The organism is SAR324 cluster bacterium (assembly GCA_029245725.1).
Classification (GTDB): domain Bacteria; phylum SAR324; class SAR324; order SAR324; family NAC60-12; genus JCVI-SCAAA005.
Genome location: JAQWOT010000150.1, coordinates 1 through 44,118 on the forward strand (window position 1 = coordinate 1; position 44,118 = coordinate 44,118).

Below are 44,118 nucleotides of genomic sequence, written 5' to 3' on the forward strand. Positions count from 1 at the left end.
CCAAAGGACCCGAGGAAGAAGCTGGACCACACGAGTGTAGCTGGGGGCATCGGAAAACTCACGATGCCAGCGCCCAAGGACCTGTTCGGTGTAGTAGCCCTTGAAGTTGCGGTAGCCTTGAGATTGATGGAACAGGACGAGAAGGGTCATGAGTTCACTCGGGCTCAGGCTTGTGGAACGTTGGCGAACACGACGAGGCCCAAGTAACAGATCTTGTGGCCCCTCAAAACTGAAATTGCAGTAGAAATCGTCAAGATTGCAATAGATGGTCGTCAAATCCATGGGAGCCTCCTTGGTCGGGGATGATGCCTGGAAATATCAATCCCTCAGACTATCAGGTGGCTCCCGCTTATCCAAAACTCACGTTAAATAAGAACACTACTAGTAGTTTTTATATGATCTAACTCGGTATCCAAGTAATTTTAAAAAAATTCAGAATCCTCTAAAAGCAAACTGTCTATTGAAGCTTATGCAGAGTGTCATATAATTTATCAAAAAATTTATTTCAACTAACAAATAGAAATCTTTGTTTTAGATCAAATTTACGTATTACCTTTCCAATCTAAAATGTTCAAAGAGTATTTCCCATGGATGAAAATTACCAAGGGTTATCCAAATACGAAGTACAGCAATATCATGAAAACGGATGGATCGGGCCATTAACACTTATTTCAGAATTAGAAATGGGTCAGTTCAGAAACAGGCTTGATATTGAAATTTTTGAACCAGCCCTTGCATCTAAAATAGATGAAAAATATTTCTGTCATAATCGGCATTTAGACAATTCAACGGTGTATCAGTTACTAACTCATCCAAATTTGGCAAAAAAGGCAGAAAGTATATTAGGACCTGATATTGTTCTCTGGAGAAGCAATTTTCAGCTCAAATTGCCCTTAAGCCAACAAGATGAGTGGGATACTGGTGTTCCCTGGCATCAAGATTGTGCATATTTTCAACCTTCACCCAATGTTATATTATCTGCTTGGATAGCTATTGATCGTGTAGAAAAATCAAATGGATGTATGCAAATCTTGTCTGGTAGCCATAAAAAGCTATATCCACATATTCAGACTGACGGTTTAAAGATGTTTGAGAAAACTGCGGATATTGATGCTTTTGAGCCCAATGATGCTACATTCATAGAATTGAATCCCGGAGAATTTATATTTTTTAATGAAAGTACACTTCATTCATCGCTACCTAATAAATCCGAAACCAGAAGACTTGGGATCTCCCCAAGGCTGACCGTGCCTTTCGTAAATTTGAGCGAAAGCTTGAGCAATAGTGCTCTTATGCTTACTGGAAAAGACTACATGGGAAATTTTGATATCATGCTTCCTCCTTCTAAATGAGTTGATTTTCGTTTCATTATTTATCAACTCTCATATCCAATTTAACTAACTCGTACAAGGTGGCCCCCATCAATTCGGCAAACTGACAGAATTTCTTGGATTTTTTCACTCATACTTACCCAATAAAGTAGACTTATCGATTTTATAATGTATATAAAATGAATGCGAACATATTTTGAGTTCGTGGGCTCTGCTTCATTGTTACGGGTGAAGTTGGGGTTAACATTTCTCCTATTTAGTAACCACGCGGCATTGCCCGCTATTGTCCAGGAGTTAGAATGAAGAAAATTATCTCTATCTTGAGCTTAGTCTTACTAGCAACTGTAGCGACTGTGCAGGCTGCTGATGAGGTTAGATTGCGACTGAACTGGATGTATTATGGTTCCCATGCAGGTTTTGCATATGGCAAGGATAAGGGCTTGTACAAAGCAGCCGGGATTGATCTCGATATTCGCTCTGGCAACGGTTCATCCTCAGCACACCGACTTGTAGCGAATAAAGATAGCCATTTTGCTTACGGATCTTGTGCAGCAATGGTAAATTTAGCTGCCAAGGGAGCTCCAATTGTTTCTGTCGCAGTAATTGATGCAACCGGTACAGAAGCGATTCTCGTTAGACCGGATAGTGGAGTGAAAACTGTTCAAGATCTAAAAGGAAAGAAAATTTTGACGACAGCCAATGCAGGAGTGAATACCTTCTTCCCGCTCGTTCTTCAGAACAACGGCATGTCAGTCAGTGATGTCAACTTGACCAATGTGCCTGATGGTGCCTTGGTTTCAAGCTACCTCCAAGGTTCAGGGGGATCTGTAGCTATCCTCGGGGGATTGGATGACAAGCCAGCTGAAATCAAAGCCAATGGTGGTGATGATCCTGTTGCCTTTGCCTATTCCGATTATGGTGTGAATCAGGTTGGATATTGTATTTCCACACATCAGGACACTCTCGAAAACAATCCTGGATTAGTCGAGCGCTTTGTCCGTGCCTCTGTGATTGCCTACAAGGAAACCGAGAAAAATCCAGATATGGCAGTTCAGTCAATGGCTGACATTGTAGGTGGTACCATGGCAGAAGAGGCAGGCGTTGCCCAAGCTCGATCGGTCTTGGATGTGACCTTAGGCATCCTTTATTCAAAGGAGAACACCAGCCGAAAGCTTGGTTATCATGTTGCTTCTGACTGGGAAGACATGATTTCATTGATGAAAGAATTTAATGATTTAAAGACTAGCGATCCATCCTCCGCCTTCTACACAAATCAGTTCATTCCATAATAACTTTCAATAATATTGGGAGGCATTCAAACCTCCCATCATCCTCCTAAGTTCCTTTTGAACACGGCGATTCAAATTCAGGGAGTTTCAAAAGTCTTTACGACTGATGATGGCCCCCTTGTCGCTTTTGGCCCCGCTGACCTAGACATCCAAGAAGGTGAGTTTGTTTCACTGCTTGGTCCCTCCGGTTGCGGAAAATCCACATTGCTAATGATGCTAGCTGGTTTGGAAAAACCATCATCAGGGAAAATCTCTTTGAACCAGACCCCAGTCCGTTCTCCGAGAAATGACATCGGGGTCATGTTCCAAGAAAGCACGCTTGTGCCCTGGCGGACCGTATTGGGGAATATCGAATTACAGTTAGAATTGAGAGGGGAGAGACCAGAAAATTTTCGTGAGAAAATCGATTCTTTGCTGAATTCCGTCTCTCTGAAGGGTATGGAGCAGAGGATGCCCCATGAACTTTCTGGCGGGATGCAGCAAAGAGCTGCACTATGCCAAGCTTTGATTCATCAACCTCAGACACTTTTACTGGATGAACCCCTTGGCAAGTTGGATGCGATGACTCGTGAAAATATTCGAGGAGATTTGCAGAAGCTATGGCTCGACAAAAAACCAACTGTCGTGATGGTAACGCATAGCATTGAAGAAGCTGTGCAGATGTCAACTCGGGTCTATCTGATCAGCCCGCGTCCTGGAAAAATCGATAAAGTTGTTGATATTGAAATGGACTACCCAAGGAACCTGGCAGTCAAACAGGATCCAAGATTTATTCAGTATATTGGGGACATACACTCTGTCTTTCACGGATACGGGGTGCTATGAGTGAAAAAGCATTGAATCGCCTGGTTCGATGGATCTCTGAATCCTGGATGATGTTTGCCTTCTTCGCATGCTTCTTCCTATTGTGGGAGTGGTCGATAGATTGGTTTGAGGTCCCCAAATATATTCTCAACAAGCCCTCTGAAATCATCACAAATTCCGCTGCAGACCTGCCGCGCTTGATGCAGTACACCTACATCACTGGATTAGAAACTGTTCTGGGGTTTGTGGTTGCAATCTGCCTAGCAATTCCCATTGGAGTGGCGATTACCTTTTCGAACATCCTGCGGAAAACTTTATATCCATTCCTAGTCAGCGTGGAAATGGTCCCCAAGATTGCTTTTGCCCCTCTATTCATTTCCTGGCTGGGTTTTGGCCTGCTTCCCAAAGTGATTATTGTCTTTTTGGTCTGTTTCTTCCCAATTGTTTTGAATGCGATTCTTGCCTTTGGCTCATTGAGTCAGGAACTGGATCGGTTTTCCCAAATCACTGGTTCCTCTAAAATCAAAATTTTCCTTAAGATTCGCATCCCCTTTGCTCTACCCCAATGTTTTGTGGGCATCAAGTATGCTGCCATCAATGCGACTGTTGGGGCCGCCATTGCAGAATTCATAGGTAGTGACCAAGGCCTCGGCTTCTACATTCAAATTGTCACTGGGAACATGAGACCTGATTTAGCTTTCGCTGGAATATTTCTTTTGACTCTTTTGGGACTTGGCCTTTTTGGGATTGTTACTCTTGTGGAGCGGCTGATGATTCCTTGGCATATTTCACAAAGAAGAGGCTAACACATGAGCTTTCCGGAAGACTTCTTACACATCTGCCAAGATGACTTCTCAGGAATTTTAAGGGGGAAAACCCTTTGTCATCCCACGGAAAAACCGATTCAAGACTGCAAAACAGGTTGGATTCCAAGCAACGCACTGATTACTTTTTTTGGCGCCCTTACCCCTTTACCAGACGTGGAGGTCGGTGATCTACAATTTGTTCCAGCTCTAGAAAAACCAATTAGCATTAAAAGTGAGGATGGGCTGATAAATAGCCGATTGCTCTTTGGTAAATTTCTTAACCTTGATGGTTCACCGTGGGGTTCTTGTACACGAAGCATTTTGGAGGATGCCCTTCATCAACTTCGAACAAAATATGAACTGGAACTCGAAATCGGTATCGAGTTGGAATTTTATCTATTGGACAACTCGCGCAGCTATTTAAATGCTTACTCTCTTGAATCCTTTATTGAGGAAGAAAAATTTCTTGCTGAGTACGCAGAATTACTGATTAGTTCTGGTGTGGGATTGAAGTCCATTCACTCTGAGAATGGTACTTCTCAATACGAATTGGCGATCAATCGCAATTCTCCAATGGAAGCAGCAGATCAAATGGTGCTGACTAAAGCAATTGGTCAGATTCTCGCCACCAAGCGGAAGCGGCATCTATCATTTTCACCTATTGTTGATCAGGCCAAGGTAGGCAGCGGACTGCACATTCATTTTTCGTTACGCAAGTTGAATGGACAACCCTGTAATCTCGGAGCTAACGGGAAGGTTTCTGAACTGGCAGGAGCTTTCCTAAATGGATTGCTTGGTCATCTTGGAGGCCTGCTCGCTTTCACATCACCCAGTGTGATCTCACCGATGCGCTATAAACCACCCCGTTGGACAGCCTACTACAACAATTTTGCAGTAGCTGACCGAAAGGCCGCGATTAGAATGACACAGATCGGGGAGGGTGATCAGGCAACTCATTTCGAAATGAGAACAGCAGATGCCAGTGCAAATGCCTATCTCATGCTTGCCGGGATGATTCACGCTGGCATGCTGGGATTGGCAAAAAACATCACAGAAGTCCCGATTGTACCCACATCCAGTGCTCAAAAGAGCCAGCATCCTAATATTCAACGTTTGCCTGAAACGCTAGAGGATTGTCTTCACCAACTTGAGCACGATGTAGACTTCATCAAGAAATTCGACCAAGAATTCTTGCGTAGCTATCTGGCTGTCAAGCACTATGAAATTCGTCTTCTTCATGAAAGAAGTGAGGCAGAGTTGATTCAACTTCACACCAAACACTATTGAACTATGGATTACACCCAATTAAAAAAAGACCTTGAGGGTCTGTACATCACAATTCCGACATTGTTCAACGATCCCGACATGACCATCAATCAAGACGGAATCAGGCAACATATTACTTTCTTGAGAAATAACGGGATCAATCGAAAAAATGCGGTGCTGCTGGCCGGAGGTGCAGCAGGGGATTTTTCTACAATGAGTTTTGAGGAGCGAGTTCAAGTTGCCAGAATTGTCAAAGATGCTGCTGGAGACATCCCTGTCGCAGTGGGAGCTCAGACAACCAGCACATTTGAACTTGTACGACTAGCCCAGGTGGCTGAGGAAATTGGAGCTTCATTTATCCAGGTTTCCTGCCCGTTCTACTTTAACCATACTCAGGATGATTTTTATGAGCACATCTTGGCTGTCAGCCGCTCAGCGAAGATTGGTCTGATCATCTACAACACCTTCTGGACAAGTGCTGAAGTGTCTTTTGGGATGGTGGAGAGGCTGATTGAAATTCCCCAACTCGTTGGTCTCAAATGGGCTACAAAAAGGTCCGTTGCGATGGAATTTGAAGATGTTGTCCAGACCTTCTCATCCAAGTTGACAGTCATTGACAATGACCTCCTGTTCCCCATCAGTCATATGCTGGGCGCAAAGGCTTTCGAAGTTCACCTTTGCAATCACTGGCCAGAGTGGGGTGTCAAGTTGTTGGCTACCTTGGAAGCCGGTGACTATAAGCAAGTGGAACTGGACATGATTAAAGAGGCTTTGCCATACTATCGACTATGGAAAAAAATTGAACAGACATACACAGTCGGAGATGGCTTTGTCGATAAACTTTGTATGGAGCTGATCGGGCTCCCATCGAGCCGTTGCCGTCCACCCACAAGGGACATTCGGGAACAATACCGTGAAGAAGCACGCCAAATGTTGATTCAATGTGGGACCCCAAGAGTGGTTACTGCATGAAAGTTTACTCTTATCAAAAGCTTGATGAACAACAGCAAGAGCGATTGCAAAGAATTCAGGGGGTGCAGCAAGCCTGTTTTTACCAAGGAAATGGAAACGAGACTGATCCTCCTGTAGATTTTATCGAATCTTCTATTTGCTTTGGGAATCCCCCAGCAGATTGGTTGCCGCATGCCAATCAAATGAAGTGGATTCAATTGATCTCAGTAGGTTTTGGAGAGTACTTGCCGTATGCCCAACTTATTCAGCAAAAGGATCTGACGATCACAAATCTCAAGGGTTTCTTTAGAGTCCCTGTAGCTGAATCCATCCTGGGTGGGATTTTTTCGCTTTATCGCCAGTTGAATCAACTTAGACAGCTACAAACGGAAAGGAAATGGGCTGGGGATGACTTGCGTGAATCACTGAGAACATTGATGGGAAGAAAGGTCGTTCTAATCGGTAGAGGGGCGATCCATCAGCAATTAATTGCCTACCTGGCACCTTTCAAGTGCGAGATTTCCGTGTTTGGCAGTGACTACAACTCAGTTCAATTAGACCAAGCACTAAACCAAGCTGACATCCTGGTCTGTGCGGTACCTGCTACTCCAAAGACCAACCATATTTTACACTCTGAACGCCTAGCTCTACTTCCCAAAAATGCGATTTTTTTGAATTTTGGTCGTAGCAATATTGTTGATACACCTGCGTTGATCCAGATGCTGGAGACAGAACAGTTGGCTGGGGCTGTGCTAGATGTCACTGATGATGAGCCTTTAGGTCCGAAGGATCCACTTTGGACTACCCCTAATCTCCTCTTGACTCAACATACCTCTGGAGGGATGCCCCAAGAAACTGACAGAAAATTGGATTTCTTCGATAATAATCTTCAGCGACACCGAAAAGGGGAAGAGTTGATTAACGAAATTGACCTTAGTAAGGGGTACTGAGATGCCACTGATCAGTCAAATAAAAACCTTATTACTGAGTTCTCCATACGCCCACGCAGATCATCCAGAAATTCTTGAGTGCTTCCCGAATGGTCCTAAACGTACGGTAGGGATGGTGGAAATTACTCTAGACAATGGAGTGAAAGGGGTTGGAGAAGGTTACCTCGCCGTGTTTGCTCCTGAAGTTTTCAGAGCCATTGTGGACTTGTGCAGACCCTATCTGGAAGGTACGGAGGCATTCGATCGCAAGGAGCGAGTTCGTGACTTGTGTAGAATCTGCGATTATTGGTCCCTGCAAGGGGCTGCCAGACATGTAATCAGTGCCTTCGAAATTGCCTTGGTAGATGCTCATTCAAAAAGTATGGGAAAGCCAGCTTGGCAGCTCTTTACAGATTCTCCAGACAAGAGCATCCGAGCATATGGGAGTGGTGGCATCTGTGATACCAAAGAGCATTTTACTCAAGAGATGGACATGCTCTCAAAATTAGGCATTGATCTCTTTAAAATACGTTCGGTCAAATCTGATATTTATCGCACCGCTTGGGTCTTAAATGATGCAAACAACAGAGGAATGAAGGTAGGCGTAGACATGTGCCAAAATTTGGCAAATCCTCCTCAAGCAGTCAATGATGTTGTTCAGTTCATTGAAAAAACTCAGAATCTTTCAGGACAGGAAATGGCCTTTGTTGAGGAAGCAATTGGGCCACATGATACCGGAGGATTCAAAGAACTTAGAAAAAAGACTCTTGTTCCAGTCTGTGGGGGAGAAATCATTACTACTCCATGGGACATGATCAGCCGAATGAGAGATCAGGTGTACGAATTCGTTCAGCCTGATGCCTCAGTGATTGGGGGTTTTTCAGCGTTGGAAGAGATTTTTGAAGCATCTGCGGAGACCAAAACAGCTGCAGTGGTTCATGCTTGGGGGGGACCTGTCGCAATGATGGCCAATTACCACGCTGCATTCGGGCTCGGAGGGAAATTGGTTGAGTATCCTATGTTAGCTTTCCCTCTTGGGGATGTGTTGCTCGCAGATAGTTTACGAATTGAGAATGGGCACATAACCTGTCCAACTACCCCTGGAATTGGGATTGAGATCACTCCTGAAGTTGAAGCAGAATTCCCTTTTGATCCAGAAGCAGTTTACTCCTGCAAACTGCTAAATCGTGGAGCCCCTAGTGATGAATCTTGGAAAGACTGAAAGGTCAGAAAGTAATTCTCTGTTGAGCAACATACGACTTCTAGAAAAAATTGATCGTTCCAGCCTCCGGGATCAAGTGCTTACTTCGATCAGAAATGCAATTATCACCGGAAAATTGAGAGCCTCCGATAAAATCTCAGAAGTTGAATTGAGCAAACAGTTTGGGGTCAGCCGGACTCCCGTGCGTGAAGCGATTCGTACTTTGGAATTACATGGCTTCATTGAAGTCCATCCGAAAAATGGGACCTATATCGCCAGTTTTGACTCAGAGGAGTTACAGGATGGCCTTCATGTCCGTGTTGCTTTGGAGGAATTAGCACTCAAACAGGCACTGGAGAGAATGAATTCCAGAGATTGGCAAAGGCACTGTGATCATCTTGAATGCTTGATTCAATCCATGTTTTCAGCTGCTGATGAACTGGACCCTGTCTCAGACATTGAACTCGATATGGAATTTCATACGTTGATGATGGATGCTGCGCAAAATCGGATTCTCAGCCGAAGTTGGAAGCTGTCAGGAGCTTCTAACATCATTTGGTCTTTGGAGCATGTACTTTACCCACATACCAAAAATGAACTAAACGAACATGCCAAGCGCCATGTCTCATTGTTGGAAGTCTTAAGGGGCAGAAATTTGGAAGCCTGCTTGGATGCAATCCGGCATCACATTCTTCGCAAAATCAATGACATCCAAACTGTTGGGACTGAACACGCTCTTCAAAAAGCTTAGCAGGGTGAGGATTCGTTATTAGTTCTTTGTTACCTTGTTTTCACTGAGCATTCCTGGGCCAAAAACTCCGAGGATCAAACAAAATACAACGATCAACCCCAAAGCACCTTGAAGCCCAATTAATTCAGCCAAAAATCCTATTATCGGTGGTCCTAACAAAAACCCACAGTAACCCAAAGTCGCAACTCCGGCGATTCCAGTACCAGCAGAGACACCAGGAAGGCGGCTCGCCTCTCCAAACATGATCGGGACAATGTTTGCCAAACCGAATCCCAAGCAAGCAAAACCGAGCCATGCTGAAAAAGTTGTTCCCCAGAAAAGCCCAAGACCTAGTCCAAGTGCACCAAGTGCCGCTGTATACCTGACGAGTTGAACTCTACCCAGCTTAAGGATCACCCAATCACCGGTTAGTCTTCCGATCATCATTGTCATCGTAAAGATCGTGAAGGTAAGCGCAGCTTGGCTGGGGGAAGCACCAAGGACTGAGCTTGAATAGATTGCCGACCAGTCCACAGCAGTACCCTCCGAAACCATTCCTAGCAAACACAAAAGACCAAGCGAAAGCACTTTGCCAGAGGGTCTCACCAGTAATGGAGTTTTTTCACCCTTTTCCTCCTGTGGGGAGGGAATCATCGAGAAGGATGAAGCTCCAAGGATTATCGTCAAAATCAAAGATGAAAATGCTACGTGTTGGAGAGGTGTAAAATTCATAGTCAGGGCAACCGTTGCAGTCGCTCCTCCGGTCATTGCTCCCAGGCTCCAGAGTCCATGGAAGGATGACATGATGGGTTTCTCCAAGCCATTTTCAACCATCACAGCTTGAGCGTTCATTGCTACGTCCATGGTTCCAATCCCTGCTCCAGCAATGATCAGAACAAGGATGATTATCGTAATCTGATCCAACCAAAAAACTAAAGGAAGCAATAAAATAAGCAGGCACCCTCCCATAATCACCGGAAGACGGCTGCCGAATGAGTGGATCACCCTCCCAGCAACAAGCATCATCGTGACTGCACCGATGGCATGACACAACAACATCAACCCCATTTCTGATTCAGTAAGCTGGAACTTATTTTGAAGCCAAGGCAGGTGTGGTGCAATGGAGGCAAACCCCATCCCGTTTGTGAAGAAAATAAACGAAATAGCGAGGCGTGCCTTGCGGAAAGACACCGCAGAATTATTCAAAGTTTCTTATGCTCTTGAGGGAGGAATGTAGAGAAGGATAAGCGCAACAAATTTTTTACGTAGTTCTGAATTCAAGAACAAATTTTTTTGTTGCACTTACTACGGGGAGGGTGAAAATTATTTTGGATCTTGCAGTCCGTAGGTTGAGAAACCTTTCATAGTTTCATCAATCTGAGCATCTGTCAGAATGTTTGGTCCTCCAATCAACAGGCTGTGGTAGTACTGCTTCGAGATGGTTTCCAGTTCAACTGCCAGCCACATTGCTTTGTCCAACGAAGTTCCTGTTGCAATCATCCCATGATTCGCAAGTAAGCAGCAATTTCTGTCCTCCAAAGCCTCCAAAGCATATTGGGACAGCGCTTCTGTACCGTACCGGGCATACGGAGCACAACGAATCGTTGGTCCTCCTGCAGCTGCAATCATGTAGTGGCAGGCTGGTATTCCCCGACCTGTGATTGCAATTGTGGTCGCATAGGTTGAGTGAGTGTGAACAACGCCATTCACTTGGGGGCGTGACTTGATGATGTCCAAGTGAAAACGCCATTCTGTAGAAGGCTTGAGTAGCCCTTCCCAACTTCCATATTCTCCCTCTAAGGGCATGGAAGTAATCATTTCTGGTTTCAATTGCTCGTAGGGAATCCCGCTTGGAGTGATCAACATCTGGTTCTTGTATCTAGCAGAGATATTCCCAGAAGTACCTTGGTTGAGTCCTGATGCGTTCATCCAAAGACACTTATCAATGATTGCTTGTCGTAATTCTTTCTCAGCCTTGGTCATGGAAATGGTGCTCCAAATTGGGGTTTATTGATTCTTAACTCAGTGTTTGAGTCAAAGAGAATTACAATTTTTGAAAAAGTATTTTTTCAAAAATGTCTAAATTCTATTTTTCAACAGATGGTCAACTAGCTCAACAAATCCCGCTCCACTTTCTTGGCAGGTCACCCACGTTGGAGGGTGTCGAAGTTGATCTTTGAAATTTTGCACATTGGCAACGCCAACAGCATTTGGGAAGTACTGAAACATGGGTTCGTCATTCGGGCTATCACCAACATAAATAAACTTCTCTCGTTGTTCACTCAATTCGAAACCCAATTTTGAACTAACAAACAACTGGCATGTCGAGAGCTTGTCATAATCCCCAAACCAACCGTTGACGTGAATTGATGAGATTTTGGCAACAGCACCTGCGACTTCAAATATTTTTTTAATCTTCAGTACTGATTCGTTTGGAAGAGGGACTACATCTTCACAAAAGTCAACAGCCAAATCTGCTTCCCGGTAGGCCTGATCTGCACTGATTGCTGAACCAGAAACCTTTTGGAGAATTTCCTTTTCGAGTGTGGAAAGTTTTGTCTGGTCTTCGAGTCGTTGTGCCTCACTCCTTACATAACATCTGCGCATCTTCGCAGCATTTCGATCGTAAGCAAAATAGAACGCGCCGTTTTCTCCCACAACTCCATCAACTGGCCAGAAGCGCGCAATCATATCACACCAGCCAGCTGGTCTACCTGTGATGGGTATGGTGACTAAGCCAGCTTGTTGAAGCTTTTCAATGGCAAGGTATGCTGCTCCTTCTAAGCGGCCATCGGTGGTCACTGTGTCATCAATGTCGAAGAAAACTCCCCGAAGATTTTGACAAACTTCTGTTGGAATATGATTGATCAGGCGCAATTCATTTCCTCTGAGGCGAAATCTTCCAATAAGCCAGCATCAGCAGCGATGTCTAGGAAAGAGAAGCGGTTCCGCATCTCTCGGCAATGGACAATCGCATCGCGATATAGTTCAGCATCTACTCCAAGCTCCTTATAGTTGACAGCCCCACCAGAGGACTTCAGCATCTCTTCCATTTCATCGACTGAAATCAAAAACGGCTGTACTTCTTCTTTCAGTTCTGTCCATATCTCCTGCAATCTCTCATTAGCCTGCTCCAAGAACGCACCTTCAAAAGACTTCTTGGAAAACTCATCTCTACATTGTTTGGCTATTTCTTTACCCATTCGCCTTTCCATATCCGGCAAATCAATGATGGTTTCCTTCAGCGTTGGTGGTTTATCGGAACTGAGTAACTGACTTTGAAGTCTGGCCATCGTTAAAGAAGCAACTCCAACCTGTTGACCATGCAAGGTCCCTGGGTGTCGATCTCCAGCGAAGCAATCTATGTAATGAGAAATTTGGTGTTCGCCCATTGAGCCTGCATTGGAAACCCCAGAGAATGAAACACCCAAGCCCCCAAGTGTGAGCACTCGGTGTAGATACCCCGTAGCTTCAATATCACCTGTCGGTAATTGCCCGGCACGGGAATTCAGTTCAGGTTCATCTTTCTCTTGAATAATGTAGGGAGATTGGAGGTAGAGCGTTCCCAACAAACGGTGAGAAAGCCACCAGTCAACTTGGGCGACAGACCGACATAAACAATCTCCAAAACCAGAGGCTGCCAGGTAGGATGGTGCAGAAGCTGACACACTTAGATCGACAAAAAAACCAGCTGGTGCATGTGATGGTAATGAGATTTTCAGTCCCGAATCTAAACGCATTGAGGCTGTAGCAGAAGTGTAGCCATTCATTGAACCGGAGGTCGCAAAAACCGCATACCGCTGGCCATTCAGCATTGTTGAATGTTTACAAATGTCATTCACTGTTCCTGAACCACAAGCAACAACACCGTCAAATGAGCTCAATTTTGGCCTCAACTCCTCAACAAAACTAAGGTCAGCATGAGGATGATCAAGAATTATCACCTGCATTTCACCTGATGAACTGAAAGCGTTCTTTATTCTTTTTCCAAGAACTTTGTAGGTAGTCCCATCACAGACGAGCAATAAATTTTTGCTCAAGCCAACTTGCTTGAGGAGTTCAACCTCTTGTCCTTCCAGGTTCTCTTTGATTACGATCGATTCAAAAGGTACCGAAGCTAACTCCTGTGTCTCGGGATTCATCCATCTACCGTCAACCAGGTCGTCAATTAATTCTGTCCAGTTATCCATACTTTACAATTTTCAATCTGTTAGTTTTTTTAAATATTTCTCATTCAAGAGATGGATCATTTTAGAACTATCTGATTTTTGTTGGAGACTAAAGCCTGAGTTGTTCATGTCACACTATCAGTAGAGCAAACACCTTTAGCGAACAAATGCTTCATGGAGGCCTCCATCCACGTTCAGCAATTGTCCTGTTGTTCTGGAAAGTCGCTCTGAGGCCATTAAAAACAGAGCTTCTGCCTGATGATCAGCGGAAATTTCTGTTTTCAGCAGAGTCCGCTGCGCATAAAAAGTTGCCAGACGATTTCTCAAAGCTTCTGTATCTTCTTCTTCGTTGAACGGTAATTGATACTTCGCAAGAGAAGATAAAACTCGGTCCCTGGGGAACATACTGCTACCGGCGACTACAGTTGCTGGAGCCAAGGCATTCACACGTACAAATGGAGCTAGTTGAATGGCTAATTCCCGCACAAGATGATTCAGGGCAGCTTTGGAACTGTCATAAGCCAAGCTTCCGACTTTACTAACAGTCGCATTTACTGAAGAAGTTAGGATCAGATTTGCGGGAAGCTCCTGTCTTATCCAAACTTGGTGTGCCTCCTCTGCAACCATTGCAGGACCAATCACATTGACATCATAGGTCTGACGCCATTGGCTATCGGAAATTCGACCAGAGTCATCCGGAGGAAAGAAAATTCCAGCAGTGACGATGAGTGTATCCATTCCGCCATAGGCCATGAGGACATCATCAAACAAGTTACGAACACTTTCTCTATCAGTCATATTTGCTGTTCGGGCGAGGGTGGGGCCACATGAACTCAAGCCAGTCCCAGAGACTCCAATTCCCAAACCAACTTTCTGTACCAATTCATCTGCGGTTCTTGCCGAACTGGAGGAGTCGAAGTCAGCACAAACTACATGTGCACCTTCTTTGAGGAGTCGATGGCAGGTAGCTTTTCCAATTCCAGAGCCTGCCCCTATAACAACAGCCACCTGTCTGGACATTTCCTGTTCTGGGGGCATTCGTCTAAGTTTAGCTTCTTCCAAAAGCCAATACTCGATATCAAAAGCCTCTTGCTGATCAATTGCTACATACTCATCCACAGCCTCTGCACCGCGCATAACCTCAAGTGCACAATTGTAGAATTCCGCGGTGACGCGGCTCTCACTTTTGTTTTTACCCCAGGCGATCATGCCAAGGCCGGGAATTAGTACAATACTTGGGTTGGTATTTCTTATGGCAGGCGAATCGTTACGCTTACATCGATCATAATAAGAAGTGTAATCCTCACGATATTTCTCCAGACCTATTTTAATCAAACTCTTCAGTTGATCTAAATTCTGGTTGTGAGGATCCCATGGAACATACATTGGCTTAATTTTGGTTCTCAGAAAATGATCTGGGCAACTAGTTCCAAGCTCTGCCAAGCGAACTACGTCCTTGGAATTGACGAAGTAGCGCATCATGTCATCATCCTGAACTGTGGCAATCAATCGTTTATCTGAAGCTACCTGTCCACGCAACCAAGGGAGAATTTCCACAATTGCTGTTCTTCGCTGCTCTTGCGAGAGATCGGGATATTGATTTCCCCCAAATGTGAGTTCCCCTTTGTCGTGCTTTGAGAGATAGGCATCAGCTTTTTGAATAATCTCTACTGTCCATTCATAACATTCCTGATCACTATCTGCCCAATTGATTACTCCATGGCCCCCAAGAAGAACTCCCCTCGCCTTTGGATGATCCTCGCAAATTTTCTGAAGTTGTAATCCAAGATCAAAACCTGGCCTTTGCCAAGGGAACCATATCAAATCTTCACCCCAAATTTCTTTTGTCAGATCTTGGGACCTTTTGGACGCTGCAATTGAGATTACTGAATTGGGATGCATGTGATCCACATGCTTGTGTGGTATGAAAGCATGCAGGGGTGTATCAATGGAGGCCGCACGGGAGTTAAGATTGAAAGTACAGTGGGGGTACATCCCCACCATCTCATCTTCAATATTAGTCTTATAACCTTTCACAGGTGCGGATTTATATTTTGGGATGAGATTAAGTAGTTTCTGTTGATATAGAGAAGAGAAATTTTCACGCTTCGATGTGCGTAGATCGCCTCCGGAACCCTTTACCCACAACACTTCTGTTTGCTGACCAGTAAGAGGATCGATTTCGAGAATCTTCGCAGAGGTATTCCCTCCCCCAGTATTTGTAATACGTTGATCTGATCCAAGTAGATTAGAGCGATAGATAAGTTTACTAACCAGATCGAGTGAATCAGCGTAAGATTCGTCCCAGTTAGGGTATGAGCGGTCCAGTGCCTTAGGATATTTCATGGTGTTATCCAATAAATTTTGTAAAAAAATATTGATTCTGATCTGGTATATTTACAGCAATCTTTTTTTAATTAGTATTCAGAAATTTTGAAGCAAAGGAGGCAGATTGAAATGACAACAAAAACTGGATTAAATTTATTAAAGTAGATTTAAGTTCACAGCCAAATCAAAATTAGAATGAAATTATTTAACCTCTGATTATAATGTAAATTCCAAGTATAAAACCCAAAGTCATCGAAACTTCAATAGCAGCAAGTTCCTCTACAAATCGCATCCAAAGAAATTGAATTCCAATAAAAGTGATGACAGCGATAAACAGCCTATCAAACCAGTTATTTTTTATAGGGAGAAACCCTTTTTTCATAAGTTATCCTTTCACTGCCCCGAAGGTTAAACCAGATACGATATGACGCTGCACAAGACTAATAAAGACCAAAGCAGGGAGCATTGAAACAAAACCTACTGCAGCCATGGCACCCCAATTCGTACCAGTAGTGGTGACAAACTCAGCCAGCCCTGTAGGTATTGTGCGGGCATATACACTAGTCAAGGTTGCAGCCAATAAGTATTCATTCCAGGCAAAAATCCAGCTCAATAATGCTGTAATTGCAATTCCTGGTGCTGCTTGGGGAATAATGATTCTAAATATGATTGTAAAATAATTACCACCATCGATTAAAACAGCCTCATCTAATTCTCTTGGTATTCCGTCAAATATACCTTTCAGTAACCAGATAGCAAAAGGGAGATTGAAAACACAATAAAGTAGAATCAATCCTAATTTTGTATCAAATAAACTCACATCATCATAACGAAAAACAATAGAGAACAGCAGAAAAAGAGGTAGCAGGAAAGCGGCAGGAGGTGCCATCCTATTTGTCATCGTCCAGAAGAAAATATTCTCTGAGGCTGCCAACTTCCATCTCGATAGTGCATATGTCGCCATAATGGCTAGAATGGTAACCAGTATAGCATTACAAGATGCAACTATGATTGAGTTCCACAAGTATTCTGCATAGACTCCATCAACAAAAGGCTTTGTGAAATTTTTCCAATAAATTTTTTCAAAAAAAGTTGGTGAAAAATCTGGTTTTCCAAATAGTTCAACAGGACTTCTAGTTGAAACAACGAACATCCAATAAATTGGAATTATCGTAATCATCGAAAGAATGCTCCAAATGATAAATTTTACTAACTTTTTCAAATTTTTAATCATTATTCTGTTTTGAAGTCATAACTACGTAAAGTAACCAACAAATCACAATTGTTATATAAAGTAGAAATATCGACATTGCAGAACCATAGCCATAGAATCGACTTTCAAACACTGACCTCCAGATATGAATTCCAGCTAGTCGAGTTTCTACACCAGGACCTCCACTCGTTAACATCCAGATCTCATCAACTGCCTTCAGAGAATCCATTAACCTGATGAAGACTACAACGAGTAGCACGGGTACCATCATAGGAAGAGTGAGATGAAAGAAAATTTGAATTCCATTAGCCCCATCCATTTTAGCTGATTCATATGGGTCTTTTGGCAAAGCACTCAATCCTGCTAATAGCGTCAAAGTAACAAACGGTGTCCAATGCCATATGTCCATAAACACAATCATCCAGAATGCCTGATCCGCGTCTCTCCCATAATTAAAAGAGTACCCGAACCATTCTTTCAAGAAATGAGGGAATGGGCCGAAGCCTGAAACTGTAAACAGCTTGAAGATCGATCCAACAACGATGGGAGCTACTACTAAGGGGAGGGTATGAACGATTCTAAATAAAGGTCTGAACGGGAAACTTTCTCTCAAAGATAAGGCTAATAAAAATCCAATTATGAATTCAAAAAAAAGTGTGGTGAAGGCGTATTTAATTGATCGCCAGACACTCAACAAAAAATCTTCATCGAAAACTAATTTTCTAAAATTATCCCCTGCAATAAAAGTCATTTCATCTGACTTTCCTAAGGGATTCCAATTATAGAAACTTACGATTAAAACATAAATAAATGGTAGTAACCCAACAATCAGTAGAATGACGATTGTGGGTGAAAGGAGATACCAAGGAATTCTTTTAGAACCAACCACGATTTAGTGAGTTTACATTGTTTGTTTTAAATGGGGCTGATTGGTAATCAGCCCCAGAAAAGTTACTCCGCGTATTCCAATTCTTTCATAAGCTCGTCCACTGCTGCTGCTGCTTGATCCAGAGCCTCTTCTGGAGTCAACTCACCGGCAAGTGCTTTGAAAATGAATGGATCAATTGCGGCTCGACCTGCTCCATGAAATGGATAGGGAGGAGCACCTGCGAAAAGATAACCAGTATCTCTCATCAAAGTGAAATAAGCATCTGCCTTTGCATCAACTGCTACAACTTTTGGATCAGAATATGTTGCTTTATGGGTAATTCTACCTCCAGCAATTGCCCAATCAGCTTGCACTTCATTTTGCCCAAGATATTGCAGCCAAAGCATAGTTGCTTCTTTGTTCTTAGAAGAATGCGGAATTCCAAAAGCTCCACCATCGAAATAACCGATGTAGCCATTCCCGGAAGCAGCTTGCATCATTACACCCTCAGCAGTTGGTGGAAGGGCAACCCCAACATTACCTACGACACGAGATCTCTCTTCATCTGTCGCAATCCAGGCAGCATTTTCGCCATATACCCATCCTTGTGCAGCTCGTCCTGCAGCGAAAGATGCGCCCACTTCACTCCATGTACTTTGAAGCGCTTCTGGTGGAGCAAAATCAAGCAATCCAGTCCAGAATCTTAGAGCAGCTTTTGCTCGTCCACCGTTCAATTGGCCACCATTTTCAACAGACGCCTGGTAGTTGTCCATGTTGATTCCCCAATTGTAAACTCCAAAGCTTGGGAAGATGGTTTCCAACAGTTCATAGGTTGAGGCAGGGTGTCCAGTATGACCCTGAACAGTGGTTCCCCAGCAGTCCATACCTTGATCAGCGCAGAACTTTGTAAAAAATTCAGCATTGTCTCGGTATTGACCAAAAGTTTTAGCTGGTTCTAAGCCATATCCATAGCGAGCTCGGAAGGCTGCCCTGGCTTCTGCATTCTCGAAAAGGTCTTTTCTGTAAAGATAAACCTTGATGAAGGCTTCCATCGGTACCCCAAAAACATCTCCCTTTCCGTTTTTGAAGTAATTGATAAATGTTGTGAAATCATCAAAGTCTACATTTGGCGCTTGCAGCTTCGGGTTTGCCGCTAAACCTTCAGAAATATTTACCAAGAAATCCCGATCCAAGTAGGAATAAATGATGTCTTGTTCAATATATACGAAATCATAGATACCTGTATTGGCCTCCATATCTTTGATGGCCTTATCATACATTTGATCCCATGATGTTGTTTCAAGCCTTACTTTGATACCGGTCAATTTCTCGAAATCCTTGGCCAGGACCTCTGAAACAAATTGCCCAGGAGGAGTATTTTCAGTAACACCTTGAAGAGTTACACCTTTATAGGGTTGGCCAGCAGATTTCCAAAATGCATCATGGCCACCTGCAACTGCAGTAAGCGCTGTGACCGATGCAAATACTGATAGAAACAGCTTTTTCATCTAAATCTCCTGATGAAAATCATCATTAATAACAGAGTTATTCTCTGTTTGGTTTGTTTAAGATAGGAATCAAGAACACCAACTGGTGTTCAATTCTGTCAGGGTGTCCATTCCCTTTACAAGGGGACCTCAAATCAAAAACATATCCCCCACATGCATTCTCCACTGCAGACAGAAGAAGTGCTACTTTGGTCAAGTCTACCAAAGCAGGCATATCGAGTTTCTAACCTAATTAATTTTAGGTTTCCAACAATTCTTAGGTACTCATATGAAAGATTAATCTCAAAAATCATCAAATAATTACTTTAAGGCGCTTTTAATAATTATTCACCACTGGAATTGTTTTTTATAAACTAAAGATGAATAACAGCTTAAAATGTTTTTTAATTGTCAAATGTCAACTAATTCTGAATATTGTCAATTACAACTTGACTGTCAGTAAGATTAAATGTCAAATCCAAAAAAAAGTAAGAAACTTCTTCTCAAAAATCTGAATCTGAGCAGTACTTAGCAGTTCCTCACAAATATGAATGTAAAATTGCGCAGAAAGGATAGTCCTCCAGAATTCCAAGATGTAGTTACTTGGGCTGCTTGGCTTTATTACATTGATCAAATGACACAGATTGATGTTGCCAAGGTTCTAGGGGTTTCCAGGGCTTCGGTTGTAAATTATCTTCAAGAAGCTCGTGACCGAGGTCTCGTATCAATCCAGTTCGATCAAAAGTCGATCTCAGAAACTGTCATTTCCAAATCGCTCCAAGCGAAATACGGTCTTGCTGGCTGTGTAGTTATTCCAAAGACCGTCGAGGAATCGAAATTATCCGAAAGACTGGGAGTAGCGGCTGCAAGGGTCTTATTCAGCATGTTGAATTCCAACGATGTAATCTCTGTAGCTTGGGGAAAGACTGTTCTCGCAGCGGCCCAAGCTATTCCCCGAAGCCAATTGGATAACCTCACAGTAGTTCAAGTCGTTGGTAGTTTTCATTCGACAGTCGAATTCTCCCCAGAATTTTGTACATCTGTGCTTGCCAACCGGCTTAACGCCCTCTGTATGAATTTTCTAGCTCCAGCAATTCTTTCCTCGAAACACCTTAAAGATGAATTATTGAAAGAAGAGGTTCTTGTTAACCAGTTCAAGACTATCAAATCTTCACGAATTATCATTTTCGGAATTGGAGAGCTAGATCCCCAAAGCACAGTCGTTAGAACAGGCTTTCTGAAGGCAACTGAGCGTGAAAAATATCTTGCGCAGGGAGCAATTGGGACAATTCTCGGTAGAATGCTCAACGAGCAGGGCCAGCAGATTTACACAGAAATAGATGATCGGATGATCGGAGTATCACTCGATGAAATCAAAAACATTCCTTGTCGATTAGCTGTGGCAGGAGGTTCCCAAAAAGTGGAGGTTGTGCGAGCAACTCTGAAAGGACAATATCCAACCCACTTGGTCACAGACTATGAAACTGCAAATGCACTACTTAGTTGATTCAAAGTCACGGGATGGGGAATGAACATGACGGAGAGATTTGTCATTGGGATTGACAGTTCTACTCAATCGACAAAAGCGATCGTTTGGAATGAGACGGGCCAGCCAATCTCTGAGGGTAGGGCACCGATCAGTATGAAAATGCCTCAACCAGGTCACGCTGAGCAGGATCCTCATGAATGGTGGGATTCTTTTAAAATTGCTTTGCGGCAAGCACTTGAAAATATTGACCCAAAGAGAGTAGAAGGTCTCTCTATTTCTAATCAAAGAGAAACCGTAGCTTTTCTGGATCAGGATGGAACTAGTTTACATGACGCAATGGTTTGGCTGGATGAAAGGGCTGCTAACGAGGTTAGTGGTTTGTGTGAGGTTCTTGGAGGAGAACAAATTCACAAAATTTCAGGTAAACCAATTGACCCCACCCCTGTGTTGTATCGGCTGAAGTGGTTGAGCAAAAACAAACCTGAAGTTCTTGCGAAGACACATCGAATCCTTGATGTGCAAGGTTACCTTGTATTTCGTTTGACAGGAACCGCCAAAACTAGTTGGACAAGCGCCGATCCTTTTGGAACTTTCGACATCCATAAAAAAGGCTGGTCCAGCACTTTGCTTGATCAGGTTGGTGTAAGCGCAGATCAGTTTCCCGAAGCACTCTGCCCTGGTGCAGAGATTGGGAAGATCTCAGAAAAAATCGCCTCAGAATTCAACTTACCAAAGAACCTAAAAGTATTTGCAGGTGGAGGAGATGGTCAATGTGCAGGGCTTGGTGTAAATGCCATTGCAGGGGGGCGTGCTTACCTGAATCTTGGGACAGCTATTATCGTGGGAGCTTCATCTAAGGATCTGCGCTTAAGTAATTTCTGGCGAACTCACATTTCCCCTACCGGTGAGGGCTATTTCTTGGAATCTGTTCAGAGGGCTGGCGCTTTTTTTGTCAACTGGTTTTTAGAATGCCTTGGGACCGGGGAGCGCACTGGAGAAATTTTCTCTAGGCTTGAAGGACAAGCCTCTAAAATTGACATTGGTTCTGAAGGAGTTCTCGTTCAGACTCACCTCTCTGGATGCATGGATCCTCATTGGGATCCCTCTTCAACCGGGGCATTTTTGGGTCTAAGAACTCATCACACACAAGCACATCTGTATCGAGCTTCCCTCGAAGCGCTAACACTAGAATCAGCCCGTGCCATTCAGAAAATGGCTGGTGAGGGGGTTGAACTAAAAAAGATCAATGGGATTGGGGGTGGGGCCCAAAGTCCTCTGTGGATTAAGATGATCGCCGATGCAACCCAACTCCCTGTTCAAAGAAGCCTTTCCAATGAAGCTTCCGCCTTGGGGGCTGGAATTTCAGCTGCTGTGGGTGCAGGTTGGTTTGCAAATTTTGAAGAGGCTGCAGCTGCAATGACAAATGAGGCAGAGCAGATCGAGCCTGATCAAAATGTTGCTGATAAATGGCAAGAGTTGTCAATGAGACAGTCCCAAATCTATATGATGACAAAAACATTTTAGACTTAATATGCAGTAAGTCTAAATAATCTTTGTGTGGATTGAGATGTCTACACATTGCGCCAAAGAATCAGAGGATTCTTTGGATTCCTATGTCCCAAAACCACTTCGTGGAGATTAATTATGAGTGACAAAGCAAAGACCCTGTTCGAAGCCTACGCCACTGGCAAAATGAGTCGGCGTGAATTGTTGACCAAGATCGCACAATTGGGTGTAGCCTTTGGCGCAGCAAACCTCATGTTGAACAAAGCTTCCACAGACCTGCTTGCTGCAGATTTCAATTGGAAAGCTCACCAAGGGAAAAGCTTGAAGCTCCTTTTGAACAAGCACCCTTACGTAGATGCGATGATTGCAAACCTGGAAAATTTCAAAAGTTTGACAGGGATGAACATCACATATGATGTGTTTCCAGAAGACGTTTATTTCGACAAGGTAACAGCCGCTCTATCTTCCAGATCAAGTGAGTATGACGCCTTCATGACAGGTGCTTACATGACATGGACATACGGTCCAGCTGGTTGGATTGAGGATCTAAATGCTTGGATCAAGGATTCATCTAAGACGGCGCCAAACTATAACTGGGAAGACATGCTTCCAGGCTTGAGAGCATCAACTGCTTGGAATGGAGTCCCTGGAGGTGAGTTAGGTTCAGCAGATGCCAAACAATGGTGTTTGCCTTGGGGATACGAATTGAACAACGTTGCCTACAACCGCAACATGTTCAAAAAAGCCGGGGTTGAGCCGCCCAAGAACATGGAAGACATGGTGAACGTGGCAGCGAAACTTCAAAGAGACCTAGGTGGGCCCTACGGAATTGGGGTTCGTGGTTCACGTTCTTGGGCAACCATTCACCCAGGTTTCCTCTCCGCTTACGCAAACTTCGGCCAGAAAGACTTCACTTTCAGTGGTGGCAAGCTGAAAGCGGCGATGAATACCAAGGCTTCCAAAGATTTCCATGAACTTTGGGTCAAGATGATTCAGGATTCTGGAGCGAAAAACTGGTCAACGCATACATGGTATCAAGTTGGAACAGATCTTGGTGCTGGTGCTTCGGCCATGATCTTTGACGCTGATATTCTCGGATATTTCATGAATGGAGGTGACAACAAGGAAGCTGGCAATATTGGTTACGCTCCCTTTGCTGCTAATCCAAATGCTTCTGCTCCAACTCCAAACGTATGGATTTGGTCTTTGGCAATGTCTAGTTTCTCAAAACAGAAAGATGCCGCCTGGTACTTCATTCAGTGGGCCTCTTCTGCAGATCATGGAATGTTTGGTGCGAGAAAGATGGACTTCGTGAACCCTGTGCGTCAGTCCGTTTGGGATGATTCTGACTTCAGAAGCCGCATCAACGAGTCTTACCCTGGTTATCTCAACCAACATGACTTGTCAGCTCCTGGGGCAAAAATCTACTTCACAGCTCAACCACTGTTCTTTGACCTTACAACACAATGGGCAGAGACTCTCCAAAAGATGGTCGCCAAATCTGTTCCAGTCGATGAAGGTCTGGATCAACTAGCTTCCGGCATTGATCGTCAGCTGAGAGATGCAGGTCTAGGTTAATTCGATTAGGAGCTTATTGCTTAATAGCTTCAATTGAATCGGTGGTGCTCTGGTAACAGGGCACCAAATTTTAACTCTATTGGTCCTCGTCGAAGGGAAACATGTCCTCGACAAGTTCAGCGCTTGTTGCTCCAAAAAGTGGGCGCTTACGGAAAAAAATTTTACCTTATCTGCTCAGTTTACCGGCACTATTGGTCTGCATAGGGATTTTGATCCCATTTTTTACTGCAGTCTATTATTCAATGATGCGATTCCGGCTGAACCTACCTTACCTGAAGGGGTTCATCTGGTTTGACAACTACATCAATTTTCTTTCAGACCCAGCGTTCTGGAACACTGTCCAGATTTCTCTCTTATATGCCTTCCTAACTGTTGGCTTAGAATTACTCCTCGGACTTGGTATAGCGGTTCTGCTTCAACAGCCTAGTAAATTTAATAACATTGTCTCCGTTCTTCTACTTCTTCCATTGATGACTGCACCAGCTTTAGCGTCATTAATGTGGAAACTGATGACCAATCCAAATTTTGGGATACTAAGCTATCTCGTTAGTTTACTTGGATTTAGTGATTTTAAATGGGCCTCAGATCCCTCTACAGCGTTACTGACCGTTGTGTTGGTGGATATTTGGGTTTACACCCCATTCATCATGATTCTTTTGCTTGCTGGCTTACGTTCCCTGCCAAAACAGCCATTTGAGGCTGCAGCATTGGATGGAGTCCCACAAAGCTTCATCTTCTTCCGCATTACCTTGCCAATGCTGATGCCATATCTATTGACAGCGACACTGTTTCGATTACTCGAATCCATTCAACAGTTTGATATTATCTATTCGATGACTCAGGGTGGACCTGGGGATCAACTGATGGTTTTTCAAGTACAAGCATACCTAGAATTCTTCCAGTACACTAATGTTGGTCGTTCGACAGCTCTATTGATGGTCTTGTGGGCTATCACGTTTGCACTTTCAAATGTTTTCATTAAACATTGGCTCCGCCTGCGAGAGCGAACCCATGGAAATGGATAGGAGTCGAAAATGAACCAACTTTCTAAATCTCAGAGAGTCTTCCGAGGCATCCTCCTAGGTCTTGTGATCCTCTTTTTCATGTTCCCAATATTCTGGATCTTCTTGATGTCATTTCAGACTAATGAACAGATCCTGAGAATTCCTCCGTCAATTTTCTTTGAACCAACGCTTATCAATTACCAAGCGCTGATCACCGGGAGACTTGAAACACAGGCAGGTAATCTTGACATCGCTTTCATGGAAAATCTTTGGAACAGTGTATTTTTATCGTCATCAGCGGTTTTACTTTCACTTGTCCTCGGAGTTCCAGCAGCATATGCATTTGCACGCTACCGCTTTAGACTAGGTGAAGACATCGCATTCACGATTCTCTCTTTTCGTTTTGCCCCTCCGTTGTTGGTTTTGCTACCACTAACGCTGTATTTCGAGGATATTGGTTTATCCAATACCTATACAGGACTGATCTGGGTCTATCAGTTGATCTCGTTACCACTTATTCTTTGGATTGTACGTGGATATTTTGAGGATATTAGCCCAGATATTGAGAGCGCATACAGGTTAGCAGGTCATTCTTGGTTACAGACATTTTTGAAAATTTCGATTCCCTTGGCTCGTCCTGGAATTGCTGCTGCGGGATTATTGTCCTTCATTTTTGCGTGGAACAATTTTGTATTCGCTCTCGTTTTAGCTTCTGCTGATAAACAGCCCGTAACGGTGGGAGCATTGGCCTTCGTGACGGCTTCGGGAATTCAGTACGGACAGATCGCTGCAGGGATTGTGTTATCGGTAACTCCCACTTTGTTGTTGGCCTTGTACGCTCAAAGATACTTGGTAGAGGGCCTATCTCTGGGGGCGGTAAAAGGTTAATCATGGCAACATTGCAATTAGATCGAGTTACTAAGAAATTCAAAACGGATGTAGTTCTTGATCAAGTTTCTTTTGAAGCTGAATCAGGAGAGACTCTTGTAATTTTTGGTCCCTCTGGAAGCGGCAAAACTGTCTTATTGAGAGTCATTGCTGGAGTTTACGAGCCTGAGGAAGGCAAAGTCGTACTACAAGGTCATGATATGACGGATGTTGCTCCTGAGCATCGTGAAGTTGGGATGGCGTTCCAAAATTTTGCACTCTTTCCCCACTTTTCTGCCCGAGAGAATATCGCTAGCCCCCTAACAGCCCTTGGAAAAAGCGACACCCAAATTGAAGAGCAAGTACAATCAATTGCAAAACTTCTCAAAATTGAACACGTTCTTGAACACTTACCAAGAGCACTTTCAAACGGGCAAAAGCAAAGGACTGCTCTAGCAAGGGCATTGGTTGCAGCACCCAAGACTGTACTCTTGGATGATCCGCTCAGAAACGTGGATGCTAAGCTACGGTTTGAGATGCGTTTGGAGCTGCCTCGTCTGCTTCGAAGATTTGGTTCAACCGTTCTTTACGTGACTCAGGATTATCGGGAGGCGATGGCACTTGCTGACAGAATTGCCGTGCTTGTTGGAGGAAAAATCGCTCAATTTGATACACCCGAATCAATTTATCTTCGACCATCTTCAATTGAGGTTGCAAAGCTCTTTGGAGAACCAGCCATCAACATTTTACGTGGTCAAGTCAATGAACAGGCCAATAGAGTATCTGTCAACCAAAACCAGTTCATCCTTCCAAAAGGGTTTCATGACAAGGCTGGAAAAATCTGTGATATCAGTATCCGACCTGAATCCATAAAATTATTTCGAGAAAAGCGTGTTGGAACAACTTCTTACGAGGTGATCACCATCACCCCACTCAATGAACGATCAGTTGTCCTTTTAAGAAGTCAGGAAGGCTTGGAACTATTAGCCACCTACCCAGCAGAAGAACAGACAGCGAAGATAGGTGATGCCTTCTGGGGAATGGTAGTCCCTGAGGATCTGTTGCTCTTCGAAACAGAAACTGGTCAAAGATGTTTACCCGAGCAAAATTAAAAATTTTATTCCATTTAGTTGGAGATTTTCGTGCCTGAAGTCCAGTTGAGTCTGAACTCCGTTGACAAGACTTATTACAGTAAGAAGATTGAGGCAGCAGTTCGAGCTGTGAAAAATCTTTCACTACAGATTAGCAAAGGTGAAATCGTTGCCCTCCTAGGTTCATCTGGATGTGGGAAGACATCAACATTGCGAATGATTGCAGGATTCGAGGATGTTACAGGGGGAACAATTGAACTCTCTAATCGTGAAATCCACCAGTTGCCACCTGCTAAACGAAACGTAGCAATGGCGTTTGAGGGTTACTCTTTATACCCTCCACTGACTGTGAGAGACAACATAGCTTTCGCCCTTAAAGCCGAGCGTATCTCGCGGTTAGAATCAGATGCTAAGGTCATGGAGATGGCGAAATTTCTAGAGATCGAAGAAATTTTGGAAAGATACCCCTCCTCGATTTCTGCAGGCCAGCAACAGCGCGCTAGTCTGGCCAGAGCTTTGGTTCGTAAAGCAGATTTGTATCTACTGGATGAACCTATGGGGCAACTCGAACCACAGCTTCGTTCAGTTTTGCGGGTTCGTCTGAAGCAGTACCTACAAGCACATCAGATGACTACCGTACTCGTTACTCATGATCAAACCGAGGCTAATGCCCTTGCTGACCGCATTGCTGTAATGGAAGATGGCGAACTGCAACAGTTTGAAACACCAACAAAGCTCAAGCATAGGCCCGCGAACATTTATGTTGGAACTTTCATCGGGGAACCACCGATGAACACATTTGCCGCTGAGGTGAATCCGGTCGGTAAGGGTTTTCAGTTTCAATTGGAAGAGACAGGGGAACTCCTTGATTATCAAGCTGTTGATTTTCAGCAGAATTTGCGTGACCAATTGATTCAACATAAAAGAGTCATGCTCGGTCTTAGACCACATGCTGTCAAATTGGGAAAGGGAGCTTTGAAGGCACAGGTAATTTCCAATCAATGGCTTGGAGACCAATCACACATTGCAGCAGAATTTGCAAATAGGATCATAGTTGCCGTTTCTCACCAAAGAGAAGAATTCCAATTGGATGAGAATGTTCCTTTTCACCTGGAGGCTTCAGATCTTCACTTCTTTAATGCAGAAAACGGAAACACTATAGCCCACAGTCTGGAGATGTAATTATGGATCTTCTTCTGGGAATTGACGCAGGTACTTCTGTGATTAAGGTTGTTGCCTTTGATCTAAAGGGTAATCAAATTGCGGTAGCAGCCAAAGCAAATCACTATGAAATGCTCTCAAACGGAGGGGTTGAGCAGGAACTTGATCGAACTTGGAAAGACACCCTTGAAGTCATTCGCCAGATCCTAGAAAAACTAGATGGGCATCAAATCGTTGGTATTGCAGTAACAGGTCAGGGTTCTGGAACTTGGTTAATTGATGAGAATGGAAGCCCTGTTGGACGAGGTTGGTTATGGCTAGATGCAAGGGCTGCAGACCTGGTCGAGAGCTACAGTGAGTCCTCCAACGCTAGAAGACGTTTTGAGTTGACAGGTACTGGGCTAGCTGCCTGTGATCAGGGGCCTCAATTACTGTGGATAAAAAAACACCAACCAGAGATTCTTCAAGAGAGCACGACAGTATTCCATTGCAAGGATTGGCTTTATTTTAATCTGACTGGTGTCAGAGCTACCGATCCCTCAGAGAGCGTCTTCAGTTGTGGCAATTTTCGAAATCGAGATTTTTCCGATGAAGTCATCGAACTGCTGGGACTGACTGAACAGAAAGCTTTGTTTCCCAACGTAGTTGACGGAACCAAAAACTCCCACCCACTTTCAGAAAATGTAGCTAAACTTTGCGGTCTGCAATCCGGTATCCCAGTTGTGTTGGGATATGTAGATGTAATCTGTACAGCTCTTGGCTCTGGCCTCTACGACCCAGGCTATCAAACAGGATGTACGATCATCGGTTCAACTGGTATGCACATGCGCTATGTTGATTCCGTAGATGAGATCAAACTCAATCAGGATTCAACCGGCTACACGATGGTTTTTCCTGTTGACGGGACTTACAGTCAAATGCAGTCGAACATGGCTGCGACGCTCAACATTGATTGGATGTTGGACCTCGCAATTGATGTTTTGAAATTTCAGGGCATTCAAAAAAATCGCTCGGATCTTCTCAAAGATTTGGATCAACACATCCTTGATGCCTCTCCGGCAGAATTTCTTTACCATCCCTACATATCACAAGCTGGTGAAAGAGGACCTTTTATCAATGCGAACGCAAGAGCCAGCTTCATTGGACTTTCATCGAAGCACGGCTATTTTGATATGTTGCGAGGGGTCTATGAAGGACTTTCTTTCGCAGCAAGGGACTGTTACGAGGCAGCAGGGGGAGTACCCGCCGAAGTTAGACTCTCAGGCGGGGCCGCTCGCAGCAAAGCCCTAAGAAAGATCATGGGATCAGTCTTGAAGACTCGTTTTCGTACAGCTGAAAGAGGAGAAGCAGGTGCTTCAGGTGTAGCAATGATGGCTGCAGTATGTTTAGGAATTTACCCTGACATGGCCGCATGCGTAAGAGATTGGGTTCATCCATATCTGAGCGAAGCTGAAGAATATGATGCCTCACAAGGGCAAATTTATGATTCACTTTATCCTATTTACGTTGAAGCACGCCAAGCTTATCTTCCGCTTTGGAAATCATTAAAAAATTAAGGAGAATTCCTTGGAACCAAAAAAAATTGCCATCATCGGTGATCGGTTCATGAAGACAGAAATCTTTAGGGAACACCTCGAAAAAACTTGTGGAAACAATCATCTTTTTAAGGAACTTGAGTTGCCTTGGCCCGATGAGCCGATGGAGCACGGTTACGAAAAACCAGGAATGGCAGGCCTTAAAGAATATATGGGTAATCCCGATGAAATCGTCAGCTTCATTGGTGATTCGGAAATTGTTGTGGACCATCTTGCTCCTTTCTCAGCAGAGATGTTTGACAGATTGAAGACCCTTCGTCTCATTGCTGTCTCACGTGGGGGTCCAGTAAATATTGATATGGAAGCCGCTCACAAGTCCAACGTCAAAGTGGTCAATGTTCCAGGCAGGAATGCGAGCGCTGTTGCAGAGTTCACGATTGGTGCAATCTTAGCCGAAACAAGGCTGATCCGCTTGGGCCATGAATCTCTTAGAAAAGGAACCTGGCGCGGTGATCTTTATCGGGCTGACGTCACTGGCAGAGAACTCTCACAGATGACCGTTGGATTGATTGGCTATGGTCATATCGGAACAAAGGTTGTGAAACTTCTTCAGCCCTTTGGATGCCAAATCCTGGTCTGTGATCCATATGTCGAGTTGAGTTCGGACGACAAAGAGAATGGTGTGCAACAGGTCGATTTAGATACTTTACTTAAGAAATCGGATGTCATCAGTTTGCACTCGAGAGTGACAAAGGAAACAACTGGTTTCATCAATCGAGAAGTATTCCAGAAGATGAAGAAAGATGCTTACTTCATCAACACAGCTCGTGGACCGATGGTGGATTACCAGGCTTTAACTGATGCACTCACCAGCGGTCATCTCCGGGGAGCTATGCTAGAAACTTTTGGAGTAGAGCCAGTTCCTCTAGATTGGCCATTGCTAAAACTTGATAACGTAACACTGACACCTCATATCGCTGGCGCTTCCCTACGGACAGTAGAGTATGCCGCTGAACAGGCTGCACAAGAAGTTCAACGGTTTCTTTCCGGTGAATCCCCTCTAAATCCTTGTTAAAATCTCCAATAAATAGTTATTATTTTCATGAATGATTCAACATTTAATTTTTCAAAAAGTTTAGAATTTCAGCAATTTTGTGAACTCTCCGCTGAGATCGGAAGAAATCCATTATTGGTACAGGGAGCAGGAGGAAATACATCTATTAAAGAAGACGGACTACTTTGGGTGAAAGCATCCGGGACCTGGTTATCAGAAGCGACAGAAAAAAAGACCATGGTTGCTGTAGATCTTGTCAAGTTACAGCAAGCAATGGCGCAGAATGACGAGCGGGTGGAAAAGCCTCAATATTTTAAAGCAGACCCCACAGAATCCCTTCGTCCATCAATTGAGACGGTAGTTCACGCCTCATTAAATCACCGGGTTGTGCTCCATGTTCACTGTGTGGAAACAATCTCTTGGGCTGTCCTTGAAAATGCTGAAAAGCTCTTAGTTACTCCCTTGGAAGGCCTCGACTGGGTTTTCATTCCTTACAGAAGGCCCGGATTACCACTGGCTCGTGAGATACAATCAAAGATCACGGAGAAGACGAATGTTTTGATTCTTGGAAATCATGGGCTGGTCGTAGCTGCCGATTCAATTAAAGAGGCGCATGCCCTTTTGTTGGAAGTACACCAAAGGCTTAGGCGCGCTAGAAGAGAAGTTACCATTCCAAAGTCTAATTTTGCTCTTCCAGCAGAATCCAACTATCGAGATGCTGAATTCTTTGCCCAAGGAATAGCCCACGACAATATTTCTCTGGAAAAGGTAGAAAAGGGTTCGCTTTACCCTGATCACGTCATTTTTCTGGGCTCAGGTGTACAACTTCTGAATTCGAGTTCAACTCTAGACCAGTTTGAGCAGAATCAACATGAAAGCCTTCCCAAAGCCTTGATCGTCCCTGATCAAACCGTGTTGGTAAACAAGCAAGCCCCTCGTGGCACCGATGAAATGTTATTGTCTCTGACAGAAGTTGCAGCTCGGTTACAACCCAACGATAGAGTTCAAAAATTGACTTTCAATGATGAAGCAGCACTTCTGAATTGGGATGCTGAGAAGTATCGACAGGAACTGGCTCGACGAAATGCCTCGGCTTGATCTCATTCAACAAATCTAACTTAGATGACATTCTCACAAGAATCTGTCCTGGTCCTCGGAATTGACATCGGCACTTCAGGAGTGCGAGCAGTTTTGATGAATTCAACATTTGATGTGGTGGCTCAACGTTCCAGCCTTATGTCAGATTTCGGTTCTAATCACCGAAACCCTACTGTTTGGTGGAAGTCCTTGGAATCTGCTCTAGAGCACTTGCGGATAGAAGCACATGAACAATGGAGTCAGGTTGCTGGAATATCTGTCGATGGGACATCTGGGACGATGTTGGCGCTCAACAATAAGCTGGAACCCATTGGCGATGCTCTGATGTATAACGACCCCGTCAAAGATCCTGATGTTCTTGAGCAGATTCGTCAGTATGCTCCAAGGGAAAGTGCTGCACATGGTGCCACTTCTGGATTGGCAAAGTTGATGAAGCTTCAAGAACTTAATGGATGTCACCGAGTGCTTCACCAAGCGGACTGGGTACTTGGAAAATTTATTGGCGAATACCGATGGAGTGATGAGAACAACTCTTTAAAAACAGGGTATGATCCCATCCATAGAGAATGGCCAAATTGGATCTCCCACACAAAAGCGCAGCGTGAGTTACTTCCAGATCCACAAGAACCTGGTCAAGTCACGGGTGAGATTGACCAAAAGATTGCGGAACGCTTTGGGCTTTCGAAAGACCTCAAAATCATTTCAGGGACTACGGATGGTTGTGCTGCTTTCTTAGCAACAGGTGCATCCGAAATTGGGGATGGAGTCACTTCACTTGGTTCGACTTTAGTTGTGAAAATTCTAAGTGATCAACCAGTGTTTGCACCTGAATATGGCATCTACAGTCATCGAATTGGGGATCAGTGGTTACCCGGTGGAGCCTCAAATACGGGTGGCAACGTGCTCACTCATTTTTTTTCAGATGAGGAACTACTTAAACTTTCCAAAAATATTGACCCTGAGACAACAGTTGATCTTGATTACTATCCCTTGCTTAAACCCGGAGAGAGATTTCCAATCAATGATCCCACCTTCCCACCCCGCTTAGAGCCAAGGCATCCCAATGACCAAACTTTCCTCCATGGTCTGTTATTAGGAATGAGCGCAGTGGAAGCGTTGGCCTACAATTGTTTAAATGAACTAGGAGGCCCAGTCTTGAAGTCACTTCGTACAGTTGGAGGTGGTTCAAAGAATTCCGTTTGGACGGCTCTTCGCCAAAAACAAATCCCCATTCCAATGCGGAATGTTGCCTCTGATCAAGCTGCTGCAGGAGCCGCTCGACTTGCCTTGAAGGGCTTACTTAGTATCTAAGCCATGCTGAATATCCCCTTCACCCAACTCGAAGAGCTTTCCCACAGATATGAAACCTTCCTGCTGGATCAATATGGAGTGCTACACGATGGCAAATCTGTTTTTAAAGGAGTCATCGAAGCTCTTCAGAACCTCCAAGCAGCTCAAAAAACAGTAATTCTTCTCTCCAATTCAGCGAAAAGAGCGGAGAAAAATTATCAGCGCATGGAACAGCTAGGGCTACATAGAGAGTTCTTTCAGGGTGTCGTTACTTCTGGGGAGGTAGGACACTATCTATTTACCAGAGGATTGTCTGAGCTTGGGCTCGAAGATGGATCAAGATGTTGGGTGTTAGCTCGAGATGAAGACCGATCTCCTCTTTTAGGTTCAACGCTCACGGAAGTAGCTGCTCCGGAAGATGCAGACGTGTTGATTCTAAGTGGTAGTCGTGGAGAGGTAGAATCTTGGGAGAAAGCCATCAAGAAATTGGAGATTCCTCTGTCCAAAAATCTACCATGTGTTTGCCTGAATCCTGACAAGTGGATGCTCACGCCACAAGGTCTAGCCTATGGAGCTGGCAAAATTGCAGAATACTACGAATCAGCAGGTGGTAAAGTCATCTGGATCGGTAAGCCGTACAAGGAAATGTATAGATTTGCTGAGAGAGAGTATTCGTTTGAAAAGATGCAAGCTGTCGCCATAGGGGATTCAATCGAGCACGATATCCAGGGTGCAAAAAAATTTGGAATTGCTGGAGCCTGGGTACGTGATGGAATTCTGAGGGATGCAGCTGATCAGGAAATCAACGCTGAGATTCAAAAACATGAAGCCCAGCCTGATTTCCAGATGAATAGTTTTAGTTGGTAATAAAAACTGCTTTTAACCTTTTACTGACTTATCAACAAATTTGCATTGAAGTAAAGTGATAGCAGGAATTCAGCTGTTATTTCCCTTCCAACTCAGAAATTTTATGATTTTTAAATATATTTTTTCAAAGAAAACATCAGTATAAAAATACTATTCAGTAACTGATTAGCCAATGCAGAGCAATTTGAAAATCAAGAAACTCCAAAACTCTTCAGTTTCGGAATCTTGTTGGAGAAAAAAGGCTAATTGGATGTTCTGTTGACTGCTGAATTGCCAGATCTGACATAACCTCTCCAATCACGCTCGCAAACTTGAATCCATGTCCTGAAAAACCAGCTGCAAAGGACACCTGAGGATATTCCGGATGCAACCCAATCACGAAGTGTTCATCTGGAGTGTTTGTGTAAAGACAGGTAGCTGTTCTCAAAGGAGTGCTGGTCAACTTATTTAGTCTGACTGTCGCTTGTCTAATCTGCTCGATCTCTTCAGGTCTTACGGTTCTGTCAACTCGGTCTGGATCGCACTCAGGGCCCACCCTAAAGTATGCCACCTTTGCCCCACCATCAGGTCCATCAATCGCTGGAAATCCATAAAACTGCTCAATAACACTTGGTTCCCAAATATAGATTGGCATTCTCCCTAACTGCCACTGATCCATATTTTCAACATCAAACCAAAATAAAGTGAGACGTTTGACTTCCATGGGGATTTCCAATTCTGCCAACAGCTTTGGATTCCAGGAACCCCCCGAGATAACTAATCTATTTGCCCGATAAGTCCCTTTATCTGTGACGACTTGAACCCCATCTCCATCTGGCCTCCATGACAAGAACTGTTCTCCAAAACGCATATCTCCACCAGATTGCTCTGCCAGTTTGTTATGGGTCGCACAGCTTCTTTCAGGCCTGACAAAACCAGCTCTCTCTTCAAACAGAGCAATTTCATCTTCTTTTAAGATGAACTGTGGGAAGCGTTCTCTCATGTCCTGATAACTGAGAATTTGATGGCCAAGATTCCATTTCTGGGCAGATCTGAGGGCTCCAGCCACCGTCTTCGAGTCACTTGGACCAATCATCAATCCTCCAGTCTCAGTGAAAAGATCCTCGTCTGAAGCCATTTCAGCTTCTTTCCATAATTCATAAGCCCTTTTCAAAAGTGGTACATAGGCAGGATCCTCAAAATAAGCCAAACGAATAATCCGACTATCTCCATGACTGGACCCCTGATCATGGGAGGGTGAAAAACGCTCAATACCTAGTACTGAGTGCCCTTTCTTAGCCAATTGCCAGGCAGTGGCGCTGCCCATTCCACCTAAACCAGTAACAATGACATCATAGACCATAGGAACCTTTCTCAAATTTTTAAGAGGGAATTCAAAATGGAAATTCAAATAAATTGATTCTGTTGCGCACACCGATAGAAGGCTGCATTCGAAACATCAAAATAATTCTTTGACTTGATGAATTCTTGTTCCCACGCTGCTAGGCTTCTGACTTGGATAAAAGCAATAAAACGTACTTTATAGACCTTTTCAGTAAATCCGTGTAATAAAGGTGATTCACAAGTGACTTGTAGGCAGCAAGTTGGGAACTAATAATTAGTTTTGAACAGATCCTTCAGGTTCTTGAATTCTCAATATGTCGGCTTTTCAAGAGGGAAAAATGAAGAGAACGAATTTTTTCAAGAAAGTTGCGTTGATGATGGCGGGAAGCTTAATCCTTCCAGCTGTTGCATTTGCAGACATCAAGATGGGAATCATTCTTGGCTTTACAGGTCCCATTGAATCATTGACACCTGACATGGCTGGCTCAGCAGAAGTTGCCTTCAAAGAGGCCTCTGATTCCGGCAATCTGCTAGGTGGTGAAAAAATTGTGGTTGTGAGAGCTGATTCTACTTGCATAGATAATGCTGCTGCTACTGCAGCGGCTGAGAGACTGGTGACTTCTGAAAAAGTTGCAGCAATTATGGGTGCAGATTGTTCGGGTGTTACGACAGCAATCGCGAACAATGTTGCCGTTCCAAACGGTGTTCCGATGATCTCCCCTTCGGCCACTTCTCCTGCTCTGACAACCATTGAAGACAACGGTTACTTCTTCAGGACGGCTCCCTCTGATGCCCGGCAAGGTCAACTTTTAGCAGAAATAACTATGGCCCGTGGTATTAAGCAACTTGCTGTAACGTACGTAAACAGTGACTATGGTAAAGGTCTTTCTGACTCCTTTGGAAATGCTTACAAAGCTCTTGGTGGAGAAATTACAATCAGCGTACCTCACGAAACTGGAAAGGCAGATTACTCAGCTGAGGTTGCCTCTATGGATTCCGCAGGTGGTGATGCTATGGCAGTCTTCGGTTATGTTGACCAAGGAGGACCCGGAATAATGCAAGCCTCTCTTGATAGTGGCTCCTTCGATCGATTTATTCTTGCAGACGGCATGTATGGAGATGCTCTACATACCAACGTAGATGGAGATCTGACAGGATCTTTTGGAACAGTACCAGGGACTTCTTCAAATGGTGCAGATATTTTCAAGAAGATTGCGGCTGATGCGGGCTTGAATGCGGGTGGACCCTACACCGGTGAATCATACGATGCAGCAGCACTCCTTGTTTTAGCAATGCAGAGAGCCAGATCAACAAACGGTGAATCCATTGCGGATAATTTGTTGGCAGTTGCGAATGCTCCTGGGACAAAGATTCTCCCAGGTGAATTAGCAAAAGGGCTGAGTATTCTGAATAGTGGCGGGCCAATTGATTATGTTGGGGCTACAAACGTAGAATTGGATGGTGTAGGTGAGACATTCGGTTCGTTCCGCGAATTCGAAATTGCTGACAAAGCATTCAAAACCGTTCGATTCCGCTGATTCATTTCAAAAAGACTGGCCCCAAGTGGGCTGGTCCCCATTAATTCCCTCCGATTAGTTTCTACTGGTGTTTCTCTCAGGCAATATTCCCTCAGGGCGAAACCTGAGCACGAGAATCAACATGAGGCCCATGACGACCATCCTCAAATGAGGGGCAACATCAATAAAATGTTGACGCAGAGGATTTTCCTCACTGAGTAATGAGTTCAAGTTTCCCACCGCCCAAAGTGCAATCGGTTCCGCTTCAATCCAAGTAAACCAAGTAATAAAAGCTCCAAGCACTGCCCCAAGGTTATTACCACTTCCTCCGATGATGACCATTACCCAAATTAGAAATGTAAAGCGTAAAGGGATATAGGTTCCTGGCGTAAACTGACCGTCCAATGTGGTAAGCATTGCTCCCGCAACACCGATGACGGCAGACCCCAAAATGAATACCTGCCGATGACGGTTCGTCACGTCCTTTCCCATTGCAGCAGCGGCAATTTCGTTATCACGAATCGCACGCATCATTCTGCCCCAAGGAGAATTCAAGGCTAGTGCAGCTAAACCAAGAATTAATAGGAGGACTGTGAGGAAGAGCCCTGAGTAGCAAAGCTTGACGAAGACGCCTGAAGCAGACATCACCATCTCTTGGAGAGCTTCTTCTCCGACTTGGTTCCGATCAGCTGAATGTAATCTGATGACCAAATCTATGAACCACCGGCTTTGTTGAAGGTCTACTTCGTAAGGGACAGGTCGCTCCAAGCCAGTAACATTTTTAACACCTCTCGTCAACCAATCCTCATTCTTAAGAATAGAGATCATGATCTCTGAGATCCCAAGCGTAGCGATCGCAAAGTAGTCTGAACGTAACCCAAGCGCAACTCGCCCCACTACCCAAGCTAATCCAGCTGCAGCAGCTCCACCAGCTATCCAAGAAATTAAGATTGGGAGACCAAGTCCTCCAAGAAAACCTGTTTGCGCAGGATCGACTGCTTCTATATTGAGCGAGGCTTGCTCATAAAAATGGCGTAGCAACGCGTATCCCCCGAGTAGCCAGGCCAAGAACATGAACCTTCGGAGAGGGCCTGCTAGTACTTTTTTTCTAATCCACCAGGCTCCCAAGGCAGTCAAAACCAAAGTAATGAAAGCTAATCCGGTGTCCACTCCACCAACAGCCCATGCCTCACCAACTGGAGAGTAAGAGACTAAGACCGCCGCCAGTCCTCCTAAGGCTGTTGAAGCCATTACTCCAGCATTGAACAAACCCGCATAGCCCCACTGAATATTCAGTCCGAGAGACATGACCGCTGAGATCAAGCAAAGGTTCAGGATAGCTAGGCTCACATTCCAAGACTGTGTGGCACCTACTATACCCAGCAGGAGAGCCATGATTGCAAAGCTGATGATCGCTCTTTGTGAATTGCTCAAAGCACCCTCCCTTTGAAAAGACCAGTAGGCCGAATCAAAAGGACTAGGACCAGAATCAAAAAAGAAACTGCAAACTTGTATTCTGTACTAAGCAACTGGACCAAACCTTCAGGAGACCAACCTTCAGGACCAAGATATCTGAGGAATTTTTTGAATGCGTAGGTAGCCACCACCTCTGAAAAAGCGACAATGTAGCCTCCTAGAATAGCCCCAAGGGGTTGGCCAATCCCACCAACAATGGCAGCAGCAAAAATAGGTAGGAGCAGATGGAAATAGATCAGTGGTTTGTAGCTTTTATCAAGACCATAGAGGACACCCGCGAGAGTAATCAGGACGGCGCTGATAAACCAGGTTGCTCGCACCACCTTTTCAGGGTCAATGCCTGAGAGTAATGCCAGCTCTTCATTATCTGAAAAGGCTCGCATCGCTTTGCCCATCTTGGTTTTTTGTAGGAACCAAAACAACCAGGCGACTGCCAGAATCGCTAATAAAACGGTTAAAACCTGAGTTTGCTTGAGTGCCAAGCCTTCTTTAAGGCCGGACCACTTTTTAAATTCTCCAGCTTTGATGAGAAATTTTAGACCGTCCATGAAAATGATTTCATCTGTTCCAATGAACAACCTGACGACTCCATTCAGCATGAACATCACCCCAACGGAGGCGATCACAAAGATGACAGGCTTACTCTTCCTTTGACGATAGTAACTAAACACACTACGTTCAGTACCCCAGACCAGTAAGCCTGTGATCAGAATTCCAAACGGAAGGGCAAGGAGAGCTGTGGGCAGGATTCCTGCTTTAAAACCAATTGACTGGAACCACCAGGTGATAAAGATCGTGCTGACAGTTGCAAAAGACATCATTTCACCATGCGCAAAATTCGCGAAGCGCATGATGCCAAAGACAATGGTTACCCCAAGGGCACCAATAGCGAGTTGAGACCCATAAACCAAAGAAGGGACGAGTACGAAATTAGAGAGCAGAACAATCGCGTTCAGAAAATCCATCGCTATCCACCGAGAAAGGATCGACGAACTTCTTCATTGGCGAGGAGTACTTGGCCAGAATCTGTAAAACGATTCTGACCTGTCACCAATACAAATCCCTTGTCAGCGATTGTAAGTGCCTGTCGAGCGTTTTGTTCCACCATTAAAATCGCAATTCCTGTTTTTTTTATCTCAATGATGCGCTCAAAAAGCTCATCCATGACAATTGGAGAGACACCTGCTGTTGGTTCGTCGAGCATCAATACGCTCGGTTTCGTCATCAATGCTCGCCCCACAGCAACTTGTTGTCGCTGTCCTCCAGAAAGTTCTCCTGCTGGTTGGAGACGCTTTTCTTTCAGCACCGGAAACAATTCATAGACCTGACCCATCGTATCTGAATAGTCTTCGGTGCGAACATACGCACCGAGCTCAAGATTTTCTTCAACGGTCATGCTACTGAAGACATTATTGGTTTGCGGAACGAAGGCCATGCCTAGTTGAACCCTTTGTTGTGGGGACATGTTCGTGATGTCCTGCCCCGCAAGCATGATTTTTCCTTCAAGGACCTTCAGCATACCCAAAAGCGCCTTCATAGCGGTTGATTTACCTGCTCCATTTGGTCCAACAACAACAGCGATTTCTCCGCGAGCTGCAGAGATTGTGCAGCCTTTGAGAATATCTCCAGTTCCATAACCACCAATCAAATTTTCACCAAGGAGATAACTCATTGCCTGTTTCACAAAAACCCTCTTAGCTCAGTCCCGATGAAGCTCCACGACCAAGATAAGCTTCTATCACCATTTCATTTGATTTCACTTCTTCTGCTGTGCCTTCAGTCAGCAGCTTTCCTTCTGCCATCACGATCACTGGATTACAGAGCCGACTGATGAAATCCATATCGTGTTCGATCATGCAGAAGGTGTATCCTTTCTCCTGATTCATTAACTCGATTGCTTCTCCAATTTCTTTCAGCAAAGTCCGGTTTACCCCTGCACCGACTTCATCCAAAATAACCACCTTGGCATCAACCATCATGGTTCGACCCAATTCCAGCAACTTCTTCTGTCCACCCGACAAATTTCCAGCAAGTTCATCAGCGACATGTCGAATATTGAGAAATTCCATGACTTCATCTGCTTTCATGGTAATTTTTCTCTCTTGCTGATGAAGAGTTGTGCGCTGAAACCACGCACCTATCAGGCTTTCACCCAATTGATTCGGGGCAACCATCATCAAATTCTCACGTGCTGTCAAACTGTTAAATTCGTGAGGAATTTGAAAGGTTCGTAGGAGTCCTTTGGAAAAAAGTTGGTGTGGTTTTAATCTAGTTACATCCTCTCCATCAAGTAGGATTTGTCCTTGATCAGGTGGAAAGGTACCTGCAATCAGATTGAATAGGGTTGTTTTTCCAGCTCCATTGGGACCTATTAATCCTGTAATCAACCCTTTCTGAATTTCTAGACTTATTCCGTTTACTGCCTGGACTCCGCCAAAATGTTTATAAAGGTTTCGAACAGAGATCACGTAGGGGATTTCTCAATGATGAGTTTTAAGACTTGGGGGGTAAGTAGGACTCAGGTGACCTAGTTCAACAAACCAAATTCAAGCTTCGCTGAACAAATACCATCAATAGTTAGTAAATGCACATTTCAGAATATATATAAAATCAAAAATAGTTGTAGTTTCCATCTTTTCAGTAATGAAATAATGTTAAATTTGAGGGAAGATGCTTGTTTAGCTTCATCAGAAAGTCAAGCGCACTTGGTTTTACAAATTTCCCTGATCAGGTTTTAGCTTCCATTGGTGAGATTATTTCCTGTCTAGTTAAATTTAAAGATTGTTGATAAATGAATATCTTAAAGAAGAACTATGAAAATCATACAATTAACTGATCTTCACCTCGTTCCTAAAGGTCAGAAAATCCATGAGTTAGACCCCGGTCAACGTCTTGAACAGGCGTTGGCGAACATCAAGCTTAGGCATCCTGACTTGGATCTGCTTGTAATTACTGGTGATCTTTGCAATGAAGGGGATACGCTCTCTTATCGCCTTCTCAGAGCATTACTAGAAAAATATGAACTAAATTATCAGCTTGTGCTTGGAAATCACGACCAACGAGAACCATTCAGAGGTGTTTTTCCAGAAACAGCAATAGACCCGCATGGTTTCATTCAATCCAAACTGCAATCCGATGGGGATGTCTATCTCTTTTTGGATACTTTGCAGGAAGGTAAAGTTGCAGGTAGTTATTGTGAAAAAAGACAAGACTGGTTGCGGAACGAATTGAAGAGTCACTCAAATAATCCTGTTTACGTCTTTCTTCACCATCCTCCCTTCAAGGTGGGCATGAAGGAAATGGACAACTGCAATCTAGCTGATGGCGAGCTCTTAGGGGAGATCCTGAATTCTCACGCCAACATAAAACACTTATTCTGCGGGCATTTGCATAGACCACTTCATGGCGTTTGGCGAGGGATACCTTTTACATGTCAGCCTTCGACCGTCCACCAATTTACTTTCACAACCGAGAATTTGCACTTTCAACTGATCAAGGAACCACCAATTTACTCAGTTATTACTTTGTCGGATTGGGGAATGGTTGTGCATCAACATCAATATCTGGAAGATGCAGAAAGCGGCAGGTTCGAGGAGATGGAACATTGAATCCATTTCTGAGTGAATTGCCCTTACTCCCTTACAGTACTTCTGAATTAAGCCTTTGGTATTTCTGAATGCAAGAAACCGAAAATAGTTCCAACCTATTGACACTGAAAGACTATGATCTCAGCCTAAATTCTGAGAAAGGGCCTGTCCAGGTTCTTAACAAGGTCAACATCACACTGAATGCGCAGGAGACCGTTGGTCTTGTCGGAGAATCTGGCTGCGGAAAATCGATGACAGCATTGTCAATGATGGGTTTGCTTTCGAACAAAATAATAGCTGAAAATCAGGGAGAGCTCTTATGGAGAGGCGAAAATCTTTCAAATGCTTGCAATAAACGATGGCGCGAGTTGCGCGGAAAAGAAATGGCGATGATCTTTCAGGAACCGATGACTGCCTTGAATCCTGTACTGACGATTTATGAGCAACTTGATGAAGTACTGAAGGAACATTCTTCTTTAGGAAATCAAGACCGTAGAAAGAAAATTTCTGATCTTTTGAGGCAAGTAGGGCTTCGAGATGTTGACAGCAAGCTAGAGTGGTATCCGCATCAATTCTCTGGAGGCATGAGGCAGAGAGTGATGATAGCTATGGCCCTCGTCTGTGAGCCAGATTTATTGATCGCTGATGAGCCAACAACCGCTTTGGATGTGACTACACAAGCACAGATTCTCAGGCTAATCAAAAATCTTCAAAGAGAACGCAAGATGGCCTTGCTTTTCATCTCACATGATTTGGATGTCGTAGGCTTTCTAGCAGACCGAATTGTGATCATGTATGCTGGAGAAGTAGTTGAAGATCTACCGGTTGAACAATTGGAGAGCCCTGCACATCCTTACACCATCGCACTTCAGCAAGCTCGGCCACGACCTGGAAAATCCAATTTTGGTTTTGAACCAATCCCTGGGACCCTGCCGCAACCTGGGTCGATCTTGAATGGATGTCGATTCAGGGATCGATGCGCAAAAGCGAATAAACAATGTGAAATAAACCCTCCTTGGCAATTCCAAAACAACCAACATCGGATTCGTTGTTGGCATCCAAAAATTTAGAAGAGAGAAGTGAATGGCTACAATGACAATCGAAAATCTTGGTTTTCCTTGGGCTACCAGAGATCCATTTTTATTTTGTGTTCATCATCTGGACTTTTATCCCAAAGGGAATGGCAAAGGAGGGCCTGCAGCAACACTCCGGGGACGTCAGATCGGAAATGATTTTATCATCAAAGATGGTTGGCGAATGTACCATGGAGATAAGATTCCTGGGTTTCCAGCGCACCCACATCGTGGTTTTGAAACAGTGACTGTTGTTCAGAGAGGAATGGTGGACCATGCTGACTCGATGGGAGCTGCGGGTCGTTACGGTGGCGGTGATGTTCAGTGGATGACAGCTGGATCTGGGGTTCAGCACTCAGAAATGTTTCCGCTCCTTGAAGAGAATCAAGGTAATACTTTGGAATTATTCCAAATCTGGCTCAATCTACCTAAGCATCGAAAAATGGTTGATCCCAACTTTAAAATGCTCTGGGCGGAGACAATTCCAACAAGTACTTTTGAAGATGAAGCAGGGCGCAGCATTCAGGTTATTCAATACTGTAAGGGTTTTGGAACCAAAAAAGGGCCAGTGCCAACTCATGACTCATGGGCCAGTGAAGCAATCAATGATGTGGCAATTTGGGTAATTTCACTTGATGAACAAACTAGATGGGAATTACCAGAGGTTCTGAAGGGAGTGAACCGAAGCTTGTATCTTTACGAAGGAAAATCTGTTGAAGTTGCAGGTGAGCAGTTAAAACTTAATCAAGTGGGCCACATTAATCAGGCAGAGAGCTTGAAGATTATAAATGGTGAAAGTGCTTCGAAGCTTCTTCTCCTGCAGGGGAGACCCATTGACGAACCAGTTGTGCAATATGGGCCCTTTGTAATGAATTCACGACAAGAAATTGTTGATACTTTCGAGGAATATCGGCGAACCCAATTCGGAGGATGGCCTTGGAAAAGTCCTGATCAAATTCATGGACTCCTAAGTGGAAGATTTGCAAGGCATGCTAATGGGGTAGAAGAAAAACCAACTATCCCCAATTGATTGGAGCTAACTCTTTTCTCAAATGTTGAGAAATATTTAATCAAGCAAGGCTGGACCAGCAATCCATCCCACTGAAAAAAGAAGTGACTGAAGTAGAAGTATTTTTCCAGTAGTCCCCAAAACAACATTCAACTCCCTACCTTTTGTACCAGAAAGAACCATCTTTATCACACCAAGAATGGGCCACAACGCCAACAAAC

Annotated in this window: 39 protein-coding genes; 25 read left to right on the forward strand and 14 right to left on the reverse strand. The window is 44.1% G+C overall.

The window, feature by feature from the left end; translation table 11 throughout:
• Positions 1-282: IS982 family transposase (locus P8O70_07585; GenBank protein ID MDG2196740.1), on the reverse strand; the 282-nt coding region annotated here is incomplete at its 3' end.
• Between the two features lie 305 nt (positions 283-587).
• Between P8O70_07585 and P8O70_07590 the strand changes: the two genes are divergently transcribed.
• The 9 genes from P8O70_07590 to P8O70_07630 all read left to right on the forward strand — a co-directional run bounded on the left by P8O70_07590 (position 588) and on the right by P8O70_07630 (position 9,328).
• Positions 588-1,352 (forward strand): phytanoyl-CoA dioxygenase family protein, encoded by a 765-nt coding sequence (locus tag P8O70_07590; protein MDG2196741.1) that lies wholly within the window; start codon positions 588-590, stop codon positions 1,350-1,352.
• A gap of 278 nt (positions 1,353-1,630) precedes the next feature.
• The gene (locus P8O70_07595; GenBank protein MDG2196742.1) at positions 1,631-2,620 is read left to right on the forward strand and encodes an ABC transporter substrate-binding protein; all 990 of its coding nucleotides are present in this window, start codon (positions 1,631-1,633) and stop codon (positions 2,618-2,620) included.
• A gap of 57 nt (positions 2,621-2,677) precedes the next feature.
• Positions 2,678-3,445, forward strand: coding sequence for an ABC transporter ATP-binding protein (locus P8O70_07600; protein MDG2196743.1), 768 nt, complete (start codon positions 2,678-2,680; stop codon positions 3,443-3,445).
• Entirely contained in the window at positions 3,442-4,230 is a 789-nt protein-coding gene (locus P8O70_07605; GenBank protein MDG2196744.1) for an ABC transporter permease, read from the forward strand. The genes P8O70_07600 and P8O70_07605 overlap by 4 nt, the downstream gene beginning before the upstream one ends.
• Before the next feature lie 3 nt (positions 4,231-4,233).
• A complete protein-coding gene (locus tag P8O70_07610) occupies positions 4,234-5,517 on the forward strand; it encodes a hypothetical protein (protein ID MDG2196745.1) in 1,284 nt (427 codons plus the stop codon).
• A gap of 3 nt (positions 5,518-5,520) precedes the next feature.
• Positions 5,521-6,468: a dihydrodipicolinate synthase family protein gene (locus P8O70_07615; protein ID MDG2196746.1), complete on the forward strand. Its 948-nt coding sequence runs from the start codon at positions 5,521-5,523 to the stop codon at positions 6,466-6,468.
• Positions 6,465-7,397, forward strand: a complete 933-nt coding sequence (locus P8O70_07620; GenBank protein ID MDG2196747.1) for a D-2-hydroxyacid dehydrogenase — start codon at positions 6,465-6,467, stop codon at positions 7,395-7,397. Before P8O70_07615 ends, P8O70_07620 begins: the two co-directional genes overlap by 4 nt.
• A 1-nt stretch (position 7,398) precedes the next feature.
• On the forward strand, positions 7,399-8,598 hold the full coding sequence (locus P8O70_07625) for an enolase C-terminal domain-like protein (GenBank protein ID MDG2196748.1): 1,200 nt from the start codon (positions 7,399-7,401) through the stop codon (positions 8,596-8,598).
• Complete coding sequence (locus P8O70_07630; protein MDG2196749.1) at positions 8,579-9,328, forward strand: GntR family transcriptional regulator; 750 nt, start codon at positions 8,579-8,581, stop codon at positions 9,326-9,328. The genes P8O70_07625 and P8O70_07630 overlap by 20 nt, the downstream gene beginning before the upstream one ends.
• An 18-nt stretch (positions 9,329-9,346) precedes the next feature.
• On the opposite strand, the gene P8O70_07635 is transcribed toward P8O70_07630, so the two are convergent.
• The 8 genes from P8O70_07635 to P8O70_07670 all read right to left on the reverse strand — a co-directional run bounded on the left by P8O70_07635 (position 9,347) and on the right by P8O70_07670 (position 19,393).
• Positions 9,347-10,513 carry an MFS transporter gene (locus P8O70_07635; GenBank protein MDG2196750.1) on the reverse strand — a complete coding sequence of 389 codons (1,167 nt, stop codon included), beginning with the start codon at positions 10,511-10,513 and terminating at the stop codon, positions 9,347-9,349.
• Between the two features lie 117 nt (positions 10,514-10,630).
• Entirely contained in the window at positions 10,631-11,290 is a 660-nt protein-coding gene (locus P8O70_07640; GenBank protein MDG2196751.1) for a class II aldolase/adducin family protein, read from the reverse strand.
• 96 nt (positions 11,291-11,386) lie between these two features.
• A complete protein-coding gene (locus P8O70_07645) occupies positions 11,387-12,184 on the reverse strand; it encodes an HAD-IIB family hydrolase (protein ID MDG2196752.1) in 798 nt (265 codons plus the stop codon).
• On the reverse strand, positions 12,175-13,497 hold the full coding sequence (locus P8O70_07650) for an iron-containing alcohol dehydrogenase (GenBank protein MDG2196753.1): 1,323 nt from the start codon (positions 13,495-13,497) through the stop codon (positions 12,175-12,177). The genes P8O70_07645 and P8O70_07650 overlap by 10 nt, the downstream gene beginning before the upstream one ends.
• A 135-nt stretch (positions 13,498-13,632) precedes the next feature.
• Positions 13,633-15,822, reverse strand: coding sequence for a bifunctional rhamnulose-1-phosphate aldolase/short-chain dehydrogenase (locus tag P8O70_07655; GenBank protein ID MDG2196754.1), 2,190 nt, complete (start codon positions 15,820-15,822; stop codon positions 13,633-13,635).
• A gap of 367 nt (positions 15,823-16,189) precedes the next feature.
• Positions 16,190-17,038, reverse strand: a complete 849-nt coding sequence (locus tag P8O70_07660) for a carbohydrate ABC transporter permease (protein ID MDG2196755.1) — start codon at positions 17,036-17,038, stop codon at positions 16,190-16,192.
• Positions 17,031-17,906: a sugar ABC transporter permease gene (locus P8O70_07665; GenBank protein MDG2196756.1), complete on the reverse strand. Its 876-nt coding sequence runs from the start codon at positions 17,904-17,906 to the stop codon at positions 17,031-17,033. The genes P8O70_07660 and P8O70_07665 overlap by 8 nt, the downstream gene beginning before the upstream one ends.
• A 62-nt stretch (positions 17,907-17,968) precedes the next feature.
• Complete coding sequence (locus P8O70_07670; GenBank protein MDG2196757.1) at positions 17,969-19,393, reverse strand: extracellular solute-binding protein; 1,425 nt, start codon at positions 19,391-19,393, stop codon at positions 17,969-17,971.
• A 526-nt stretch (positions 19,394-19,919) separates the two neighbouring features.
• On the opposite strand from P8O70_07670, the gene P8O70_07675 reads away from it, so the two are divergent.
• The 12 genes from P8O70_07675 (at position 19,920) to P8O70_07730 (ending at position 33,912) form a co-directional block, all read left to right on the forward strand.
• A complete protein-coding gene (locus P8O70_07675; GenBank protein MDG2196758.1) occupies positions 19,920-20,879 on the forward strand; it encodes a sugar-binding transcriptional regulator in 960 nt (319 codons plus the stop codon).
• 27 nt (positions 20,880-20,906) lie between these two features.
• Positions 20,907-22,385, forward strand: a complete 1,479-nt coding sequence (locus P8O70_07680; protein ID MDG2196759.1) for an FGGY-family carbohydrate kinase — start codon at positions 20,907-20,909, stop codon at positions 22,383-22,385.
• 120 nt (positions 22,386-22,505) lie between these two features.
• Entirely contained in the window at positions 22,506-23,945 is a 1,440-nt protein-coding gene (locus P8O70_07685) for an extracellular solute-binding protein (protein ID MDG2196760.1), read from the forward strand.
• Positions 23,946-24,046: 101 nt separating this feature from the next.
• Positions 24,047-24,970 (forward strand): sugar ABC transporter permease, encoded by a 924-nt coding sequence (locus tag P8O70_07690; protein ID MDG2196761.1) that lies wholly within the window; start codon positions 24,047-24,049, stop codon positions 24,968-24,970.
• 9 nt (positions 24,971-24,979) lie between these two features.
• Positions 24,980-25,837: a carbohydrate ABC transporter permease gene (locus P8O70_07695; GenBank protein ID MDG2196762.1), complete on the forward strand. Its 858-nt coding sequence runs from the start codon at positions 24,980-24,982 to the stop codon at positions 25,835-25,837.
• Between the two features lie 2 nt (positions 25,838-25,839).
• Positions 25,840-26,928 (forward strand): ABC transporter ATP-binding protein, encoded by a 1,089-nt coding sequence (locus P8O70_07700; protein MDG2196763.1) that lies wholly within the window; start codon positions 25,840-25,842, stop codon positions 26,926-26,928.
• A gap of 30 nt (positions 26,929-26,958) precedes the next feature.
• Positions 26,959-28,089: an ABC transporter ATP-binding protein gene (locus tag P8O70_07705; GenBank protein MDG2196764.1), complete on the forward strand. Its 1,131-nt coding sequence runs from the start codon at positions 26,959-26,961 to the stop codon at positions 28,087-28,089.
• The gene (locus tag P8O70_07710) at positions 28,089-29,624 is read left to right on the forward strand and encodes a carbohydrate kinase (GenBank protein MDG2196765.1); all 1,536 of its coding nucleotides are present in this window, start codon (positions 28,089-28,091) and stop codon (positions 29,622-29,624) included. Before P8O70_07705 ends, P8O70_07710 begins: the two co-directional genes overlap by 1 nt.
• A gap of 49 nt (positions 29,625-29,673) precedes the next feature.
• Positions 29,674-30,678, forward strand: a complete 1,005-nt coding sequence (locus P8O70_07715) for a 2-hydroxyacid dehydrogenase (GenBank protein MDG2196766.1) — start codon at positions 29,674-29,676, stop codon at positions 30,676-30,678.
• Positions 30,679-30,705: 27 nt separating this feature from the next.
• Positions 30,706-31,755: a class II aldolase/adducin family protein gene (locus P8O70_07720; GenBank protein MDG2196767.1), complete on the forward strand. Its 1,050-nt coding sequence runs from the start codon at positions 30,706-30,708 to the stop codon at positions 31,753-31,755.
• Between the two features lie 24 nt (positions 31,756-31,779).
• Positions 31,780-33,066, forward strand: coding sequence for an FGGY-family carbohydrate kinase (locus P8O70_07725; protein MDG2196768.1), 1,287 nt, complete (start codon positions 31,780-31,782; stop codon positions 33,064-33,066).
• Between the two features lie 3 nt (positions 33,067-33,069).
• Positions 33,070-33,912, forward strand: coding sequence for a TIGR01459 family HAD-type hydrolase (locus tag P8O70_07730; protein MDG2196769.1), 843 nt, complete (start codon positions 33,070-33,072; stop codon positions 33,910-33,912).
• Between the two features lie 211 nt (positions 33,913-34,123).
• Here the strand turns inward: P8O70_07730 and solA are convergent, their stop codons facing one another.
• The gene (solA, locus tag P8O70_07735) at positions 34,124-35,254 is read right to left on the reverse strand and encodes an N-methyl-L-tryptophan oxidase (protein MDG2196770.1); all 1,131 of its coding nucleotides are present in this window, start codon (positions 35,252-35,254) and stop codon (positions 34,124-34,126) included.
• A 355-nt stretch (positions 35,255-35,609) separates the two neighbouring features.
• On the opposite strand from solA, the gene P8O70_07740 reads away from it, so the two are divergent.
• Positions 35,610-36,773: an ABC transporter substrate-binding protein gene (locus P8O70_07740; protein ID MDG2196771.1), complete on the forward strand. Its 1,164-nt coding sequence runs from the start codon at positions 35,610-35,612 to the stop codon at positions 36,771-36,773.
• Positions 36,774-36,827: 54 nt separating this feature from the next.
• On the opposite strand, the gene P8O70_07745 is transcribed toward P8O70_07740, so the two are convergent.
• Genes P8O70_07745 through P8O70_07760 form a run of 4 tightly spaced genes read right to left on the reverse strand, consistent with a single transcriptional unit; the run spans position 36,828 to position 40,696 of the window.
• Complete coding sequence (locus P8O70_07745) at positions 36,828-38,186, reverse strand: branched-chain amino acid ABC transporter permease (GenBank protein ID MDG2196772.1); 1,359 nt, start codon at positions 38,184-38,186, stop codon at positions 36,828-36,830.
• Positions 38,183-39,193 (reverse strand): branched-chain amino acid ABC transporter permease, encoded by a 1,011-nt coding sequence (locus tag P8O70_07750; protein ID MDG2196773.1) that lies wholly within the window; start codon positions 39,191-39,193, stop codon positions 38,183-38,185. The genes P8O70_07745 and P8O70_07750 overlap by 4 nt, the downstream gene beginning before the upstream one ends.
• Before the next feature lie 2 nt (positions 39,194-39,195).
• The gene (locus P8O70_07755) at positions 39,196-39,900 is read right to left on the reverse strand and encodes an ABC transporter ATP-binding protein (protein ID MDG2196774.1); all 705 of its coding nucleotides are present in this window, start codon (positions 39,898-39,900) and stop codon (positions 39,196-39,198) included.
• Between the two features lie 22 nt (positions 39,901-39,922).
• On the reverse strand, positions 39,923-40,696 hold the full coding sequence (locus tag P8O70_07760) for an ABC transporter ATP-binding protein (protein ID MDG2196775.1): 774 nt from the start codon (positions 40,694-40,696) through the stop codon (positions 39,923-39,925).
• Positions 40,697-41,041: 345 nt separating this feature from the next.
• On the opposite strand from P8O70_07760, the gene P8O70_07765 reads away from it, so the two are divergent.
• The 3 genes from P8O70_07765 (at position 41,042) to P8O70_07775 (ending at position 43,918) form a co-directional block, all read left to right on the forward strand.
• Positions 41,042-41,836 (forward strand): phosphodiesterase, encoded by a 795-nt coding sequence (locus P8O70_07765; GenBank protein ID MDG2196776.1) that lies wholly within the window; start codon positions 41,042-41,044, stop codon positions 41,834-41,836.
• A 68-nt stretch (positions 41,837-41,904) separates the two neighbouring features.
• Complete coding sequence (locus P8O70_07770) at positions 41,905-42,885, forward strand: ABC transporter ATP-binding protein (protein ID MDG2196777.1); 981 nt, start codon at positions 41,905-41,907, stop codon at positions 42,883-42,885.
• 13 nt (positions 42,886-42,898) lie between these two features.
• The gene (locus P8O70_07775; protein ID MDG2196778.1) at positions 42,899-43,918 is read left to right on the forward strand and encodes a pirin family protein; all 1,020 of its coding nucleotides are present in this window, start codon (positions 42,899-42,901) and stop codon (positions 43,916-43,918) included.
• Positions 43,919-44,118: the final 200 nt, after the last annotated feature.

Coding starts and splice junctions, on each gene's coding strand:
- P8O70_07590 (MDG2196741.1), top strand. CDS start 588: ATGGATGAAAATTACCAAGGGTTATCCAAATACGAAGTACAGCAATAT.
- P8O70_07595 (MDG2196742.1), top strand. CDS start 1,631: ATGAAGAAAATTATCTCTATCTTGAGCTTAGTCTTACTAGCAACTGTA.
- P8O70_07605 (MDG2196744.1), top strand. CDS start 3,442: ATGAGTGAAAAAGCATTGAATCGCCTGGTTCGATGGATCTCTGAATCC.
- P8O70_07610 (MDG2196745.1), top strand. CDS start 4,234: ATGAGCTTTCCGGAAGACTTCTTACACATCTGCCAAGATGACTTCTCA.
- P8O70_07615 (MDG2196746.1), top strand. CDS start 5,521: ATGGATTACACCCAATTAAAAAAAGACCTTGAGGGTCTGTACATCACA.
- P8O70_07620 (MDG2196747.1), top strand. CDS start 6,465: ATGAAAGTTTACTCTTATCAAAAGCTTGATGAACAACAGCAAGAGCGA.
- P8O70_07625 (MDG2196748.1), top strand. CDS start 7,399: ATGCCACTGATCAGTCAAATAAAAACCTTATTACTGAGTTCTCCATAC.
- P8O70_07630 (MDG2196749.1), top strand. CDS start 8,579: ATGAATCTTGGAAAGACTGAAAGGTCAGAAAGTAATTCTCTGTTGAGC.
- P8O70_07640 (MDG2196751.1), bottom strand. CDS start 11,290: ATGACCAAGGCTGAGAAAGAATTACGACAAGCAATCATTGATAAGTGT.
- P8O70_07650 (MDG2196753.1), bottom strand. CDS start 13,497: ATGGATAACTGGACAGAATTAATTGACGACCTGGTTGACGGTAGATGG.
- P8O70_07655 (MDG2196754.1), bottom strand. CDS start 15,822: ATGAAATATCCTAAGGCACTGGACCGCTCATACCCTAACTGGGACGAA.
- P8O70_07660 (MDG2196755.1), bottom strand. CDS start 17,038: ATGATTAAAAATTTGAAAAAGTTAGTAAAATTTATCATTTGGAGCATT.
- P8O70_07670 (MDG2196757.1), bottom strand. CDS start 19,393: ATGAAAAAGCTGTTTCTATCAGTATTTGCATCGGTCACAGCGCTTACT.
- P8O70_07675 (MDG2196758.1), top strand. CDS start 19,920: ATGAATGTAAAATTGCGCAGAAAGGATAGTCCTCCAGAATTCCAAGAT.
- P8O70_07680 (MDG2196759.1), top strand. CDS start 20,907: ATGACGGAGAGATTTGTCATTGGGATTGACAGTTCTACTCAATCGACA.
- P8O70_07685 (MDG2196760.1), top strand. CDS start 22,506: ATGAGTGACAAAGCAAAGACCCTGTTCGAAGCCTACGCCACTGGCAAA.
- P8O70_07690 (MDG2196761.1), top strand. CDS start 24,047: ATGTCCTCGACAAGTTCAGCGCTTGTTGCTCCAAAAAGTGGGCGCTTA.
- P8O70_07695 (MDG2196762.1), top strand. CDS start 24,980: ATGAACCAACTTTCTAAATCTCAGAGAGTCTTCCGAGGCATCCTCCTA.
- P8O70_07700 (MDG2196763.1), top strand. CDS start 25,840: ATGGCAACATTGCAATTAGATCGAGTTACTAAGAAATTCAAAACGGAT.
- P8O70_07715 (MDG2196766.1), top strand. CDS start 29,674: ATGAAGACAGAAATCTTTAGGGAACACCTCGAAAAAACTTGTGGAAAC.
- P8O70_07720 (MDG2196767.1), top strand. CDS start 30,706: ATGAATGATTCAACATTTAATTTTTCAAAAAGTTTAGAATTTCAGCAA.
- P8O70_07725 (MDG2196768.1), top strand. CDS start 31,780: ATGACATTCTCACAAGAATCTGTCCTGGTCCTCGGAATTGACATCGGC.
- P8O70_07730 (MDG2196769.1), top strand. CDS start 33,070: ATGCTGAATATCCCCTTCACCCAACTCGAAGAGCTTTCCCACAGATAT.
- solA (MDG2196770.1), bottom strand. CDS start 35,254: ATGGTCTATGATGTCATTGTTACTGGTTTAGGTGGAATGGGCAGCGCC.
- P8O70_07740 (MDG2196771.1), top strand. CDS start 35,610: ATGATGGCGGGAAGCTTAATCCTTCCAGCTGTTGCATTTGCAGACATC.
- P8O70_07750 (MDG2196773.1), bottom strand. CDS start 39,193: ATGGATTTTCTGAACGCGATTGTTCTGCTCTCTAATTTCGTACTCGTC.
- P8O70_07755 (MDG2196774.1), bottom strand. CDS start 39,900: ATGAGTTATCTCCTTGGTGAAAATTTGATTGGTGGTTATGGAACTGGA.
- P8O70_07765 (MDG2196776.1), top strand. CDS start 41,042: ATGAAAATCATACAATTAACTGATCTTCACCTCGTTCCTAAAGGTCAG.
- P8O70_07770 (MDG2196777.1), top strand. CDS start 41,905: ATGCAAGAAACCGAAAATAGTTCCAACCTATTGACACTGAAAGACTAT.
- P8O70_07775 (MDG2196778.1), top strand. CDS start 42,899: ATGGCTACAATGACAATCGAAAATCTTGGTTTTCCTTGGGCTACCAGA.